A 52,835-nucleotide genomic window follows, 5' to 3' on the forward strand; every position below is an offset into this window, starting at 1 on the left:
CCACAACCCCGCTGTCCCGGGGGCGCCCCCCCCCCCCCGGGGGGGGGCGGGGTACCGGCCCCCCCCCGCGCCCGTTTCGTGATGTGTGCCGTACCAGCTAGACGCTCGCGACGCCCGGCGCCAGGAAGCGCTTGCCGTTCACGGCCTCCGAGGTGCCGGTCCGGTCCAGGTACGGCGTGATGCCGCCGTTCCAGAAGCCGAAGCCGCCACCGAGGATCAGGCAGAGGTCGATGTCCTCGGCCGCCGCGACGACACCCTCGTCGAGCATGATCGCGATCTCCTCGGCGAACGCGCGACGCGTGCGCTCGAGGACCTCCTCGGCGGTGGACGCCTTGTCGCCCTGGGGCCACAGCGCGGCGACCTCGGGGTCGACGACCTGGCCGTTCTCGCCGTAGGTCCACACGCCGGGCTTGCGGGCCTCGACGAGCGCCTCGAGTCCGGGCGAGCTCGTGAACCGCTCGGGGTACGCGGCCTGCAGGGTCTCGCCGGTGTGCAGCGCGACCGCGGGACCGACGAGGGCCAGCAGGGTGAACGGGCTCATCGGCATGCCCAGCCCGCCAACCGCGTTGTCCGCGACGTCGAACGGGGTGCCCTCGTCCACCACGGTCATGACCTCACCGAGGGTGCGGGTGACGAGGCGGTTGAAGACGAATCCGGCCTTGTCGCCGCACAGCACGGCCGACTTCTTCAGCGTCTTGGCGGTGGCGAAAGCCGTTGCCAGCGTAGCGTCGTCGGTCTTGGCGCCCTTGATGATCTCGAGCAGGGGCAGCACCGCGACGGGGTTGAAGAAGTGGAAGCCGACGACCCGCTCGGGGTGCTTGAGGTCGGCCGCCATGTCGGTGATCGACAGCGACGAGGTGTTGGTCGCGAGGATCGTCTCGGGGGCGATGAAGTCCTCGAGCTCGGCGAAGATCTTCTTCTTCAGGTCGAGGTTCTCGAAGACGGCCTCGATGACGAAGTCGGTCTTGGCGAACGCCGACTTGTCCAGCGAGCCGGAGACCAGTGCCTTGAGGCGGTTGGCGGCGTCGGCGGACAGCCGTCCCTTGCCCTGCAGCTTGTCGATCTCGGTGTGGACGTAGCCGACGCCCTTGTCGATGCGCTCCTGGTCGATGTCGGTGAGGATCACCGGGACCTTGAGCTGGCGCACGAACAGCAGCGCGAGCTGGCTGGCCATCAGGCCGGCACCGATGATGCCGACGCCGGTCACCTTGCGCGCCAACGACTTGTCCGGCGCGCCTGCGGGACGCTTCGCCCGCTTGTTCACCAGGTCGAAGGCGTAGAGGCCTGCGCGCAGCTCGTCGGCCATCAGCAGGTCGGCGAGCGCCTCGTCCTCGGCCGCGAAGCCGGCGTCCAGCGAGGCCGGATCGGTGAGGTCGGTGCCGCGGGCCAGCTCGAGCAGCTCGATGGCCCGGACCGCGCCAGGGGCGTTGTTCTTCGTCTTGCCTGCGACGATGGCCTTCGCGCGGGCGATGGCGTCGTCCCAGTCCTTGCCACGGTCGATCTCCTGGCGGGCCGGGGTGATCTCCCCCGCGAGGACCTGCGCGGCCCAGCCGAGGGACTGCTCGATGAAGTCGGCGGAACCGAACACCGCGTCGACGACGCCGAGCTCGAGGGCCTTCTTCGGGTTGATGACCCGGCCGTTGTTGAGCGGGTTCTCGATGACGAGGGTGACCGCCTTGTCGGCGCCGATCAGGTTCGGCAGCAGCTGCGTGCCGCCCCACCCGGGAACCAGGCCGAGCATGGTCTCGGGCAGGCCGAGCGCGCCCGCGCTCTCGGATGCGGTGCGGTAGTGGCTGTGCAGCGCGACCTCGAGGCCGCCGCCGAGCGCGACGCCGTTGACGAAGGCGAAGGTCGGAACGTTGGACTCGCGCAGGCGACGGAACACCTTGTGGCCCAGTCGGCCCAGCTCGAGGCCCTGCTCGCGGCTGGTGATGGACGGCACGCCCTTGAGGTCCGCGCCCGCGGCGAAGATGAACGGCTTGCCCGTGATGGCGATCGCCGTCGGGTTCGCGGCGAAGGCCTCGTCGAGCGCGGCGTCGAGCGCGGTGAGTCCGCCGGGGCCGAACGACGACGGCTTGGTGTGGTCGAAGCCGTTGTCGAGGGTGATCAGGGCGACCTTGCCCTCGATCCCGGGGACGGACACGAGCTTGGTGAACGCGTTCGTCACGACCTCGTCGGCGAATGCGGTTGCGATTTCAGACATGGTTACTTGGCTCCGTCGAAGTTCGGGTTCTCCCAGATCACGGTTCCGCCCATGCCCAGACCGATGCACATGCTGGTCAGGCCGTAGCGGACGTCGGGACGCTGGGCGAACTGGCGGGAGAGCTGCGTCATCAGACGCACTCCCGAGGAGGCGAGGGGGTGGCCGCACGCGATGGCGCCGCCCCACTGGTTGACGCGCGGGTCGTCGTCGGCGATGCCGTAGTGCTCGAGGAAGGCGATGACCTGGACGGCGAAGGCCTCGTTGAGCTCGAAGAGCCCGATGTCCTCGATCTTCAATCCGGTACGGGCCAGCAGCTTCTCGGTGGCAGGGACCGGTCCGTAGCCCATCACGGCCGGGTCGACGCCCTGGTAGGCGAAGCCGACCATGCGCATGCCGATCGGCAGGCCGAGCTCGAGGGCGGTGTCCTCGCCCGCGAGGATCGCGGCGGTGGCGCCGTCGTTCAGACCCGCCGCGTTGCCTGCTGTGATCCGGCCCGCGGGACGGAACGGGGTCTTGAGGCCGGCGAGGTCCTCGACGGTGGTGCCGGGGCGCGGCGGCTCGTCCTCGGTCGCCAGGCCCCAGCCTGCGGCCGAGCGGGTGGCGACGGGCACAAGGGTGTCGGCGATGAAGCCGGCCTTCTTGGCTGCCTCGTACTTGTTCTGGCTGTTCACGGCGTAGGCGTCCGTGCGTTCCTTGGTGATGGTCGGGAACCGGTCGTGCAGGTTCTCGGCGGTGTTGCCCATCACCAGCGCGCTCTGATCGACCAGGCGGTCGGCCAGGAAGCGCGGGTTGGGGTCGGCGCCCTCGCCCATCGGGTGACGGCCCATGTGCTCGACACCACCGGCGATCACGACGTCGTACTGGCCGAAGCCGATGCCGGACGCGGTGGTGGTGACGGCGGTCATCGCGCCCGCGCACATGCGGTCGATGGCGAAGCCGGGCACGGTCTCCGGGAGGCCGGCGAGGATTCCGGCGGTGCGGCCGATGGTCAGGCCCTGATCGCCGGTCTGCGTGGTCGCGGCGATGGCGACCTCGTCGATGCGGGCGGGGTCGAGCTGCGGGTTGCGGCGGAGCAGTTCGCGGATGGCCTTGACGACGAGGTCGTCGGCACGGGTCTCCGCGTACATGCCCTTCGGTCCGGCCTTGCCGAACGGGGTACGGATGCCGTCGACGAAGACGACGCTGCGCTGTGATGCGGGAGCAGCCACGCTGGATTCCTCCTGGCTGGAGTGGACGAACGGCCGGACACGACGTCCGGCACGTCCACTCTAGCGCGTATTACTCACCAGTAACATGGGTGGGTGCCGTGCGCAGTGCCTCCGCGAGCAGGGGGGCGGTCAGCTCGCGCTGCCACGGCCTGGCACCGCCCGCCGCCAGTGTCTCGTCGATCTCGGCGGTCACCCGTGTGAGGTCTCCTGGATGATCGGCGGGATCGAAATCCCAGCACAGGCGCCGGACGAGCTCGGGGGTGAGCAGGTTCTCCACCGGGACCTTCACCCGCTCTGAGAGTTCGGTGATGGCCGCGCGGGCCGCCGTCAGCCGTTCCGCGGCCTCGGGATTGCGTCGTGACCAGCGGTTGACCGGCGGCGGACCGGTGAACGGCTGCGTGACAGGGGGGAGGTCCTCGGGCGAGAGTGCCCGTGCCCGTTCGAGCGCCTGCATCCACAGCGCAGAGGACCGGCGCTGACGAGGTCCGCCGAACACCGGTAACGCCCGCAGCGCGTCGACGGTCCTCGGGTCGGCGGTCGCCGCCGCGACGATCGCCGAGTCGGGCAGGACCCGCCCCGGCGCGACGTCGCGCTTGCGTGCCAACTCGTCCCGTGCGGTCCACAGTTCGCGCACCGCGGCCAGCTGGCGCGGCGACTTGAGGGAGTGGATCTGCGACGTGCGTCGCCAGCGGTCGGGCTTGGGCTTCGGCGGGCCCGCGAGCCGCACGTGCTCGAATTCCTGCGCGGCCCAGTCGGTCTTGCCCTGCGACTCCAGATCCTCGGCGACGGCGTCGCGCAACTCAAGGAGCACCTCGACGTCGAGTGCCGCGTAGTTCAGCCAGGTTTCCGGCAGCGGGCGGTTGGACCAGTCGTCGGCCCCGTGCCCCTTCTTCAGTTCGAACCCGAGCGTGCGCTCGACGATCGCGGCCAGACCGACCCGCTCGTAGCCGGCCAGCCGGCCCGCGAGCTCGGTGTCGTAGAGGGCGGCGGGCCGCATGCCGAGCTCGTCGAGCCCGGGGAGATCCTGATCGGCCGAGTGCAGCACCCATTCGAGCGGGTTGATCACCTCGGCGAGCGGGGCCAGGTCGCCCGCGATCGGGATGGGATCGACCAGGACGGTGCCCGCGCCGGCCCGCCGGAACTGCAGCAGGTAGGCGCGGTTCGAGTACCGGAAGCCGGATGCGCGCTCGGCGTCGACCGCGAGCGGGCCGGTGCCCGCGGCGAGCCGGTCGACGGCCGCGGCCAGCAACCGGGTCGAGTCGACGAGCTCGGGGAGCCCGCCTTCGGGGGTCAGGAGCGGCACGGCGGTGCGCTCGGGGGCCTGGTCGCTGACATCGGACATGAACAATGACCTTACGGCGCGAACCCGGCCGCTTCAGCAGACGCCGGGTGCGCGTCACGTCCGGGCGGACGTGGCCTTGCGCTTGCGGGTCTTGGCGCGGGCGGCCTTGACCATCTCGTCGAGGGCGGGCCCGAAGGCGTCGGCCAGGTCCCACAGCTCGGGAGCGAGCTCCGGGCAGGACATCAGGCCGACGTTGAGCCTGCCGTCGAGGGACATCACCGTCGCGTTTAGTCCGGCGCCGTGGAAGATCGGTCCGAGCGGGAACATTGCCACGATGCGCGCGCCGAGGAGATACAGCGGGACCGGCGGACCCGGGACGTTGGAGACCACCAGGTTGTGCACCACGGGATGGCGTTCGGCCAGCTTGAGCGAGGAGTAGACCCGCATCGCCGGGCCGAAGGCCGCGGGCGCCGCGAACTGGGACCAGTCCTGGAGCAGGCTGGCGCCGAGCGAGGCATTGTGCGACTTCACCATGGTGTTGTGCGCGTTGGCCTCGGTGAGCCGGGTGACGGGGTCGCCGATCTGCGTGCCCAGCTGGGTGAACATCCCCGAGATCTGGTTGGTCCCCGGCCGATCGGAGGTCTCGTGCACCGAGACCGGGACCATCGCGACCAGCGAGGTGTCGGGCAGCTCGTCGCGGTCGGTGAGGTAGCGGCGCAGCGCACCGCCGACCATCGCCAGCACCACGTCGTTGACCTTGACGCCGAAGGCGTCCTTGACCAGCTTGACCTTCGCGAGATCCAGCTGTGCGTAGGCGATATTGCGGTGGCCGGTCAGGGCCCCGTTGAGGGAGGTCCGCGGCGCGGTGAAGGGCGCGGGCATCGCCTCGCCGCGTCGCGCGCGGGTGATCCATTTCGGCAGCAGCGCGAGCCCGCTCGGCAGTGCCCTGGCCAGCTGGAGCGGGCGGCTGACGAAACCGACCAGGCCGCTGACGGCGAGATCGAGGGTGTCCGCGTCGCCCGCCGTGCGCTGGTCGGGGTCGACCTCCGGTCGCGGCGCGTCGGGGGACAGCCCGCACAGTTGCGCCATCATGCTCGCCCCGGTCACGCCGTCCACGTTCGCGTGATGCATCTTCGACATGATCGCGACGGTGCCGTCCTCGGAGCCCTCGATCACCCACATCTCCCACAGGGGGATGGTGCGGTCCATCTGTTGGCCTGCGATGTGACCGCACAGGTCGGCGAGCTCCTTGCGGCCGCCGGGGCCGGGTACCGCGATCCGGTGCACGTGCCGGTCGATGTCGAACTCGGGGTCGTCGACCCAGACCGGATGGTCGAGGTTCAGCACGGAGTCGTGCAGTTTCCTGCGGAAGACGGGCATGCCCTGTGCCCTGGCGGTGAGCTCCGACTTGAAGGAATCGAAGTCGTACCCGCCCGGGATCGTCGAGACGTCGAGGACGATCAGCCCGCAGACGTGCAAGAGCTGGGTGGGGGTCTCGAGATAGAGGAACGTTGAATCCAGACCGCTCAGTCTCTCCATGTCCCAACTTTAGAGGCGCTTCTACTATTGAATCGGGTGAACGGAAAAGCCCGCTTCGGGCGCAGGGGTGAAAGAGGTCACATGACACGGGGTTTCCTGATCCGGCAGGCGGTCAACGCGGCGCTGACGGCCAACGCGCTGCGACCCGTCCCCGGTATGTGGGCCTCCGTGCCCGCCTTCCTCGCCGGCTGGCTGACGTCGGAACTGGCGCCCCAGCAACTCGGGGCGACGGTCCTCGACGCGGGTGTCCACCTGGCCCGCCACGGCGTGTCCACGCGTAGCGACCGGCTGGGTCTCGCGCTCGCGGCCGTGTCCGCTGCCGGGCTGACGGCGGCGATGGTCTCGTCCCGTCGCGCGGGGCAGGAGATGGCGGACGCACTGCGCGAGATCGGCGTGGACGATCCCGGTGCAGGCAGCCCCATCGACTGGCGCTCGAGCAGCAGGCCGTTCCGGATGCTCCGCGAGGATGTCGCGAGGGTCAGCAACCTCGAGTACGCGCCCGGCGGTGCCCGGTTCCGCGTGGACGTCTACCACCACCGCGACCTACCGCCGAACGCGCCGATGCTGCTGCAGATCCACGGCGGCGGCTGGGTGATCGGCAGCAAGGACCATCAGGGCCTGCCGCTGATGGTGGAGCTGGCCTCCCGCGGGTGGGTGTGCGCGGCGGTGAACTATCCGCTCTCGCCGCGCGCCAGCTGGCCCGCCCATCTCATCGCGCTCAAGCAGGCCGTCGCCTGGCTGCGGACGAACGGCGACAAGTACGGCGGCGACCCCGATTTCCTCGCAGTGACGGGCGGCTCGGCCGGTGGGCACCTGGCCGCGATGGTCGCGCTCACCGCCAACGACCCCGGGCTCCAGCCGGGTTTCGAGGACATCGACACCTCGGTGTCGGCCTGCGTACCGATGTACGGGGCCTACGACTTCGCCGCGGAGACGGGCATCAGGCAGGTGCGGGCCCGTGTCGAGTCGAGGATCAGCGAGATGGTGCTCGGCAAGGGCGCGCGATTCCCCGAGGACTACCTGGCCGCGTCGCCGCTGGCGAAGGTGCGCGCCGATGCGCCGCCGTTCCTCGTCGTGCACGGGACCCACGACTCGCTGCTGCCGGTGGCGGAGGCCAGGGAGTTCGTGGCGAGGCTGCGGGCTGTCTCGACCAGCCCGGTCGCCTATGCGGAACTGCGCGGCGCGCAGCACGCCTTCGACATCTTCCACTCGATTCGCAGCGACCAGGTGATCCGCGCGATCGCGGCGTTCCTCGATTCGGTCCGGGCGGGCAGGGCGTCCGGCGCGGAGCCCGCGCAGCGCCCGCACACTGAGCTCAACCCTTCGACGGACTCCCGAGCTGGGTGACGCCGACCGGCGGCAGGCCGGCGGCGTAGGCCAGCACCTCGCAGAACGCCTCCACATGGGGGCCGAGTTCGATGGAGGTCGCGGTCCATGAGGCGCGCAGTTCGAGCTGATGCGCGTGCGGCGGTCCCGCGATGTCGCCGTACCGCACCGAGCTGGTCGCGGTCACGGTGCCGCCGAGCGCGGTCATCGGTTCACCGCGGGTCTCGAGCGCGTCTACCAGCCAGCTCCAGGCGACCTCCGGCAGCAGCGGGTCCGCGGCGAGATCGGCGTCGAGGTCGGCCTGGATGTACGCGACCAGCCGCATGGTGCCGTTCCAGGCCTCGTCGCCTTCGGGGTCGTACAGCAGGATCAGCCGTCCGAAGGCGTCACCCTCGGACTGTTCGGCCACGATGTCGGACTCGGGATGCCGGACCTCGGCGCCGAGCGCGTAGCTGTACGGAGCCAATCGCTGCGGTGGCCGGATCGGACCGATCTCGATCTGCGGGTGCACCGCGGCCTTCTGCATCGCAGCTATCGCGCTGCGAAACTGAGCAGGCTCGGCAGGGGATCCCGACGTGGTCACAACGCGGACGTTAGACCTGCCCCGATCCTCGCCGGTGGAGGCGCGCCGGTTCTAGCGGCATCGGCTCCCGGCGCTCCGCGTCGCGCGTTGCTCCCGCCGAAGGCATCATGAAGAGGTGGACCAGCTGCTCGGGTTTCTCTCGCACTCCTGGTGGCTGCTGTTCGTCTTCGGCGGCAGTATCGGCGGGGCCGTGAAAGCAGTCGGCGCGGCCAACCGGCGCCGCGCCGAGCGGCGACTGGAGCGCTACCGGCTGAAGCAGCAGACGAAGATCGAGATTGCTCGCGCCAAGGCGCAGATCCACACCGACGAGCGGACCCAGCGACGCGAGATCGCCAAGATCGTCGACGAGCACGATCAGACCGATGCGCGCTGGTTCGGCTACGAGATGAGCCTGGTGACGCTGCTCGACTTCCCGATGATCACGGACATGCGCGAGCCGCTGACGGTCGAGTTCCACAAGGCCAAGCGACGCGCGGACCTGCTCCGGCCGGAGGACCCGGAATCGATGGTCGGCAACCACGAGGCGCAGGTCGAGTACCGCGACGCCGTGCATGGCTACGCGATCGCCTTCGATGTCTGCGAAGCGGAGGCGAAGCGACGGCGTCGCAGCGGATTCACCGCTCGCGAGCAAGAGCGGCTGGTCCGTGCCCAGCGGCTGCTGCGGCTGGCCATGGACGAGGGGGCCACCCAGGAAGAGCGGCAGAGCGCGTATGCGAAGGCGCGTAAGGACCTCGACGGGCTGATCGTGCTGCCGGCCGGTGCACGAGCACAGCTCGAGCACCGGATCGCAGGCCAGATCGGTGCATGAGTCGCCCCGGCCTGCCCGCCACGGCTGGAGTCGGGTTCCCGGTCGCGGATCTGGCAGCATGACCGGGAAAGGAAACTTGGCGGGCGACGAGCGTTGGGACATATGAGCGACCTGGAAGACACGAATGCGGCCATGACCACCGGCGCGCAGTACCCGTACCGGCGAATGCTGCCCCAGGCTCCGCTGCTGGCGGCCGCGACCGGGCGCACACCGGCACACCGTCCGGTGTGGTTCATGCGGCAGGCCGGCCGGTCGCTGCCCGAGTACCGCGAGATCCGGGCCGGGATCGGGATGCTCGAATCCTGCTTCAATCCCGAGCTGGTCTGCGAGATCACCATGCAGCCGGTCCGCAGGCACGGGGTGGACGCGGCGATCCTGTTCTCCGACATCGTCGTCCCGCTCAAGGCGGCGGGCATCGACCTGGACATCGTGGCAGGCACCGGACCCGTCGTCGCCTCGCCGATCCGCTCGGCGGCCGATGTCGCGGCGCTGCCGCGGCTGCGCACCGAGGAGGTTGGCGCGGTCACCGCGGCGATCTCGCTGCTCACCAAGGAACTGGGCGAGACCCCGCTGATCGGGTTCGCGGGGGCGCCGTTCACCCTGGCCTCCTACCTGGTCGAGGGCGGTCCCAGCCGTAACCACGAGCGCACCAAGGCGCTGATGCACTCGGATCCGCAGACCTGGCACGCGCTGCTCGGATCGCTCGCGGACACCACGATCACGTTCCTCAAGGCGCAGCTGCACGCAGGCGTCGACGCGGTGCAGCTGTTCGACTCCTGGGCCGGTGCGCTCTCGCTCGCCGAGTACCGCCAGTTCGTGCTGCCGCATTCGGAGCGGGTGTTCGCGGAGGTCGCCGAGGCAGGAGTGCCGCGGATCCACTTCGGTGTGGGCACCGGCGAACTGCTCGGTGCCATGGGCGAGGCGGGCGCCGACGTGGTCGGCGTCGACTGGCGGATCCCGCTCGACGAGGCCGCCCGCCGCGTCGGCCCCGGCAAGGCGCTGCAGGGCAATCTCGACCCGGCGGTGTTGTTCGCCGGCTGGGATGCCGTCGAACGCGAGGTCCGCCGGGTGGCGGGCGAGGCGGACCGGGCCCTCGCGGCGGGTGCGATCGGCCACATCTTCAACCTCGGCCACGGGGTGCTCCCTGACACCGATCCGGGCGTGCTGACCGCGGCGGTGGAGCTGGTGCACTCGCTGTGACATCGGTCGCCGTCATCGGTGGGGGCATCTCCGGCCTCGTGGCCGCGTATCGACTGCGTCAGCGGCTCGGGCCCGACGCCGTCATCACGATGGTCGAGGCGTCGGGGCGCGTCGGCGGCAAGCTGCGGACCACGCAGTTGGCCGGCGACGGCGTCGACGTCGGCGCGGAGGCCTTCATCGCGCGGCGGCCCGAGGTGCCCGCGCTGCTCGCCGAACTCGGCCTGTCCGACCAGATCGTCGCCCCGGCCGGGGTGCGCCCGCTGATCTGGTCCGGGGCCACGCTGCACCCGCTGCCAGGGGGCACCCTGATGGGCATCCCGGCGGGACCGGAGTCGATGGCGGGACTCGTCGATGAGCAGACCCTGGCCCGGATCGCTGCCGAGCCGGGCGTTCCGCTGGACTGGCGGCCCGGCTCCGACACCGATGTCGCGACCCTTGTCGGTTCCCGCTTCGGCGAGCAGGTGGTGCGTCGCTCGGTGGACCCGCTGCTCGGCGGCGTGTACTCGGGACTGTCGGACTCGATCGGCGTGCGCGCGGCGCTGCCGACCCTGGCCGCGGCGCTGGACCGCGGCGCCGCCAGCCTGTCGGCGGCGGTCGCCGAGGCGATGCCGGAGCCGAAGCCCGGCCCGGTGTTCGGCGGGCTTCGCGACGGCTACGGCGTGCTGCTCGACGCGCTGAAGGAAAGGGCAGCCGCGACGGTGCTGCGCGCGGACGCGTCGGGCCTGTCCCGCTCGCCCGGCGGGACGGGTTGGTGGATCGATCCGGTCGGCCGGGTCGACGGCGTGGTGCTGGCCGTGCCGGCGCCGTCGCTGGCCGCGCTGCTGTCCGAGGTCGCGCCCGTCGCGAGTGCGGCCGCCGCGCAGATCCCGCTGGCCTCGTCCGTCGTCGTCGCCCTCGCGCTTGCCGATGCGGCGCCGCTGCCGCAGAACTCCGGCATCCTGGTCGCCACCGGGGAATCCGTGCGCGCCAAGGCATTCACGCTGTCCAGCCGCAAATGGCCGCACCTGGCCGAGCGCGGCGGGGCGCTGGTGCGGGCCTCGTTCGGTCGGTTCGGGGACGCCGACATCGTCGACGCCCCCGACGCCGAACTCGTCGCGGCCGCCCGCGCGGACCTCGAGACGGTCACCGGCCTTCGGGTCGATCCGGTCGACGCGGTCGTGCAGCGCTGGCACGGTGGGCTGCCCCAGTACGGGCCGGGCCACCTCGACCGCGTGCAGGTCATCGAGGAGTCGATCGGCGCGCTGCCCGGGCTCGCCGTCGCGGGGGCACTGCTGCACGGCGTCGGTGTGCCCGCCTGCGTGGCGGCGGCGACGACGGCGGCGACCACGGTCGCGGAGCAGATGGCACGATAGAGCCATGGCACGCCTCGATTACGACAAGCTCAACTCCACGCTCCGCTACGCGATGTTCTCGGTGTTCCAGGTGCAGCCGGGCGTCCTCGAAGAGGACCGCACCAAGGCGATCGACGACGCGAAGGCGTTCTTCGATTCCTTCGAGGATACCGACGCGACCGTCCGCGGCGTCTACGACATCGCCGGGATGCGCGCCGACGCGGACTTCCTGATCTGGACGCACGCGGAGAAGTTGGAGGATCTGCAGAAGCTCTACGCCGACTTCCGGCGCACCACCATCCTCGGTCGCGCGAGCGACCCGGTGTGGAGCAACGTCGCACTGCACCGCCCCGCGGAGTTCAACAAGAGCCACCTGCCCGCGTTCGTCGCGGGTGAGGAGCCGGGTGCCTACATCTGCGTGTACCCGTTCGTGCGGTCCTACGAGTGGTACCTGCTCCCGGACGACGAGCGCCGCAAGATGCTCGCCGACCACGGCAAGGCGGGTCGCGGTTACCCGGACGTGCGCGCGAACACCATCCCCGCCTTCGCGCTCGGCGACTACGAGTGGATCCTCGCGTTCGAGGCGCCCGAGCTCGACCGGATCGTCGACCTGATGCGTGACCTGCGTGCCACCGAGGCGCGGATGCACGTGCGCGAAGAGGTCCCGTTCTTCACCGGGCCCCGGGTGGACGTCGAGAAGCTGATCGCGTCCCTGCCCTGATCGGCCTCACGCCTCGATAATCCGCCGCAACTCCGCGAGTGCGTCCCGGTACTGCGGGGTGCGGACGTAGCCGCTGTGGCCGGCGACGGTCGGCAGGTATCCGGACCTGTCGACCTCGTCGGCCCGTACGTCCACCCGGTTCGGGAGTCGTGAGTACGCCGGGAAACCCAGGTGGTCGGTCTCGCGCCACAGGTTGATCCACCGCGGGCGCCCCGGGGTTCCTCGGAGCAGGCCGGCCAGCGTCTGCGCGCGGGGATGTGCCGCCGGGCCGGCGTCGTCGCCCAGGAACTCGTCGGGCGCGAGCGGGCGCGCACCCGACGCGGGCGCGTTCGCGATGGCGTCGGGTCCGAACAGTTCCGGGAAGATGCGGCCGAAGTAGGCACGCAGTTGGCAACCGTAGGTGAGCAGGGCGCCGCGCTCGGCCAGTGCCTCGGACCGTGGGTCGAGGAGCGCCGCGACGGCGAGCACGGACCCCATCGAATGCGCGGAGAGCACCACCCGGTTCCCGTCGTCCGCGCGGAGCCAGGCGTCGCACCGGGCGACGAGTTCCGGTACCGCCCGCTCCGAGTAGCTGGGCGGGCCGAACGGGTGCGCGGCCCGCGGGACCACACCCAGCAGATCCCACACGATGCCGAGCGGCCTGCCGCTGCGTGGTCGAAGGGCTAGGGCGCCAACCAATGCCGCCGCGAGTGCCGCGGCGAGAAGCGCGCCCCATCCGGTGGGGAGTTGCAGATACGCGCGTTCCCCGTCGCGTGGCCGGGGCAGCAGCGGCAGGATCACGCAGGGGAGCAGCGCGAGGAGGGCTAGCGCGGCGAGCACGCCGATCGCCGGTTCGGCGCGATGGGCGGCGTTGGCGAGTCGCTCGGCGGGGACGGTGTCGGGGTCCACGAGCGCGATCGCATCCGCAGTCGCCGGGGACGGCGTGACACCTCCGCCGCGGGCCCGGATGAAGGCCGCCCACCGAACGGCACAGCACCCCGCAACCACGAGCACGACGACCAGCACGGCGGCGGCCGCGACCAGGCCGACGCCGAACCAGCCGAAGATCGGCGGGATGCGGATCTCGGTCTGGCAACCCGCAGGGTCGTCCGACACCAGCTCCGCGGCCCCGCCGGAGCCGTTGAGCCAGTTGCCGACGCCGACCACCACGAGGTTCGACAGCAGCATGGCGCCGCCGAGGGCCAACAGCAGGAAGACGCCGACGGCCCGGCCCGACCAGGCCTGGAATTCGCTGCCGGGCAACGCGAGTGCGAGCAAGACGAGGAAGACGGCCGCGCCCGCGATCACCGCAGGCCCCCGCTGCCCGCAGAGGTACGCGACCGCCGCCACGCCGAGTGTGGTAGCCAGCGCGATCGTCCACCACGGCGACATCCGCCGGATCGAGAGTCCGGCCAGCGCCAGCGCCAGCAACACGAGGACGAGGACCGCTGGCACCGCGACCAGGCCGTCCAGCCTCGGCGCGTCCCCGTCGGGAGCGTTCGGGTCGTGGGGCCCGAACGCGAGCAACAGCGACTGCGCCACGAAGGCCGTCGCGCTGACCGCGACCACAACCCAGGTCGCCGCGGGCACGCCCTCCTCCGCGCGGGAGACCGGCACGTCCACACCACGCTCGCTCGTGAGCACCAGCCGCACCGCGCCCGCGACCATCGCCAGCACGGCGACGATCGCGATCGCCGAGAAGGCCCAGCCGAATCGCTCGTCACGGGGCGGGGCGAACAGCGCGGACATCGCCACGGTGCCCGCCACCCCCGCGGCGATGTGGATCATCGAGGTCTCGGTGGCGTGGCCGCGGTTGTTCCAGAACCCGTGCCGCCGCAGAACCGGTGTGGCATCCGCCGACTCCGCGGTCTGCCGAGCGCCGTCCACGTCGTAGCGGGTCCGCGACCGCGCCGAGACGAACCACAGCACCGCCAGCGCGGCGGCGGGCACCAGCAGGGACACCGCCAGTCGCCGTTGCGGGGGCAGATTCGCCAGGGCCTGGAACTGCGAGGGCAGGTTCCCGGACTCGTGCTCCAGATACTGCAGCGCGATCAGGTCCGAGGAGACCGTCACCACGGTGCTGACGAACAGCAGCGTGAGGCCGAGCCCGAACAGTCGGACCACGGTGGCGGTCCGGCGCACCTGGGCCGGGGTGGTGCAGAGATTCCGCGACCAGTACGCCAGGTTCGTCAGCCCGTAGGGCATCACCAGGCACCAGGCCGCCCTGATCACCACGGCCAGCACCGCCTGACCGAGGGGTGCCGTGCCTCCCGGTGTCGTGCGCGCCAGCCCACCCCACGAGTAGGCCTCGCGCCGGACGCCAGGCGGGGTGTACCCGCGCTGATCGGGGGTGAGCTCGGCCGCGGCGTCACCGTCGACGGTCCAGAACCCGGCGAGCTGGTCGCCGATCACCCGGTGCACTTGGTCGGCCTGCACGTCGAGCATGTCGTGCGGCGGGGTGTTGCTCACCCCGTGAATGCGAAGTTCCAGGACATGTGGAGCCGGTCCGTCGCCGCGACTCATGAATCAGGCATACACCCAAAACCGGGCGCTCGAGGGTGTTCGGGGCGGCGCCTGCGCTGGTGGCAGACTGGCCGCCATGAGTTCGGGAACCACGCGCCGCCAGCACATGGCGCATTGGGGCATGTTCGAGGCGGAATCCGACGGCACCGAGGTCACCGCGGTGCACCCGTACCCCGGTGACGGCGATCCCTCACCGATCCTGGCCAACACGGTCGGCTCCGTCCGGCATCGCTCGCGGGTGGCGGGACCGGCCGTCCGGCGTGGCTGGCTCGAGCGGGGTCCAGGGCCGTCCGAGGGGCGGGGATCCGACGAGTTCGTCGCGGTGTCCTGGGACGAATTGGCCGACCTACTCGCCGGTGAGCTGCGTCGCGTCGTGGATACGCACGGCAACCGCGCGATCTTCGGCGGCTCCTACGGCTGGTCCTCGCCCGGCCGTTTCCACCACGCACAGAGCCAGGTCCACCGATTCCTCAAGATGCTCGGCGGCTACACGCGCTCCGAGCACAGCTACTCGCTTGGCGCGACCGGCGTGATCATGCCGCGCGTGGTCGGGACACACTGGAAGATGTTCGCCCGCTCCACGAACTGGGACGTCATCGCCCGCGAGACCGATCTGATGGTGTGCTTCGGGGGAGTGCCGCTCAAGAACACCGCCGTCAACGACGGCGGCACCAGCCATCACCCGACCCGCGGCGCGCTCGATGCGCTGCGGGCGCGGGGCGGCCGGATCGTGTCCATCAGCCCGTTGCGCGACGACCTGCACGGCGAGGCGGAGTGGCTCGCACCGCGTCCGGGGACCGACGTGGCCATCATGCTCGCCTGCGCCTACGTGCTCGCCGACGAGGGGCTCGCGGACCGGGAGTTCCTGGACCGCTACTGCACCGGCTATGAGGTGTTCGAGCAATACCTGCTGGGCGCGGCGGACGGCGTCGCCAAGACGCCCGAGTGGGCGGCAGAGCTGTCGGGCCTGCCCGCCGACGCCATCGCGGACCTGGCCCGCCGAATGGCCGAGGGGCGCACCCTGATCTCGGTCACCTGGTCGCTGCAACGGGTGCGACACGGCGAGCAGGCTCCGTGGGCGGGCATCACCCTGGCCGCCATGCTCGGCCAGATCGGTTTGCCGGGAGGCGGTTTCGGGCACGGGTACGGCTCGATGAACGAGCCGGGTCTTGCGCCGGTGCCGTACCCGCTGCCGACCCTGTTCCAGGGGACCAACCCGGTGTCGGACTCCATCCCGGTGGCGGCGATCTCGGACCTGCTGCTGAATCCGGGGCAGGAGTACGACTTCGACGGTCAGCGCCGCACCTTCCCCGACATCCGGTTGGTGTACTGGGCCGGGGGCAACCCCTTTCATCACCACCAGGACCTCGGTCGGCTGCGCCGCGCGCTGGCCAGGCCGGACACGATCGTGGTGCACGATCCGTACTGGACGCAGATGGCCAAGCACGCCGACATCGTCGTTCCGTCCACGACGTCCCTCGAACGCGAGGACCTGTCCTGCACGCGCAACGATCCGCTGATGGTCGCGATGCACGCCGCCACACCGCGATTCGCCGATGCCCGCGACGACTACGACACCTTCGCCGCGCTCGCGCACCGGCTCGGGTTCGGGGAGCGGTTCACCGAGGGCCGCACCGCGGGGCAGTGGATCGAGCACCTCTACGGCCAGTGGCGCGGGTACGTCCTTGCGGACGGAGGGGAGGCGCCGGAGTTCGACGAGTTCTGGCGGCGCGGGCACGTCCGCATGCGCACCGAGGAGGAGCTGACGCTCTTCGAGGAGTTCCGGGCAGATCCCGAGGCCAACGCGCTGCGCACCCCGAGCGGCAAGATCGAGATCTTCTCGGCAGACATCGACGGCTTCGGCTACGAGGACTGCGCCGGACACCCGACCTGGTACGAGCCGGAGGAATGGCTCGGTGGACGGCGGGCCGAGGCCTTCCCGCTGCACCTGATCGCGAATCAGCCGAAGACCCGGCTGCACAGCCAACTCGACCACGGGGCCACCAGTCAGAATTCGAAAGTGCGGGGGCGCGAACCGATCCGGCTGCACCCCGACGACGCGGCCGCCCGCGGTATCGCGGACGGGGACGTGGTCCGGGTGTTCAACGACCGGGGCGCCTGCCTGGCCGGGGCGGTGCTCGACGAGGGCGTGCGGGTCCGCGTCGTCCAACTCTCGACGGGCGCCTGGTTCGATCCGTTGGACCCCGCCGACCCGGATTCGATGTGCGTGCACGGCAATCCGAACGTGCTCACCGCCGACGTCGGCACCTCGAGCCTGGCGCGCGGCTGCACCGGTCAGCACGTACTCGTGCAGGTCGAGCGGTTCGATGACGAGCTGCCGCCGATCCGCGCCTACGACCCGCCCACGATCCGGCCGCGCTGAGCGGTCAGATCGTGTCGGGTTCGCGCTTGGTCTCGAGCTGGTGTATCCGCTCGGTGGCCTCCTGGAGGCGCTTCTTGCGTGATCGGGCTTCCGAGGTCTTCAACTCCTCGTAGATCTCCTCGTCGTCGTCGCTGAAGCTGAGGATCATCCGGGGGAGGCTCAGAGTGACGATCAGTGACGGCCAGACGACCCAGGCGTAGTCCCAGTCGATGACCAGTTGCAGTACGAGGAAAGTCACGAGGGTGATGCCGAAGATCACTCCGTCGAGCGAATCGATCAATCCGCCGCGCCTGCGCAGGGAGGAGAGCTCCGCCTCGGCACTGGGTGACGTGGTCAGGGCCGCGGGGGTGGTTGCGCCGACCGGGATCTTCCGGAGATGGCCGTCGACCTGCTCGAGCGGCATTCCGCCTGGCAGCCCCAGGAAAGCGCCGCGCATGACGTCGAGGGTGCGTGCGGAGGCGATCGCTTCCGAGCGGTCATAGAACTCAGTGGTGTCCAACCGTCCTGCGGCGTAGTGCTCGCTGATGACATTCAAGGCGTGCATGCGCTCGTCATCGCTGAGGAGTAGGTCTTCGCGGTCGGATTCCTCTGTCACGTAACGACTCTCTCTGTGGGTGATGTGTCAGAACCTCAATCGAGAATCCTATCGAGTCGTGCGGCCGGGACGTCCTCGGCCGACGAGGCCACGGGTTCGGGCATGTGTGTCCGCCGGGGTAGCAGGAGCGGGGTGGAGAGCAGGAGAACGCCGGACATGGTGATCGCGGTGAGTGGACTGGTGAGTGTGGCGAGGACTCCCCAGATCACCATGAGGGTGGCCTGGGTGAGTTTGCTGCTGACACTCCATGCGGTGAGGACCTGTGCGGTGTGATCGGCGGGAGTGCGCTGCAGGCGTTCTGTCGCGTTGATGGGGTTGAAGACACCCATGCAGGTGATCAGCAGGCCTTCGACGACGATCACCGTGAGGAGTCCGGCGATCCCCGGTTGGGTGAAGGCGAGGCCGAGCGGGAAGATCGAGCGCAGCCAGCCGGAGACGATCAAGACCCGGCGCCTGCCGTGGCGGGCGACGAGGCGCGCCGACAGGCGGGCACCCACGAAGCCGCCGAGCGCCGGGATGCCGAAGGCGAGACCGTATTGCCAGGCGGGGAAACGGTATTCGCCCAGCAGGAGGACGGCCAGGAGTGGGAGGGTGGCCATGATCAGGCCGCTCACCAGGATCGAGTTGAGAAACAGGCGACGTAGGACTCGGTCGTGCAGGATGAATCGCCAGCCGCCCAGCAGGTCGGTGGCGCGCAACCTGGTGGCGGTGTCGCGGGGCGCTGCGACGTCGCTTCCACGGATGCGGAGGACCCCGAGCGCGGACAGCAGGAAGCTGAGCGCGTCGGCGGCGACGGTGACGACCGGGCCGAGCAGCCCGACGAGCGCGCCGCCGATGGGCGGTCCCGCCGCGGTCGCCACCCAGCTCGTGCCTTCGAATCTTCCGTTCGCGACGAGGAGGTGCTCGCTGCGGACGAGATGTTTCAGGTACGCGCCGGAGGCGGCGGTGAAGACGATGCTCGAGGTTCCGGAGACGACCGAGACGACCAGCAGTTGGCCGTAGGTCAGTGCGCCGAGGAAGTACGCGATGGGAACGCTCGCCATCGCGAGGAACCGGGCCAGGTCCGAGGCGATCATCACCGGCCGTTTGGCCCGGTGCTCGACCCACGGCCCGAGCGGGACCGCGACGATCGCCGCGACGGTGAGTCCGGTCGCTTCGAGAAGCGAGACGGCGAATGCCGGTGAGTGCAGCACCTGCACCGCGATGAGGGGGAAGGCGCCGAAGGCGATCCACGTGCCGTATGTGCTGACGGCATAGGCCGACCACAGCCAGCCGAAGCTGCGCCCCAACTGCACGCGCATGCGACTCCTTCGTAACAACCGATGTTCGGGTCTGTCGATCACATCAGTCGCACCGATGCCCGATCAAACAACTGCATCGCTGGCGAGCCACAACGATCGGTTGTGCAAGGATAGGCTGGGGCGATGGATACCGAGGCAGTGCGATCGTTCGTGCGGGCGGCTGAGCTCGGACAGCTCCAACACGCGGCCAACGAGCTGGGCGTGACGCAACAGGCCGTCTCGAAGCGGATCGCGACCCTGGAGCGGGAGCTCGAGGTCCGGTTGTTCACCCGTACCGCCCGCGGGGTCGAGCTGACTCTCGACGGCCAGGCCTTTCTTCCTCACGCACGAAGCATCGTCACGGGTGTCGATCGCGCCGTCACCGCGATCAGACCGGGCTCGCGGGCCCTTCGGATCGACGTCCTCGGCCTGCGATCCGCGCAGGCCGTTGTCCTGCACGAGTATTGGCGGTCGCATCCCGACACCGAGCTCGACGTGGTGACCCTCAAGGTCAACGACCCTCGGGTCGTGGTCGCCGCCGTCGAAGCAGGCGATATCGACGCCTCGTTCCGTACGGTCACCGATCCGGCCGCGTTGCCGCGCGACCTGCGCATGATCCACGCGTTCGACTCCCCGCTGGAACTCCTTGTCGGCCCGAGGCATCCCCTCGCCTCCGCACGATCACTGACGCCACCACAACTGCGCAGGCATCGGATCTGGGTGCCGGGTATCGCGCCCCGAAGCGAGTGGGGGGACTTCTACGATCAGCTCGCCACCGAATTCGACCTCCGCATCGACGCGGCGGGCCCGCACTTCGGCGACGAGGTGCTCCTGGACACCCTCGCGGACTCCGCAGACGTGGCCACCCTCGTCGGGGCACGCGACCGGTACATCTGGCCGACGAACCACGACCTGCGCCGCATCCCGATCGTGAATCCGACGCTCGCATACCCGCTCTCGCTCATCCTCCCCAGAACGAACCCACATCCGGGACTACGGGCAATCATCAACCACCTCGCAAGCCTGACACCCCTCGCGGTGCCGGCCTGGCGCCCGTACTGGGCAACGACCCCACCCGGTGTCGACGGCGACTGATCCCGGCGACGTCGTCGACGATCGTCGGGCCCGCCGTTTTGCCGGTACGCGGCACCACGGCGGCGTACGGTCGTCAGGCATGGACCGTCGTGCGGTGACCTGTCGACCACGCCATCTCCGAGCGGCCGGCGCCGCATTCGCCCTGACCCTGCTGCTCGGTGCCTGTTCCTCGGACACCGGATCGGACTCGGGCACCACCTCCGCAGCCGCCTCGCCCGCAGCGTCCGCCCCCGCGATCGACGATGCGACCCTGCAGTCGACCGTGCAGGAGGCCGCCAAGCAGTTCATGGTGCCCGGCGCGGTGGTGTTGCTACGCACCCCTGAGGGTGAGCAGACAGTCACCTACGGCACGACCGAACGCGACGGCGGTGCGCCGGTGACCCTCGACGACCACGTCCGGGTCGGCTCGAACACCAAGACCTGGACAGGAACGGTGATCCTGCAGCTGGTGCAGGAGGGCAAGCTCGCTCTTGAGGACCCGGTCTCGAAATACCGGCCCGAGGTCCCCGCCGGCGACGGCATCACGATCGAGCAGCTGCTGAACATGCGCAGCGGGCTGTTCAACTACAGCGAGACGCTCGAGCTGAACGAGTCCCTCGACCGGGATCCGCAGAAGGTGTGGGCGCCTGAGGAATTGCTGTCGCTGGCGTTCGCGCATCCGCCGTACTTCCCGCCCGGGCAGGGCTATCACTACTCGAACACCAACTTCGTCCTGCTAGGCCTGATCGCCGAGCAACTCGACGGCAAGCCGCTGCCGGAGATCTTCCGGGACCGGCTGTTCACCCCGGTCGGCCTGGAACACACCGAATTCCCCGCGTTGACCTCGAACGCCATCCCCACCCCGTACTCGCGCGGCTACATGTTCGGCGACAACGTGCTGACCATGACCGACCCCGCGCTTCCGCCGGACATGCAGGCCGCCGCGACTGCAGGCACCCTGGCGCCGAACGACGTCACCGACGGCAACCCGTCCTGGGCGTGGTCGGCAGGATCGGGCATCTCCACCGCGCACGACCTCGCGACCTGGGCGGAGGCCCTGGCCGACGGCAAGTCCCTCGACACGGACATGCAGGCACGCCGCCTCGCGAGCGTGCAGCCGGTCGACCCGAGCACGCCGGACGGACCGGGCTACGGCTGGGCGATCGCCAAGATGGGCCCGCTCTACGGCCACACCGGCGAACTGCCCGGCTACAACTCGTTCATGGGCTCCGACGAGGAGAGCGGCATCACGCTGGTCGTCTGGACCAACCTCGCGCCCGGCGCCAACGGTCAGGACCCGGCCAGCACCATCGCCAAGACGATCATCGAGAAGATGTTCGCCCCGAAGTGAGCGCGACTCAGCCCTGCGGCACCATGCGAAGCGAGATCGAGTTGATGCAGTAGCGCTGATCGGTGGGGGTGGGATAGCCCTCGCCCTCGAAGACGTGGCCGAGGTGGCTGTGGCAGTTCGCGCACAGCACCTCGACCCGGCGCATCCCGAGGGTGGTGTCCTCGCGCAGGATCACCGCGTCGGAGTCTGCCGGGTCGAAGAAGGACGGCCACCCGCAATGGGATTCGAACTTCTCCGTGCTGGTGAACAGCAGCGCGTCGCACGCCCGGCAGTGGTACTCGCCGACGGTGGTGGTGTCGGTGTACTCGCCGACGAACGGGCGTTCGGTGCCCGCCTCGCGGAGCACCGCGTACTCCTCGGGGCTCAGGCGTTCGCGCCACTGCGCGTCGGTGAACTGGACGGGTGCCGGATCTGCCGCGGAACTCATGGCACCACGGTACTCAGGCGGTCCACACTTGTCGGCTCAGCCGACGGCTACATGTGTCGGCTCAGCCGACGGCGACCTTCGTGCGCTCCTCGATCAGGAATGCCGGGTCGATGCCGCCGTCCAGCCTGTTCTCGCGCTTCGCGATGAGGTACCGGCCGAGCAGGACCGCGAAGATCACGATGAGGAGCAGGCTCCAGCCGAGGGTGGTCTTCATGTACTCGGCGGCGCGGCCCGCGGCAGGCCACCGCAGTGACAGCCAGCTGTCGTAGCTCATGAACCCGTAGACCGCCAGCCAGGCGGGCCAGTTCCGCATCACCGAGTTCCGCAGCACCACGCTCATCAGCAGCGGGAACATCATCATCGAGTAGTACATCTGGCCGAGCGAGCCGAGCAGGAACGACGCGGTCAGCAGCACACCGGAGGCGGTGGTGACGAAGAAGAGCTGATCGTCGCGGTAGTAGCGGTACAGCAGCCACAGCGACACAAGAACCATCACGCCGAACATGGCCCGCAGCCCCAGGACCAGCAGGTCGGGCAGTCCGTAGTAGGCGCCGTTGCCGACGATCGCGCTGTTGAAGTAGTCGCGGGACTCCGCCAGGTATGGCGCGGTGCGCCGCACGAAGTCCATCGGGTCGGCCGACAGCGGCCAGGCGATCGCGGTGAGGATCAGCGGGATGCCGAGCGCGGTCACGAAGACCTTCCACTGCTTGCTCACCAGCGGCAGCAGCAGCAGAGGCCAGAGCACGGGTTTGACCGCGAACGTCAATCCGAGCGCGACGCCCGACCACGCGTCCTTCTTGCGCAGCAGCAGGTACATGAACGCCACCTCGCCGAGCAGGACGAGGCCGTTGATATTGGTGAAGACCAGGGTGTTGGTGACGGTCTCGGACGCGAACATCGCGAACAGCAGGATCGGCGCAGCGATGGAGTCGAGCGCCAGGTTGAACATCTTCAGCATCAGGTAGCCGGCGACGATGATGGCCGCCGCGTTCACGAGGATGAACAGCCAGCGCGAGCGCTCCGGATCGATGAGCGCGATCGGGGCGATCAGCAGGGTTCCGCTGGGTGGGTACAGGTAGTGCGGATCCACCCAGTTGAAGTTTGCGGTGTAGACCGGCCGGTGATTGAGGAAGGCAAGTGCCGCCTTGTAGACCGGCGCGAAGTCGTCCGTCCGGAACCCGTTCACCGCCTTGACGAGCACTCGATGCAGCACCGTCATGATGGCGATCGGCCACAGCGCGAACTTGACCACCTCTGCGGTCGTCCGGCCGGTGCGCGGTTCGAGATGTCGAAGGAACACCGTGGCACGGTACACCGAGCGGGCGGCCGGGCGTTCGGTTGACACTCCGCGACGCCGCCTCAGCCCGGGCAGGCGCCGCCGTCCGGGGGCAGCACGCCGGTGCCCGCGTACCCCGCGATGGCGAGCTGCCCGCAGCCGGAATGCGTCGACACCGGATGCCCGCTGCCGAGCCAGGCGACGGTCGCGTTGGCGGCACCAGCGGCCGCGACCGCCCCGGTCACGGAGCCGGCCCCGGCGCTGCCGACGACCGGGTCCGCGGCCCCGCTGAGCGTGAGCACCGCGACGTCGAGTGTGGCGGGCAGCTCCGGCGGCGGAGTGGTGGGCCACGCCGTGCACAGCAGCAGCGAGAGCGCGGCGTCCGGCCCGAAGACCGGGTACTGCTCGGCCCAGGCGGTCCGCAGCTCACGGGCCCGGCCTGGCGTCGGCCACTGACTTCCGTCGGAGCAGCGCGCGATGAACTGCCCGTCCGAGTCGGTGGCGGCCGCGGTGTGCCCGATGAGGGAGTCGAGCGGGCCGACGTCGCCGCGGCCTGCCGCGGCCAGTACGTCCGAGAACTCGCGGACGCGGGCCTGCTGATCGCCGCGCGGTGCGCCGAGGAAGCCGGTGAGGGCGGTCAGTACTCCGTTCGAGGAGACCGGGGCCAGCTCGCCCGCCGACGCGCGGCGGACCAGGTCGGCCACCGCCGACCGGGGATCGGGGCCAAGCGAGCAGGCGAGCGCGGCGCACTGCCGGGCGAAGGCGGCCAGCGCCGCCTCCTGCCCCGCGACGCGGGACTCGGCGGCGGTCACGGCGTCGGCGCGAACCGAACCGGGGGCGTCGAGGACGAGCCGGGAGAGCCGATCCGGGTGCTGCGCCGCGTACGAGAGCCCGACTGCCGCGCCGTTTCCGGTGGTGAGCAGGCCCAACCGCTCGACGCCCCATGCCTTGCGCAGCTGCTCGAGGTCGTCCGCGGCGTGTGCGGCGTCGAAGTCCAGTTCCTGCGGCTGCAGGAAGTCGGTGCAGCCGACCGTGGCGTCGCGGCTGAGCGTCATCACCTTGTCCGCGGCGTCGCCGCCGTCGGGGTCGGGCGGGGAGAACTGGCCGAGGTCGAGCATGGCCTTGCGCAGGCCAGGGGTGTCGATGCACTCGATGGTGGTCGAGGTCCCGATCCCGCGACGGTCAACGGCCACCACCGGCCGGGTGGCCAGCAGGTCGGTGATGGGACCCGCGGCCAACGCCGCGAGGGTGGCGGTGGAGGCCCGGTCCGCGCCGGAGGTGAGGACGAGCGGGCCGGCGTCGGCCGGGGTCTGCGGGAGCCTGGCCCTGGATACCCCGAGGCTGAAGGTGCCGGGGATCGGGGAGGACTGGTCGATCGGGGCCGCGAGCTGTGCGCATTCGATGATCAGCCCTGCCGGTCCAGGTCCGAGACCGAGCGTGTCCAGGGTGGTGCGGGTGCAGTCGCTCCAGTCGAGATCCGTGCGGGGCACCTCGAGCGGGGGCGGCTCCTGCTCGGCGTCGGCGGTCCGGCCCGTCGTCTCTCCCGGACGCTGCGCGACCGCGACATCGGGGCGAACGCTCGGCCCGACGCTGCAGGCGCAGCAGACGGCGAGTACCACGGCGAGCGGCCACGTCCTGCGCAGTGGGGATGTCACGGTGCACAGCCTGCCAGGTCGCTCAGCCGTTCCGCTCGCGTACCCAGCGCGCGAGCAGCGTGCCGTCCTCGTCCCCGAGCAGGTGCGCCCGTCGCATCGCGGTCGGGGCGGCGTCGGGGGAAAAGGCGATCCGCGGTGCGGTACCGGCGACCAGGAGTGGGGCCGTGGTCAGGCACAGCTCGTCGACGGCGTCGGCCGCCAGCAGCTGTCCGAACAGTCCCGGCCCGCCCTCACACAGCACGCGTGCGAGGCCGAGCCCGTGGAGGGTGTCGAGGATCGCCGCAGGCGGCACGGTGGACTCGCCGAGTTCGAGAACCCGCGCGCCCGCCGCCTCGAGCCCGGCCTTCCGATCCCGGGGTGCGTCGGCGGTGGTGAGGATCAGGGGTGCGGTGGTGTTGTCGGTCAGCAAGCGGGACGCAGGGTCGATGTCGGCACTCGCGGTGACGACGGCGATGGGCGGCACGTCCGCCTGGCCGCGCTCGCGTCTGCGTGCGCGGCGCTCCGCCGTGACCCGGGCGCCGCCGTAGTTCTCGGCCCGCACCGTTCCTGCGCCGACCAGGATCACGTCGGCCAGCTCGCGCAGGACGCCGAACAGGCGCTTGTCGGCCGGAGTACCCAGTCCCGCGGACGTCCCGTCGGCGCTCACCGCGCCGTCGATGCTGGAGACGAAGTTGACCCGGACCCACGGCGCGGACGTCGTGTCCGGATAGACGTGCAGGTCGCGGAGTTTATCGTCGTCGAGCGGTGTGAGGTGGGTCGCAATATCGAGGCGCTGCATATGGGAGATGACAGCACGTCGATAACCTCCATGCATGCACGAGCGTCTTGTTGATCGCAGTCCGGTGGTTCAGGCGGACCAGCTGATCGCCCAAATGGTCCCGCCGGCGATGTTCGACGAGGTCAGTTTCGCCTCCTACATCCCCGACCCGAACGAGCCGAGCCAGGCGGCTGCCGTGCACAAGGCCGAGGAGTTCGCGGCCAAGGTGACGAAGATCCGTTCCGGCGGACGGCGTGGGTTGTTCGGCAAGAAGGCCCAGGCCAGCGGCGCGGGCCTGTACCTCGACGGCGGCTTCGGCGTCGGCAAGACCCACCTGCTGGCATCGATCTTCCACAGCGTGCCCTCGCCGAAGGCGTTCGGGACGTTCGTCGAGCTCACCCACGTGGTCGGCGCGCTCGGCTTCAACAACGCGGTCGAGCAGCTCTCCGGCCACAGCGTGCTCTGCATCGACGAGTTCGAGCTCGACGATCCGGGCGACACCATGCTCGTCTCGCGCCTGCTCACCGAGCTGTCCGCGCGCGGCGTGTCGATCGTGGCCACTTCCAACACCCTGCCCGGTCAGCTGGGCGAGGGCCGGTTCGCGGCCCAGGACTTCCTGCGGGAGATCAAGAAGCTCGGGTCGATCTTCGAGACGATCCGGGTGGACGGCCCCGACTACCGCCACCGCGATCTGCCGCCCGCGCCGGAGCCGATCTCGGACGCCGAGCTCACAGACCGCGCCGACGGGGTCCCCGGCGCGACCCTCGACGACTTCGACGCACTGTGCGCGCACCTGAGCACCCTGCACCCCTCGCGCTACAACAAGCTGATCGCGGACGTGCCGGCGGTGTTCCTGCGGGGCGTGCGCCCGGCCCAGGACCAGTCCGTCGCGCTGCGACTGGTCGTGCTCGCCGACCGTCTGTACGACGCGAGCATCCCGGTCACCGTGTCCGGCGCCAAGCTGGACGAGATCTTCACCCCGGAGATGCTCGCGGGCGGCTACCGGAAGAAGTACCTGCGCGCGACCTCGCGGTTGCTCGCGCTGTCCCGCTTCGAGGTCGCTGCCTAGACCGCTCGCTGCATCACGAAGTCGTGGTGCAGCTGCTCGCCGACCAGGAACGTCTTGGTGCCGACCCGCTCGAACCCGTGCTTGGCGTAGAAGCGCTGCGCCCGCGTGTTCTCCTGGTTCACCCCGAGCCAGACACCCGCGGCGTCGAGAGCGCGAGCGTGGTCCAGCGCCGCGGTCATCAGCGCCACCGACACCCCGTCCCCGTGCCGGTCAGGCAGCACGTACAGCTTGCTGATCTCCATGGTCGGCAGCAGCGTGACCGCCGCCCGGACATCGGGGTCGTAGGGGGTGCCGTCGACGAGAATCGCGTAGCCGGTGATCCCGTCCGCGCCGACGGCCTTGAGCACCGTTCGGTCCGGCGCGGCCAGATACTCGGTGAAGCGGGCCTGGGACAACACCGTGGTGATGAAGTCCGCGATGTCGGCCTCGGTCGCGGACGGCGGGCACGCCAGCGGGAAGGTCTCGGCGGCAACGGCGGCGAGCTCGGCCGCGTCGGATGAGATGGCGCGGACGACGGCGAACTGAGAGGGCATGCGTCTAGTCGACCACACGCGTCAGGTCGGCGGAATCGGCCCCTGCGGCGACCCGTTTGGGCCGGAACGCGGGGGCCAGCAGGAACAGGGCCACCGCGAACAGCAGCGGCAGGACGAAGCCGATTCGCAGATTGGAGACGGCCGCGACCGCGCCGACGATGGCGCCGCCGACCAATGTGCCCGCGTAGTTGAACAGGTTGAGTCGGGCGATCACGGCGTCCGTCTGGTCGGGCGGGGCGAGCCTGCCTGCGGCGCTGAAGCACAGCGGGGCGATGACCGGCGCGCCGAGTCCGACGATGAGGAACCCGATGATCGCGACGGTCGGGCTCTGCGCGACGATCACGACGACGAGCCCGAGCGCGGCGATCGCCGAGCCGACCCGGACCACCGCGACCTCGCCGTGGCGTCGCACCCAGAAGTCGCCGGTCAGGCGGGAGACGAGGCCCGCGGTCTGATACGCGGCGACCGCGAGGGCCGCCGTACTGGCGCTGGCGAGCAGCAGGTCCTTGAGGTACAGCGCCGACCAGTTGCCGACGCTGAAGTCGATGGCGAAGAACAGCGCCATCGCCGCACCGAGGGCGAGGAACGGGCGCATCGGGATCGTCAGCGGTGCGGCGGACGTGGTCGCCTCGGCCTCGGGTCCGACCTCGAGCAGTCGCGGACCGATCAGCAGCGTGCCGGCGGCGACCCCGAGCGCGGCGCCGAAGATCGACACCGGCAGGCTCACCTCGAGCGCCGAGCAGGCCGAGACGTACAGGGCACCGACGATGGCGCCGACGCTCCACGCGCCGTGGAACGAGGACAGGATCGACCGGCCGTAGCGGTGCTGGATCGCCACGGCCTGCATGTTGGTGGCCGCGTCGACCATGCCGAGGCCGATGCCGTACACGGCGAACCCGGTGAAGAACGCGGCGGGGGACGGCGCGAAGGCGATCCCGGTGCCTGCGCAGGCGATGACGAACAGACCCGCTCGCAGGGTGGTCTTGCTCGAGGTCCTGGTCGCCAGGTACTCGGCGATCACGCTGCCGACGGCCGCGACCAGCGAGACCAGCACCACCGCGACGACGATGGTGGAGTCGTCGAAGCCGTACCGGTCCTTGAACTGGGGGAGCTGCGTCAGGAGTGCGGCGAGGAACATGCCCTGCAGGCCGAAGCCAACGGCGGTCGACACGCGAGCGGCCCGCAATGCGGGGGTGGGGAGCGTCATGAGGCCAGTGTGCTTTCGCCGGGCCCGTTCGGGCGGTGTGTTGATGAATTCAAGCACCGCACTGGACGCGCGTCCAACATTTCGGCAAACTCGGCTCATGACTGCGACTGAAACCAATCCGACGTTCCCTCATGGCTTTCTGTGGGGGGTCGCCACCGCCGCCTATCAGATCGAGGGCGCGGTGGATGAGGGTGGGCGGGGCCGCTCGATCTGGGACGAGTACTGCGAGCGGCCCGGCGTTATCGTCGGAGGCGAGACGGGAGTCGTCGCCATCGACCACTACCACCGCTACCGCGAGGACGTCGGGCTGATGCGCGACCTCGGCGTCGACGCCTACCGGCTGTCCGTCTCCTGGTCCCGGGTGCAGCCCACCGGCCGTGGTCCGGTCAACGAGGAGGGTCTGGACTTCTACGACCGCCTCGTCGACGAGCTCGTCGCGGCCGGGATCGATCCGGCCGTCACCCTGTTCCACTGGGACCTGCCGGTCGAGCTGCAGGAGGCGGGCGGCTGGCTCAACCGCGAGACCTCCTATCGACTGGCCGAGTACGCCGACATCGTCGGTCGCAGGCTCGGCGATCGCGTGCGCATGTGGATGCCGTTGAACGAGCCGGTCGTGCACACCCTGTACGGGCACGCGCTCGGCGTGCATGCCCCCGGCCAGGAACTGGGCTTCGGCGCACTGCAGGCCGCCCACCACCAGCTGCTCGGCCACGGGCTGTCGGTGCAGGCGCTGCGCGCGGCGGGCTGCGGCAACCTCGGGATCGCCTCCAACCACGCGCCTGTACACGCGGCCAGTGATTCGGAGGCCGATGTCGCCGCCGCCGAGATCTACGACCACATCGTGAACTGGACGTTCGCCGATCCGGTCCTGCGGGGCAGCTATCCGGCGGAGGAGTTGGCCGCGGCGCTGCAGGGGCCGGTCGCCGAGGACCTGAAGGTGATCTCGCAGCCGCTCGACTGGTTCGGCATCAACTACTACGAGCCGACGCTGATCGCCGCGCCCACCTCCGATGAGGGCAGCAGCGGGGTCCTCGAGGTGGACCTGCCGCCGGGGATGCCGTTCCAGCCGGTCGCACTCGAGGGCTACGAGCGGACGGACTTCGGCTGGCCGATCGTCCCCGCGGGGCTGCGTGAGATCCTCGGGATCTTCGCGGACCGGTTCGGTGACGCGCTGCCGCCGATCTACATCACCGAGAGCGGGGCGTCGTTCCACGACGACGACCCCGACGAGAACGGCCGGGTCGACGACCGTCGGCGGATCGACTACCACCGTGAACACCTGCATGCGGTCCGGGCGGCGATCGAGGACGGCGTCGACGTGCGGGGCTACTTCGCCTGGTCGATCTTCGACAATTTCGAGTGGGCGGCCGGGTACAAGGAGCGATTCGGGCTCGTCCACATCGACTACGAGACCCTCGCCCGGACGCCGAAGGACTCCTATTTCTGGTACCGCGATCTCATCGCCGGGCACGCGAGCGTGAGCTGATGACCAGCCTGGCAAGCCGATTGATGCCCGCGGCGCTCGCGTTGCGGGGCAGCAGGCGGGTGGGCGCCGAGGCCACCCGCCGCGAGATCGCGGGCCGGGCGTTGCGGCCCCGTTCGTTCAGCCCGCCCCGCGGGCTCGACCGGCGGGTCGACATCCGATTGGAGCGCACCGGCGCCGGCTGGCCGGTGTACTCGGTGGCCGCGCACGGCGCGTCGCGGCGGGATCTGGACAGCGCGCTCTACCTCCACGGTGGCTCCTACTTCCGCGAGATCACCCGGCAACACTGGCTGCTGGTCGCGGATCTGGCCCAGTCGTTGCCGATGGAGGTGGTGGTCCCGATCTATCCGCTCGCGCCGTCTGCGACCGCGGACGTCGTGGTGCCGGCGGCCGCCGACCTCGCCGAATGCCTGATGGGGGAGTGCGGTGCCGAGCGGTTCTCCCTGCTCGGCGACTCCTCGGGTGGGGGCATGGCGCTGGCCGTCGCGGTGGCGCTGCGGGAACGCACCCTCGCGCCGCCGCGGCGCACGGTGTTGATCTCGCCGTGGCTCGACATCACCGCCGACCACCCGGCCATCGCCGGCCTCGCGGCACACGACCCGTGGCTGAGTCCGGACGGGCTGCGGGTGGCGGGCGAGGCGTACCGCGGCGCACTGGAGCCGGCGGACGTCCGGGTGAGCCCGATCAACGCCGACCTCGACGACCTGGGGCACATCACGGTGTTCACCGGCACCCGCGACATCCTCAACGCGGACGCGCGGCGGCTGCGCGAGCGAATCGCGCTCAGCAACACCGAGTTCGAGTACCACGAGGAGCGGGACATGTTGCACGTCTACCCGCTGCTGCCGACGCCGGAGGGCAGGGCGGCCAGGCGGACCCTGCGCGGCCTCGTCGACCCGAGGGGTGCGATCAGTTCGGCGCGGTGACCCGGGCCCGGGCCGGATGCCTGCGCCGGATGAGGAACCCGGTCCAGGACACGAGGACCACGAGCCCGGCGAGCATCTGCAGCAGCGCGGTGTACCGCTCCGGATAGACGACACCGGTCAGGTAGGTGTCGATGAAGCCGGTGCGCAGCCCCTGTTCGCCTGCCTCGTGCCTGGCCCAGTTCTCCAGGGCGGTGAGCGGGCAGTCGAGGCCGAACACGATGGTCGAGAAGCCCCAGCCGGCGAGCACGAGATGCGGCCAGATCGCCCACGGCCACCGCCAGGCCAGGAACCCGCCGGCGACGACGTACACCAGGAACGCGAAGTGCACGGTCATCGTCGCCTCGGCGAGCACCCGAAAGACCATGAGGCCATTGTCCCTCCGGGTCGATCCGGAGGGGTACGCCTCGGTTGTTACAGGCGGCGGTTGAACACTTCCTTCGCCTTCGAGGTCGTGATGTCGACCGTGTAGACGCGGAGCGTGGCGGCGGTGGGCGAGAGGTCCATCACCATGAATCCGACGTCCGCGAAGTTCTCGAAGAGGCTCTTGTTCGTGGTGGAGCTGGCCTTGCCGCTGCTGGTCTTCCCTGCGGCGCCGGAGACGATCTGACGGGTGCCCTTGGACTCGACGGTCGGCTCGAGGACCTGCAGCGAGTGATCGTGTCCGGCGAGGAGGAACTGGCACCGCCCGAGGACGTGCTCCTCATAGAACTTCTTCGCGTCGGCGCCGTTCGCGGGCGGTACCGGCATCCCGTCGTACTTGCCCGCGTTGCCGTGGGATCCGTTGCTCAGATAGGGGTGGTGCGCGCAGGCGATCTTCCACTTGGCCGGTGACGCGGCGATCGCCGCGTCCAGCCACGCGCGCTGCTCGTTCATGAACTGCCCGTCCGCAGCCCAGTAGGGCGCGAGGATCGGGGGCAGCATGGCGGCGACCGGGTTCATGTCGAGGACGAAGAACTCGACCACAGGGTTCTTCTCGGGAATGCGGACCGAGTAATAGCGGCTGGGCATCCACCACCGCCGGGAGAGCGGGTGGTAGTCCACCTCTTCGTCGCCGCGCAACAGCCAGCCGCCGTCGCCGGGGAAGATCGCGCTGTTGTCGTGGTTGCCGAGTGCCATCACCCAGGGGAAGTCGAGGTCGTGGTTGGGGTCCTCGAACTTCGCCGCGAACTGGGTGTCGTTTTCGTTGGTCGGCCCCATCTCGTAGATGTTGTCGCCGAGGCCGAGCGCCATCGAGAAGGGCTCGCGACTGTGCAGATCGCGAATCGCGTCGGCCACCGCCCACTGTGCCTTGGTGCCGGTGCCCGCGTCCCCGGTGATCAGCACCCGGAGGTTGGTGTCCGTGGGGAACGGGAACTTGCCGGTGCCTGCGGCGGGCTTGGTGTCGGCGGCGGCCGCGATCCCGGGTGCCATCGCTGCCAGCGGCAGGGCGGCGCCCGCCGCGGCGGCGCCTGCCAGGAATCGGCGGCGATCGATCTGGTTGAACTCCATCACAGTCCTCGGGTCGCATCGTTCGGTGTCCGGACGAGCAAACCTTAATGTGAACGGTCGTTCAACTCGACAGGCTCGGCCGACTCGGTGTTCACCCGACGTTCACCCCGCCGCTGCCCCGAAACGACGAAAGCCCCGGCCGGTGGCCGGGGCTTTCAGTGCTGGTGCGCGATACTGGGATTGAACCAGTGACCTCTTCCGTGTCAGGGAAGCGCTCTCCCGCTGAGCTAATCGCGCGAGAAGCCGGAACCTGGTCCGGCCCAAACGAGCGGATGACGGGATTCGAACCCGCGACCCTCACCTTGGCAAGGTGATGCGCTACCACTGCGCTACATCCGCATTGTGCACTCCCGGACCCATTGTGTAGGTCCGACAGTGCGTGTACAGAAAAGGCACCCGTCCGGGTGCCTTTTCCTTCGTGCGCGATACTGGGATTGAACCAGTGACCTCTTCCGTGTCAGGGAAGCGCTCTCCCGCTGAGCTAATCGCGCGAGGTGGAGACGGGAATCGAACCCGTGTGCACGGCTTTGCAGGCCGTTGCCTCACCACTCGGCCACTCCACCGTCAAGGTCGAGTCCAACCTCGAGAGCGGATGACGGGATTCGAACCCGCGACCCTCACCTTGGCAAGGTGATGCGCTACCACTGCGCTACATCCGCATTGCACTTCCGGGGGCGGCGTTGCTGCCTCCGTGGTGCGAGATGAAACATTAGCCCACGGGGTGTGTAGTCACAAATCGCCAGTTCAGTGACGGAATCGGGGATCGAGTGCAGCGCATTGACTGCACTCTTGCCGCGCATGGACGGGGGTGGGCTCCTGTTTCCTTGCTGCCGTCAGGTCGGAGGATCGGGCGACAGAGAACAAGGGTTCGCCGGGAACAGGGACGTGGTTCGACGGGGATGGGGACGGGGTCGGACAGCGGTTTTTCACTTCCACGGAAGTCGTGTTAATGTTCCATCCCGTCCGGCCGCGAGAGTTCAACGCGCGGCTCGGTCCCGTGGCTCAGTGGGAGAGCGTCCGCTTCACACGCGGAAGGTCGCTGGTTCGATCCCAGCCGGGACCACAAGAAGAGCCCCCCTCATTCGAGGGGGGCTTTTTTGTGTTCTCGATGTACCTCGTGACCGGCAGACCGCTGCCTCCGAGAGGTGGTGACGGATACAATCGGTGTCCCGCGCTGATACGGGGGGCTCAGATTGGAGCTGATCTCGGATGGCCGATCAGGCGAAGCTCCTCGACTATCTGAAGCGGGTGACCGCAGATCTCTATCAGACGCGGGAGAAGCTTCGTGAGGCCGAGGGAGTCAGCCGCGAACCGATCGCTGTGATCGGGATGGGCTGCCGGTACCCGGGCGGGGTCCGGTCGCCGGAGGATCTGTGGCGCCTGGTCGAGTCGGGTACGGACACCGTCACCGGGTTCCCCGAGGACCGCGGCTGGGGGATCGCGGACCTCTACGATCCGAAGGCCGAGCAGTCCGGCAAGACCTACACGGTGCAGGGCAGCTTCCTGGACGACCCGGCCGGGTTCGATCCGGAGGTCTTCGGGATCTCGCCCCGCGAGGCGCTGGCCATGGACCCGCAGCAGCGTCTTCTCCTCGAAACGAGCTGGGAGACCTTCGAAAACGCAGGCATCGATCCGCGGTCGGTGCACGGTGCCCAGGTCGGTGTCTTCACCGGGCTGTCCGGTATCGACTACGCGGCGCGGGCAGGCGGGGCGCCGCCGGAGGACCTCGAGGGCTACTTCATCACCGGGAACGCCATGAGCGTCGCCTCCGGACGCGTGGCGTACAGCTTCGGCCTGTGTGGACCCGCGATCACCGTCGACACCGCGTGCTCCTCGTCCCTGGTGTCCATCCACCTCGCGATGCAGGCGCTGCGCAGCGGTGAGTGCGAACTGGCGCTCGCGGGCGGGGCGACGGTCATGGCGACACCAGCGGTGTTCGTGGAGTTCAGTCGCCAGCGCGGACTGGCAAGGGACGGGCGGTGCAAGGCCTTCTCCGCCGCCGCGGACGGTACGGCCTGGGGTGAGGGCTCGGGAATCGTCGCGCTGGAACGACTGTCCGACGCGGAGCGCAACGGTCGCCGGATACTGGCCGTCATCCGTGGCAGTGCGGTGAACCAGGACGGTGCCAGCAACGGCCTGACAGCTCCGAACAAGCAGGCACAGGAGCGGGTGATCCGGCAGGCCCTGGACAGTGCCGGGTTCGGCCCGGCCGATGTCGACGCGGTCGAGGCGCACGGCACCGGAACCACGCTGGGCGATCCGATCGAGGCGTCCGCCCTGCTGGCCGCCTACGGCCGCGATCGGCCCGCCGACCGGCCGCTGTGGCTCGGCTCGGTGAAGTCGAATCTCGGGCACACCCAGGCGGCCGCTGGTGTGGCCGGGGTGATCAAGATGATCATGGCGATGCGTCACGGTGTCCTGCCGAAGACGCTGCACGTCGACCGGCCGACCCCGCACGTCGACTGGTCTGCCGGTTCGGTGTCCCTGCTCACCGAGAACCGCGACTGGCCGGAGGCCGATCGGCCCCGACGCGCGGCAGTGTCCTCGTTCGGCATCAGCGGCACCAACGCGCACGTCGTGCTGGAGCAGCCACCGTCCGTCTCGCCGTCACCCGACGAATCGGCCGTTCCCGAAGGCGAGGTCGTGGCCTGGTTCGTATCGGGCCACACCGAACCCGCGCTGCGCGCCCAGGCCGAGCGGTTGCGCGAGTACGTCGTCGGCCATCCCGAACTGACGCCGGCCGAGGTGGCCGGGGCGTTGCTGGGTTCGCGCGCCGCCTTCGACCACCGCGCCGCCGTGATCGGCGCGGAGCCCTCGGGCCTGCTGGCCGGGCTCGACGCGCTCGGCCGGGGCGCGCCCAGCCCCGATGTGGTCACCGGCCTGGCCATGGAAGCAGGGGACCGGCCGGTGTTCGTCTTCCCGGGTCAGGGTGCGCAGTGGGTGGGCATGGCCGCGGAACTGCTCGAGTCGTCGCCGGTATTCGCCGACAGCGTGCGCGAATGCGCCGACGCGCTCGCGCCGTACACGAAGTTCTCCCTGCTCGACGTGCTCCGCGACCGCGATCCGTCCTCGCTGGACCGGGTCGATGTCGTGCAACCCGCGCTGTTCGCGGTGATGGTCGCCCTCACCCAACTGTGGCGCGCACACGGCGTCGAACCGGCGGCCGTGGTCGGACATTCGCAGGGTGAGATCGCCGCAGCCTGCGTCGCGGGTGCGCTGAGCCTGTCCGACGCGGCGCTGGTGGTCGCCGCGCGGAGCAGTGTGATCGCCGCGTCGGCGCGACGCGGCGGCGGGATGGCCTCGGTGGCACTGCCCGCCGACGCGGTGCGGGCGAAGATCGAACCGTGGGCGGGCGCCGTCGAGGTGGCGGCGATGAACGGTCCCTCTGCGACGGTGGTGTCCGGTCCCGTCGACGCGCTCGATCTGCTGGTGGGGCAGTTGCAGGGCGAGGGCGTCCAGGCCAGGCGGATCGCGGTGGAGTACGCCTCGCACTGCGCGGACGTGTCGGTGTTGCGGGATCCGATCCTCGACGCGCTCGCCTCGATCACGCCCCGCCGGTCGCGGATCCCGTTCTATTCGACGGTGACCGGTGGCGCGCTGGACGGCTCCGCGCTCGACGCGGACTACTGGTACCGGAATCTGCGGCGCCCCGTCCGATTCGAGCAGGCGACCAGATCGCTGGCCGCGGACGGCTATCGATTGTTCATCGAGTCGTGCAGCCATCCCATCCTCACCGTGCCGTTGCAGGAGACCCTCGACGCGGCGGGTGTCGCGGGGCGAACCATCGGCACCCTGCGGCGCGACCGCGCCGGCCTGCGCCAGTTCACCGCCGCGCTCGCCGAGGCGCAGGTGTCCGGGGTGCACATCGACTGGGACCGAGTCGAATGGGCCCGGCGTGACGATCGGCAGCGGTGGGTGGACCTGCCCACGTATGCCTTCCAGCACCGTCGCTATTGGCTGGACAGTCCCGCGCCGCACGGTGATGTCGCGTCGACGGGCATGGACACCGGCGGACACCCGATGCTCGCCGCGTCGGTCGAGCTCGGAGACGGCCGGGGCGTGGTGTTCACGGGCTTGCTCTCCCCGCAACGCCTTCCGTGGCTGCGCGATCATGCGGTGAACGGAACGGTCATTCTGCCCGGCACCGCATTCGTGGAGCTGGCCCTCCACGCGGGGAACCGCGTCGCGCGCGGCGGGCTCGAGGACCTCGCGATCGAAGCGCCCCTGCTGATCCAGGACGAGGGTGAGGTGGCGGTGCAGGTGAGCGTCCTCGCCGATGGCGACGGCGGCCGCTCCACGGTGGCGGTGCACTCCCGGCCCGCGGATGCGTCGGGGGAGACCCCGTGGACCAGGCACGCCACCGGCACGCTCACCGCGGCCGTCGGCTCCGCGGACTCCGACGAACAGCAGTGGCCGCCTGCCGATGTCACGCCGATCGATGTCAGGGGTCTGTACGGAGTGCTCGACGAGGCCGGCTACGGGTACGGCCCGAGCTTCCGTGGCCTGCGGGCGGCGTGGCGCCGCGGCGACGAGCTGTACGGCGAGGTGAGTCTGGGCGGCGAGGACCCGGCCGAGGCGGTCGTGGGATACGGGATCCACCCGGCCGTGCTCGACGCGGCGCTCCACGTGATCGCGCTCGGGAGCGCGGCGTCCGGCGCGAGCGGTGTCCGGCTGCCCTTCGCCTGGGGCGCAGTGCAGTTGCACGCCGTCGGCGCCACAGCTCTGCGTGTGCACGTCACGTCGATCGGTCCCGAGCGGTACCGGGTAGCCGCGTTCGACGTGACGGGCAAACCCGTGTTGACCGTGGATTCGCTGGCGCTGCGGCCGCTCGGGGACACCCAACTCCCCGCCGCCGGTGCAGGCGAGAACCTCTACCGGGTGGAGTGGATGCCGGTGGGTGCGGCCGCGGCGGCCGGGGCGGAGCTGGTGCCGCTCGCGGAGGCACTGGCGGGCGGCGACCAGTCCGGTCGCGTGCTGTGGCTGGACTGCGAGCCGGGCGGGGAGTCCGACGTGCCGGCCCGGGCGCACGCCGCCGCGGAGGCAGCTTTGGCCGCGGTCCAGTCCTGGCTCCGCGAGGACCGGCTGGCGCAGACCCGCCTGCTCGTCACCACCCGGCTCGGGGTTGGCGTGCGCGACGGCGAACCGATCGACGACGTGTCGGCCGCACCCGCCTGGGGGCTGATCGGCGCGGTGCAGCACGAGTTCCCGGACCGCATCTGCCTGGTGGACCTGGATGCGGCGGCGGGTGAACCCGCCGATACCGCGCTGCTGGCAATGGCATTGGCCTGCAACGAACCCCAGCTGGCGATCCGGGACGGCGTGCTGCTGGCGCCCATGCTCGCCGCGGAGACGCCCGTCAGTACACGCGCCGCACTCGCTGCGGAGCCGGCCCCCTTCGGTCCGGAGGGCACGGTCCTCATCACGGGTGGCACCGGGACCATCGGCAGGCTGATCGCCCGCCACCTCGTCGCGCGGTACGGGGTGCGCAGGCTGGTGTTGACCGGCAGGCACGCGCAGGGCGCCGACAGCGCGGCCGAACTGCGAGCCGATGTCGCCGAGTCGGGGACCGAGATCCGCCAGGTCGCCTGCGACGTGGCCGACCGCGCCGCGATCGCCGCCCTGCTCGCAGACATCCCCGACCTGTCCGGTGTGATCCACGCGGCGGGGGTGCTCGAGGATGCCACCGCGGCCACCGTGACCCGAGACCAGTTGCACGAGGTCATGCGTCCCAAGGTGGACGGTGCCTGGCACCTGCACGAGCTCACCCGCGACCACGACCTGTCGGCCTTCGTACTGTTCTCCTCGGCGGCGGGTGTGCTCGGCGGCGCGGGCCAGGCGAACTATGCGGCCGCGAACGTCTTCCTCGACGCACTGGCGCAACACCGTCGCGCCCGCGGGCTGCAGGCGATCTCCATGGCCTGGGGGCTGTGGGACCGGCCGAGCGGGATGACCTCCCACCTGAACGCGGCAGACCTGGACCGGTTGCAGCGCTCCGGCATCGACACCATCAGCCCGGAGTCGGGGTTGGCCCTGTTCGATGCGGCCCTGGCCGTGAACCGGCCGCTGATCGTGCCGATCCGTCTCTCGACGCGACCCTCCCGTTCCGATGCCGAGTCCCTGCCGCCGATCCTGCGTCGCGTCCTCGGGATCCGTCGCCGGGTCGCCGCCGCCGAATCACCCACCGGCCTGGCCGACGAGCTGCGGGCACTCGACCCCGGCGAGCGACACAGCCGGGTCCTCGACCTCGTCACCACCCACGTGGCAGCGGTACTCGGCCACGACAGCAAGGAGGCGATCGACCCGGAACGGGCCTTCAAGCAGCTCGGCTTCGACTCGCTGACCGCCGTGCAACTGCGCAACCAGCTCGCGACCGCCACCGGCGTCGGACTCGCCGCGACGGTGGTGTTCGACCATCCCACCGCCGATGCGCTCGCGCAGGAGCTCGTGGCCCGCCTGCTCGGGTCGGATGCGGCACCGCAGCCGACCCGGCCTGCGCGCACTCGCAGGGGCGAGGACCCGATCGCGATCGTCGGGATGGCCTGCAGGTATCCGGGCCGGGTGTACAGCCCTGACGACCTCTGGCAACTCGTGCGAGAGGGCCACGACACGGTGGGCGCGTACCCCGACAACCGCGGCTGGAACCTCGCCGAGGTCTACCACCCCGACCCGGAGCGCGCAGGCACCACCTACATGAGCCAGGGCGGATTCCTCTACGACGCAGACGAGTTCGACGCCGCGTTCTTCGGCATCAGCCCCCGCGAGGCGATCGCGATGGACCCCCAGCACCGGCTGCTCCTGGAGAGCGCCTGGGAAGCGTTGGAACGGGCGGGGATCCAGCCGAACGGACCGGGACTCACCGACACCGGCGTGTACGTGGGGCTGATGGGCGGCGACTACGGCTTCCACCTGATGAGCAGGCGCAACGTCGATGCCGAGGGCTATCTGATGACCGGAACCAGCAACAGCGTTGCCTCCGGCCGGATCTCGTACTCTCTCGGCTTCACCGGGCCCGCCGTCACGGTGGACACCGCCTGCTCGTCCTCGCTGGTGGCCATGCACCTCGCGGCGCGGGCACTGCGCGACGGTGAATGCGCGCTCGCGTTGGCAGGCGGGGCGACGGTGATGTCCACACCCGGGGTGCTGATCGAGTTCAGCCGCCAGCGCGGCCTCGCCTCCGACGGCAGGTGCAAGCCCTTCTCCGACCGGGCTGACGGCACCGGGCTCAGCGAGGGCGCGGGCATGGTGGTGCTGGAACGGCTGAGCGACGCCGAACGCAACGGCCACCGGGTGCTGGCGATCATCCGCGGATCGGCGATCAACCAGGACGGGGCGTCCAACGGGATCACCGCACCGAACGGGCCGTCCCAGGAGCGGGTGATCCGCCAGGCGCTGGCCGATGCCGCGCTCGCACCCACCGACATCGACGCCGTCGAGGCCCACGGCACCGGCACGACGCTCGGCGACCCGATCGAGGCGCAGGCGCTGCTGGCTGCCTACGGGCAGGACCGCGAGGGCAGGCCACTGTGGCTCGGCTCGGTGAAGTCGAACATCGGCCATGCCCAGGCCGCGGCGGGAGTCGCGGGCGTGATCAAGATGGTGATGGCGATGCGGCACGGGGTGCTGCCGCCGAGCCTGCACGGCGACGCCCCGACCCGGCACGTCGACTGGACCGCGGGAGAGGTCTCGCTGCTCGCCGACGCTGTTTCATGGCCGGAGACCGGGCGGCCCCGTCGGGCGGCGGTCTCGTCGTTCGGCATCAGCGGCACCAACGCGCACCTGATCCTCGAACAGCCACCCGACCTCCCGACGCCCGATCCCTCGCCGCGGTCGGCCACGCCGCTGGCCTGGGTGATCTCCGGAAAGACCGGCGACGCGCTGCGGGCGCAGGCAGCGCGGTTGGCGGAGTTCCTCGACAACGCGGAAGATCTCCCCGATCCTGCCGACCTCGCCTACTCCCTGGCCACCACCCGATCCGGCTTCGCCCACCGCGCCGCGGTGATCGGCGAGACGTTCGCCGACCTGCGCGACGGCCTGGCCCGCATCGTGGAGGGACGACCGGGCGGCAACGTCATCGACGGGACCAGCGTCCGCGGCAAGACGGCCTTCATGTTCACCGGACAGGGCGCGCAACGGATCGGGATGGGCCGTGGCCTCTACGAGGCCTACCCGGTGTTCGCGGAGGCACTGGACGAGGTCTGTGCCGCACTCGACGAGCATGTGGAAGTCCCGGTGCGGGAGGTGATCTGGGACGACGCCGAGGGCGGCGCCGCCAAGCTCGACAGCACCGAGTACACCCAGCCGGCCCTGTTCGCCGTCGAGGTCGCGCTCTATCGGCTGCTGCGGGACTGGGGAATCACCCCGGACTACCTGATCGGCCATTCGATCGGAGAGATCACGGCGGCGTACGTCGCGGGAGTGTTCAGCCTGCCCGACGCCGCCGCCCTGGTGGGCGAGCGCGGACGCTTGATGCAATCGACGAAGCCGGGCGCGATGATCGCCGTCCGTGCCCGGGCCGAGGACGTGCTCGCACGGATCGACGACCGGGTCGATCTGGCGGCCGTCAACGGTGCCGAATCGGTGGTGCTCGCGGGCGGTGAACGCGATCTGGACACCATCGCATCCGAATTGTCCGCCGCAGGCCTGAAGACAACGAGCCTGCGGGTCGAGCGGGCCTTCCATTCCACCCTGATGGATCCCATCCTCGACGAGTTCGCTTCCGTGGTGTCGAGGCTGACGCCGCAGCCGCCGACCGTGCCGGTCATCTCCAACGTCACCGGTCGCGTCGCCACCGCAGAGGAACTCGTGTCACCGGACTACTGGACGCAGCACATCCGGCAATCGGTGCGCTTCCACGACGGCATTCGCGCCCTCGACGAGCTCGGGGTCACCCGCCTCGTCGAAGTCGGCCCTGGCGCGACCCTGACCGCGCTCGCCGCGGAGGTGGTCCCGAACGCGATCGCCACGCTGCCCGGACGCGGAGACGAGGCGAACGGGGTCATCGCGGCGGTCGCGGCGGCCTACGTGCAGGGCATCCCGGTCGACTGGGATCGGGTAATGCCCGGGCGTCGCCGGGTCGACCTGCCCACCTACGCATTCCAGCGTCGTTCCTTCTGGCCCTCGACGTCGATGCGGAGCACCGGCGATCCGACGGAGCTGGGGCTCGGGTCCGCGGATCATCCGCTGCTCGGCGCGGCGGTGAGCCTCGATGACGGCGCGCTGATGTTCACCGGACAGCTCTCGCTGCCGCGCGATTCGTGGCTCGTGCCGCCGCCGGTCGATGACGGTGAGGCGCCGTCGCCGGACGCACCGCAGCCGGTCTCGAGCGCGGTGCTGGTCGAACTCACGCTGCATGCGGCCCACCACATCGGTCTCGACCACATCGACGAGCTGACGCTGCACCAGCCGCTGACCCTCCCGTCGCCGGGGCAGGCATCGATCAGGGTGCTCGTGTCCCCGATCGACGCAACCGGTGGTCGCACCGTCACCATCTCGTCGAACGCGGCCGAGGCCGACAGCCCCGATGCCTGGGTCCGGAACGCCTCCGCGACGATCGACGACGTCGTGGGGCCCGCCGCCGCTGCCGCGCAACAGGTTCCGGGCGACGCCGAGGTCGAGGTGCGCCTGGAGGAAGGCACCGACGCGACCGGCTACGGCATTCATCCGGAGCTGTTGGAGGCCGCGCTCGAGCCGATCCTCGGGTGGGACGGCTGGCCGGTGACCTGGTCGGGAATCCGCCTGCACACCGTCGGAGCGGAAGCGGTGTCGGTGCGGTCCGAGGCGAGCGAGGACGGGCGATATCGCGTCGCCCTCGCCGACCCCCGAGGCGATCCCGTGCTGACCGTCGACGCACTGCGGGTGGTGCCGAGAGCTGTCGACGGGTCGGGTGCGGGTGGCAGGGCGACCCCGCCGCTGCACCGGCTGACCTGGATTCCGGTCGAGGGCCCCTCGTCGGAGCCGGCACCGGGACCGGTGGTGGTCCTCGGCTCCGGGTGGCCGGGCGAGCAGGGCGACGGTTCGGCTTTTCCCCACCATCGCGACCTGGCGGCGTTGCGAACCGCGATGGAGTCCGTCCCCGACGACGGCGACAGGGTCCCCTGGACGGTGCTGGTCGGATGCGGAACCGGGGGCGAGCACGGTCCGGACGCGACCCACGAACTGTGCGCCCGGGTGCTGGACCTGCTGCAGGAGTGGCTGGACGATGACCTCGTCGCCGACAGCAGGCTGGTGATCGTGACCCGCAATGCGATGGTCATCGACGACGGGCAGGACCCGGACGCGGGCGCCGACCTCGCGGCCGCGGCGGTGTGGGGCCTCGTGGGGTCCGCACAGAACGAGAATCCGGACCGGTTCGTCCTGGTCGACCTCGACGACGCGTCGGATGCCGAAACCGCGATCACGTCGGCAGCGGCGAGCGGGGAACCCCAATCGGCGGCCAGGAACGGCGCCCTGCTGGCGCCCCGGTTGCGGCGCGTGCCGGCCGTCGAGACATCGACGCCGTTCGACCCGGACGGCACCGTTCTCGTCACCGGCGGCACCGGCACCCTGGGGTCGCTGGTGGCCCGGCACCTGGTCGCCGCCCACGGGGCGCGGAATCTGGTGCTGACCAGCAGGCGCGGACCCGACGCCGAGGGTTGCGACCGGCTGCGTCGCGAACTGGCCGATCTGGGCACCGAGGTGAGCATCCTCGCCTGCGACACCTCCGATGAGTCGGCCCTCGCGGCGCTGCTGGCGGGGATACCGCAGGAGCACCCGCTGACCGCGGTGATCCACGTGGCAGGCGTGATCGACGACGCAACCCTTGGCTCATTGACCCCCGAGCGGCTCGACGCGGTGCTGCGGCCGAAGGTCGACGCGGCCTGGCATCTGCACCGGTTGACCGCGACATCCGGGGTGCGGGCCTTCGTGCTGTTCTCCTCGCTGGCCGGTGTCCTCGGCGCGCCGGGACAGGCGAACTACGCGGCGGCGAACATGTACCTCGATGCCCTGGCCCGGCACCGCCACGCCCTCGGTCTTCCCGCGGTGTCGATCGCGTGGGGCATGTGGGCACCGCCGAGCACCATGACCGACAGCCTCGGGGCGATCGATCTGGCCCGGGCCCGCCGCAGTGGCATGGTTCCGATGACCGCTGAAGACGGCCTGGCCCTCTTCGACGACGCGCTGGCCGCCGGTGTTCCGGCCGTGGCCGCCGCCCGGTTCGACCTCTCCTGGTCGGCAGGGGCCTACGTGCCTGCCCCGCTGCGCGGCCTCATCCGGGAACCGCGCAGGCGTGCCGCGGGGTCGGGCCCGGCCGGATCGAGCGGATCCGCGCCGTCCGATTGGGCGCTGCGACTGGCCGACCTGTCGATACCCGAACAGCGGCACCTGATGCTCGAACTGGTACGGGCCGGAGCCGCCACGGTGCTCGGCCACGACGCCGCGGACTCGGTCGACGCCGACCAGGCGTTCAAGGAACTCGGCTTCGACTCGCTCGCCGCCGTGGCGCTCCGCAACCACCTCGGTGCGGCGACGGGGCTGCGGTTGCCGCCCACCATGGTGTTCGACCACCCGAGTTCCAGGGCCGTCGCCGAGTTCCTGCGCGCGGAGCTCGTTCCGGATCCGGTGTCGGTGGCCTTCGCCGACGTCGACCGGCTTCGCGCGACCATCGCCGAGCTCGGGGACGACGGCGAGGCCCGGGCGGCGCTCGCGAAGCGCCTGGCCACCCTGTTGGCCGAGGTCGGCGCGGGCGAGGGTGCGCACGCCGACGCGGTCGACAAGATCCACGCGGCGACCAGCGAGGAGATCCTCGACCTGATCGATCGCGGCCTGTGACTCTGCGCCGGTGAAGGACACCGGCCCCTTTTTCTCGTGCCCATGTTGGGGTGTAATGGACGCTCATGACCGTCGTCCACAGCTTTCCCGCCGTACTCGACGACCGCGCCGACACCCTGATCCTCGGGTCGATGCCGGGTATCCCGTCGCTGGCCGCGGGCATGTACTACGCGAATCCGCGCAACAGCTTCTGGCCGATCATGGGCGAGCTCTTCGACGCGGGCCCCCGGCAGACGTACGTGCAGCGGCTGCGGCGGCTCCAGGACGAGGGCATCGCGCTGTGGGACGTGCTGAAGCTGTGCAGGCGGGAGGGCAGCCTCGACTCGAGCATCGACCCCGATTCCGAGGTGGCCAACGACTTCGCTGCCCTGTTCGAGCGTCACCCCCGGATCGGCCGGGTCTTCTTCAACGGGGCCAAGGCCGAGCATGCGTACCGGCGCGCCGTCGTCGCGCGCGGCCTGCACCCGGAGTCGGTCGCCATGGCACGGCTGCCGTCGACGAGTCCGGCGAACGCGGGCACCCCGGTGGCGGACAAGCTCGAGGCGTGGCGGGCGGTCGCCAGGTAGCTCGACGGACCAGCGCGCCGCGGCCCGCCCGTCGGTACTGTTGGCCGCGTGGTGACGACTGAGAACCGGTGGATGCGCCTGCGGCGGGATATCGCGGGAAACACCGCACTGAACCTGGCCTACCGGATCTGCGTCGGCGTCGTCGGCACCGTGGTTCTCGTCGTCGGCATCATCACCATTCCGTACCCCGGTCCTGGTTGGTTGATCGTGTTCGCCGGGCTCGGCATCCTCGCCTCGGAGTTCGCGTGGGCGCACCGCCTGCTCCGGTTCGCGCGGGAGCGCTACGACCGGTTCATGGCGTGGTTCGTCCGCCAGTCGATCGTGGTGAAGGCGCTCTCCGCGTTGCTGACGTGCGCCATCGTGATCGGAACCCTGTGGGTGCTGGGAACTCTCGGGCTGATCGCGGGGTGGGTTGGCATCGAGCACCCGCTCCTGGAGAGCCCGCTCTAGCCGTGGTGATGGATCCCGAACTCGGCCAGGCCTACGAGCGAGCGGTCGCGGCGATCCCGTCGTTGAGGGACGCGACCGTACCCGCGCCGGGCGCGGTGGAACACGCAGGCAACGTCCTGGTGGACCGCGATTGGCTGGCCGCCCGGATCGATGACACCGCGCGGCGCTGGGCCTGCGAGGACGTCCGCGTCTCTGCGACGCTGTGGTGGTACTCGGCGAGCTCGACGCTGCTGTCGGTGCCCGCCTCGATGCTGCTGGCGACGGGCCTCGCGCCCGACCCGGCCCTGGACGGGCTGACCTGTACGTTGCGGCCGGACGGGTACCTGGGGACCATTCGTTCCGAGGCAGGCATCCGCGACGACGAGGTACTGGCCGAGCGGCTCGTCGCCGCGCTCGCCCCGATCATCGCGGCGCTGAGCGAACTCAGTGGTGCGGGCGTGCGCTCGCTGTGGGCGATCGCGACGGACTCGTTGGGCAACCGTGCGCTGGACGCGGGTACCGCGCTTGGCAGCCCGGTGCTCGGCAGCGCGCTGGCGGTGCGGTTGGCCGACCTGATCGGCACCGAGATGCCGCGCCCCCGGTTCGTCGACGTCGGCCGCGGGGGAGTGGCCGGAGCGGACCCCCTTGCCGTGCCTGTACCGGGCTCCAGGCGGGTGATCCGCAGGTCGTCCTGCTGCCTGATCTACGAGACGGAGCCCGATCCGGCCGCCGCCGAGGGCGTCAAGTGCACCAGCTGTCCCCGTCAGCAGCCGTCGGTGCGCGCGGCGCGGCTCGGCGCGCTGCTCGGGTGACAGGTCCGTCCGATCCGCGTGCCGATAGCATGAGGTCTCACCGAGCAGCCGTCTTCGAGTCGGCGCAGAACATCGAGGAGCACATCGCCGTGACCACGCCCGCATCCGCAGTCTCAGCCGCCCACGTCCGGGTGCCCGCGGGGACTACCGCCGGTACGGCGGTTCGGGAGGCGGGGCTCACCGGCAAGGGTGCCGACGCCATCGTCGTGGTCCGCGACGCGGAGGGCCAGCTCAAGGACCTGTCCTGGATTCCCGAGGAGGACGCACTGGTCGAGCCCGTCGCGGCCGACTCGGACGACGGCCGCACCGTGATCCGGCACTCCGCCGCCCACGTGCTCGCCCAGGCCGTGCAGTCGGAGTTCCCGAACGCCAAGCTCGGCATCGGCCCGCCGATCAAGGACGGCTTCTACTACGACTTCCGGGTCGACGAGCCGTTCACCCCCGAGGACCTGACCCGCCTCGAGAAGAAGATGAAGCAGATCATCAAGGGCTCGCAACGCTTTTCGCGGCGTGTGGTCGAGAACATCGAGGACGCCCGCGTCGAGTTGGCGAACGAGCCGTTCAAGCTCGAACTGATCGACGACAAGTCGGGCATCGACGACCCCGAGGTGATGGAGGTCGGCGGCAACGAGCTGACCATCTATGACAACCTCGACCCGAGGACCGGCGAGAAGGTGTGGGGCGACCTGTGCCGCGGCCCGCACATCCCCACCACCAAGCACATCCCCGCCTTCAAGCTGACCCGCAGCTCGGCCGCGTACTGGCGCGGCGACCAGAACCGCGAGGACCTCCAGCGCATCTACGGCACCGCATGGGAGTCGTCGGAGGCGCTCGACAAGCACATGGAGCTGATCGCGGAGGCCGAGCGTCGCGACCATCGCAAGCTGGGTGCGGAGCTCGACCTGTTCAGCTTCCCCGACGAGCTCGGCTCGGGCCTGCCGGTGTTCCACCCCAGGGGCGGCATCATCCGCACCGAGATGGAGGACTACTCCCGCAAGCGCCACGTCGAGGAGGGGTACGAGTTCGTCAACACCCCGCACATCACGAAGGGCCACCTGTACGAGGTGTCGGGCCACCTCGATTGGTACCGCGACGGGATGTTCCCGGCGATGCACATCGACGAAGAGCTGAACGAGGACGGCACCGTGCGCAAGCCGGGCCAGGACTACTACCTCAAGCCGATGAACTGCCCGATGCACAACCTGATCTTCCGTTCCCGCGGGCGTTCCTACCGGGAGCTGCCGCTGCGTCTGTTCGAGTTCGGCTCCGTCTACCGCTACGAGAAGTCGGGCGTCGTGCACGGCCTGACCCGCGTGCGGGGCATGACGCAGGACGACGCGCACATCTACTGCACCCGTGAGCAGATGCGCGACGAGCTGGCGACCACGCTGGACTTCGTGCTCGGTCTGCTCAAGGACTACGGCCTCGACGACTTCTACCTCGAGCTGTCGACCAAGAACCCGGACAAGTTCGTCGGCGACGACGCGGTCTGGGAGGAGGCGACCAACACCCTCGCCGAGGTGGCCCAGGCGTCCGGACTGACCCTGGTGCCGGACCCGGGCGGTGCCGCGTTCTACGGCCCGAAGATCTCGGTGCAGGTGCAGGATGCGCTCGGTCGCACCTGGCAGATGTCCACCATCCAGCTCGACTTCAACCTGCCGAACCTGTTCGACCTCGAGTACACCGGATCCGACGGCGCCAAGCACCAGCCGGTGATGATCCACCGTGCCCTGTTCGGGTCGATCGAGCGGTTCTTCGGCGTGCTCACCGAGCACTACGCGGGCGCGTTCCCGGCGTGGCTGGCGCCCGTGCAGGTCGTCGGCATCCCCGTCGCCGAGGCCTTCGAGGAGCACCTGTTCGACGTGGTGGCCAAGCTCAAGGCCGCCGGAGTCCGGGCCGAGGTGGACGTCAGTGACGACCGGATGCAGAAGAAGATCCGGAACCACACCACGCAGAAGGTGCCGTTCATGCTGCTCGCGGGCGAGCGGGACGTGGAGGCGGGCGCCGTCAGCTTCCGTTTCCGCGACGGCACCCAGATCAACGGCATCGCGGTGGCGGACGCCGTCGAGGCGATCACCGGATGGATCGCGCGGCGCGAGAACGCCTCGCCCACAGCCGAACTGCTCGGAGGCCTCGGATGAGCGACGAGGGCTCGGTCGTCGACACCGGCCCCGGTGATCCGGACCGGCTGCAGCGACTCTGGTCGCCGCACCGGATGTCTTATATCGCCGAGGCGCCGAAGGTCACGACCCCGGGCGAGGGACCGTTCACCGACATCCCGAAGATGAGCGACGAGGAAGGGTTGATCGTCGCCCGCGGCGAGCACGTCTACGCGGTGCTCAACCTGTACCCCTACAACCCCGGCCACATGATGGTGGTGCCCTACCGTCGCGTCGCCGCGCTCGAGGACCTCACCCCCGAGGAGTCGGCCGAGTTGATGGCGTTCACGCAGCAGGCGATCCGCGTGATCAAGCGGGTCTCGCGTCCGGACGGCTTCAATGTTGGGCTGAACTTGGGCGCCGCGGCCGGCGGTTCGCTGGCCGAGCACCTGCACCAGCACATCGTCCCGCGCTGGGGCGGCGACGCGAACTTCATCACCGTCGTCGGTGGGGCGAAGGTGATGCCCCAGCTCCTGCGCGAGACCAGGGCGCTGCTCTCGGCAGCCTGGAACGCGTGAGCCGTATCGCCTGCGTCATGGCAGGATCGTTGACGAGATCAACTCGAAATCGGGTCTCTTCCAGCACAGGAACGGGGGTCGACAGGTGCTGAGCGTTCTCGGGCGCGCCGCGGTGTCGAAGGTGATCGCGCCGGTGGGTAAGGCCTTGGTCGCGGTCGGGCTGTCCCCGGACGTCGTGACCGTGTTCGGCACGACGGCCAGCGTGGTGGCTGCTGTCACCCTGTTCCCTTCGGGGCACCTGTTCTGGGGCGCGATCGTGATCGCCGCGTTCGTCCTGTTCGACCTCGTGGACGGCGCCATGGCGCGCGAACGCGGCGGCGGAACCCGGTACGGGGCTGTGCTGGACGCGACCTGTGACCGGATCGCCGACGGCGCGATCTTCGCCGGCCTGGCCTGGTGGGCGGTGTACCACGAGAACAGCAGGTCGCTGCTGGTGGCGACCCTGATCTGTCTGGTCACCTCGCAGGTCATCTCGTACGCCAAGGCTCGCGCCGAGGCGAGCGGACTGTCCGCGGAGGGTGGCCTCATCGAACGGTCGGACCGCCTGGTGATCATCCTTCTCGGCTCCGGCCTGACCGGCCTCGCGGGACACTTCGGCATCGACTGGCTCGAATGGGCCGTCTACGTGGCGATGTGGCTGCTGGCGGTGGCGAGCATCGTCACCGTGTTCCAGCGGGTGCTGCAGGTGCGCAACGCCCCTGGCGCCCGGGATCCGCTGCCGATGAAGACCGGCACCGCGGAGAGCGGAGAGGCGCCGACGACGTGAGCTGGACCGAACGGGCAAGCGACCTCGGCTACGCCGCCGGCTGGCGGTTGGTCCGCGCGCTGCCGGAAGGCGCGGCGGAGTCGCTGTTCAACTGGGGCGCGGATCGGGCGGCCCGCCGCGGCGGCCCGGATCAACTGCGCCGCAACCTGGCACGTGTACTCGGGGTACCCGCCGCGGAGGTGCCGGACGAGCTGATCCGGGACTCGCTGCGCTCCTATGCGCGCTACTGGCGTGAGGCCTTCCGGCTCCCCGCGATGGATCAGCATGAGCTCGGCGGGCGTCTCGATTCCCTGGTGCACGGTCAGGAACACCTGAACAAGGCGATGGCCGACGGCAAGGGCGTGGTGCTGGCCCTGCCGCACAGTGGCAACTGGGACATGGCGGGCGTGTGGGCCGTGCAGCACTGGGGCACGGTGACAACCGTCGCCGAGCGGCTCAAGCCGGAGTCGCTGTACCTGCGGTTTCTCGAGTACCGGGAGAGTCTCGGCTTCGAGATCTTCCCGCTCAGCGGCGGCGAGCGCCCACCGTTCGAGCAGCTTGCCGAGCGGCTGCGCGAGAACCGGCTGGTGTGTCTGTTGGGGGAGCGCGACCTCGCCAAACACGGTGTGCCCGTGACGTTCTTCGGTGAGCCGACCCGGATGCCGGCAGGCCCGGCCAAGCTCGCGATCGAGACCGGCGCCGCGCTGCTGCCGGTGCACTGCTACTTCGAGGGCGACGGCTGGGGCTTCCAGGTCGATCCGCCGGTGGACACCTCCGGTGGGGTGGCCGCGGCCACCCAGGCCCTCGCCGACCGCTTCGCCGCCAACATCGCGGACCACCCGGCCGACTGGCACATGCTCCAGCCGCTGTGGCTCGCCGACCTGTCCGAGGGCCGGCTGGCGCGGATGGAATCGCCATGAGGATCGGGATGGTCTGTCCCTATTCGTTCGACGTGCCGGGCGGGGTGCAGGCCCACGTCGTCGAGTTGGCATCGGTGCTCATCGAGCGGGGACACAAGGTCAGCGTGCTGGCGCCCGCCTCGGAGGGCACCGAGCTCCCCGACTTCGTGGTCTCGGCCGGCCGGGCGGTCGCGATCCCGTACAACGGCTCGGTGGCCCGGTTGAGTTTCGGCCCCGTCTCCTATGCACGGGTCCGGCGGTGGATCGTCGACAACGATTTCGACGTGCTGCACATCCACGAGCCGAACGCGCCGAGCCTGTCGATGCTGGCGATGAAGATCGCCGAGGGCCCGATCGTCGCGACCTTCCACACCTCGACCACGAAGTCGTTGGTGCTGAGCACCTTCCAGGGCGTGCTCGCGCCGTACCTGGAGAAGATCAGCGGCCGCATCGCCGTCTCCGAACTGGCGAGGCGGTGGCAGATGGAGTCGCTCGGCTCGGATGCCGTCGAGATCCCCAATGGCGTCGACGTGCCCGCGTTCGCGAATGCGGACCCGCTGCCCGGGTACCCGCGCGCGGGCGGCACCGTGCTGTTCCTCGGTCGCTACGACGAGTCGCGCAAGGGCATGGCGGTGCTGCTCGAGGCGCTGCCGGAGCTCGTTGCCAAGCACCCCGACCTGGAGATCCTGGTCGTCGGCCGGGGGGACGAGGACAGGCTGCGCAAGGACGCAGGCAGGTTTGCCGGGCATCTGCGGCTGCTGGGTCAGGTCACCGACGCGGAGAAGGCCTCGGCGCTGCGCAGCGCGGACGTCTACTGCGCGCCGAACCTGGGCGGCGAGAGTTTCGGCATCGTGCTCGTGGAGGCGATGGCGGCGGGCACGGCGGTGGTGGCCAGCGAGCTGGACGCTTTCCGTCGGGTGCTACGCGACGGCACCGCCGGAATGCTGGTGCCGGTCGGCGATTCGGCCGCGCTGTCCACCGCGATCGATTCGGTGCTCAGTGACCCGGATCGCCGTCGCGCACTGGTCGGCACCGCCACCGAGGTGGTGGCCGAGTATGACTGGCCGGTGGTCGCGGAGCAGATCCTGCGCGTCTACGAGACGGTGACGGTCGGCGGCAGCGGCGTCGGCGTTGAGGTCCGCTCGTGACCTTCTCCGCGACCTCGATCCTCATCCTCGCGCTGATCGCCGCGGTGATCATCACGATCGGTATGTGGGCGTACGGCACCGCCAACCGGCTCGACCGATTGCACGTGCGCTCCGACCTGTCCTGGCAGGCGCTCGACTCCTCGCTCGCGCGCCGGTCGGTGGTGGCCCGTGCAGTGGGCGCCGCGCTCGCGCCCGGTGGAGACGCCCGGGTGCCGGACGGAAAAGCCCTGGCGGCGTTGGCGATCAAGGCCGAGCGGGCCGATCGCGGACACCGGGAAACCGAGGAGAACGCGCTGTCCGTGGCGCTGGCATCGGTGCCTGCCGAGGCGCTGCCGCCCCAGCTGGTGGCGGAGCTGGCCGACGCCGAGGCCCGGGTGCTGATCGCCCGCCGCTTCCACAACGACGCGGTGCGCGACACCCTCGCGCTGCGGACCCGGCGACCGGTGCGCTGGCTGCACCTCGGCGGCACCGCCCCGCTGCCCACCTACTTCGAGATCGCCGAGCGCACCGCCCCGGTGGTGGGCGCCGGTATGAACGTGGACGAGACGCGGACGTCCTCCCGCGTGGTGCTGCTCGACGAGAAGGGCCGGGTGCTGCTGCTGCGCGGGCACGACCCGCAGGTGCCCGACGTCTACTTCTGGTTCACCATCGGCGGCGCCGTCGAGATGGGGGAGACCCTGCGGGCGGCCGCCGTCCGCGAGATCGCCGAGGAGACCGGGCTGTCGGTGGACGAGGCGGTGTTGCGCGGGCCGATGTGGCGCCGGGTCGCGGTGTTCCCCTACGACGGCGAGCTGATCCGCTCAGAGGAGCTGTTCTTCGCGTTGCAGACCACCGAGTTCACCCCCACGCGCAGCGGCTTCACCGACCTCGAACGGCGTGCGATCACCGGTCACCGCTGGTGCAGCCCGAGCGATATCCGGGAGATCGCCGCGACCGGCGAGGTGGTGTACCCGGAGGAGCTGCCGGACCTCCTGGAGGAGGCGAATGTCGTGGTCGCAAGGCTGGTCGAACCCGAGGTCCGATCGATTCGCTGACCGGCCGACCGGCAGAAACCCGCATCGTCCTAGAATTGAACGAGTTCCCCTGACAGGTCACTACCGATGGAGTATGCCGTGAGCACCCCTGATACCGCCCCGACCACCGGCACGGCCCGCGTCAAGCGCGGCATGGCCGAGATGCTCAAGGGCGGGGTCATCATGGACGTCGTCAACGCAGAGCAGGCGAAGATCGCAGAGGACGCGGGTGCGGTGGCGGTCATGGCCCTCGAGCGTGTGCCCGCGGACATCCGCGCGCAGGGCGGCGTGTCCCGGATGAGCGACCCGGACATGATCGACGGCATCATCTCTGCCGTGTCCATCCCGGTGATGGCCAAGGCACGGATCGGCCACTTCGTGGAGGCTCAGATCCTGCAGTCACTCGGCGTCGACTACATCGACGAGTCCGAGGTGCTGACCCCGGCGGACTACGCCAACCACATCGACAAGTGGAAGTTCACCGTGCCGTTCGTGTGCGGTGCCACCAACCTGGGTGAGGCGCTGCGTCGA

The 52,835-nt window shown here is 70.2% G+C and carries 38 protein-coding genes and 6 tRNA genes; 23 read left to right on the forward strand and 21 right to left on the reverse strand.

Annotated features, from left to right (window positions below; genetic code table 11):
* Nucleotides 1-97: 97 nt before the first annotated feature.
* From ABIC28_RS26670 to ABIC28_RS26685, 4 genes are all read right to left on the reverse strand, one after another.
* Nucleotides 98-2,203: a 3-hydroxyacyl-CoA dehydrogenase NAD-binding domain-containing protein gene (locus ABIC28_RS26670; protein ID WP_354581738.1), complete on the reverse strand. Its 2,106-nt coding sequence runs from the start codon at nt 2,201-2,203 to the stop codon at nt 98-100.
* A gap of 2 nt (nt 2,204-2,205) precedes the next feature.
* Entirely contained in the window at nt 2,206-3,411 is a 1,206-nt protein-coding gene (locus tag ABIC28_RS26675) for a thiolase family protein (protein ID WP_097211292.1), read from the reverse strand.
* Nucleotides 3,412-3,481: 70 nt separating this feature from the next.
* Nucleotides 3,482-4,753, reverse strand: a complete 1,272-nt coding sequence (locus tag ABIC28_RS26680; RefSeq protein WP_097211293.1) for an HRDC domain-containing protein — start codon at nt 4,751-4,753, stop codon at nt 3,482-3,484.
* A 54-nt stretch (nt 4,754-4,807) separates the two neighbouring features.
* Nucleotides 4,808-6,232 carry a WS/DGAT/MGAT family O-acyltransferase gene (locus ABIC28_RS26685; RefSeq protein ID WP_097211294.1) on the reverse strand — a complete coding sequence of 475 codons (1,425 nt, stop codon included), beginning with the start codon at nt 6,230-6,232 and terminating at the stop codon, nt 4,808-4,810.
* An 81-nt stretch (nt 6,233-6,313) separates the two neighbouring features.
* Between ABIC28_RS26685 and ABIC28_RS26690 the strand changes: the two genes are divergently transcribed.
* Nucleotides 6,314-7,579 (forward strand): alpha/beta hydrolase, encoded by a 1,266-nt coding sequence (locus ABIC28_RS26690; RefSeq protein WP_097211295.1) that lies wholly within the window; start codon nt 6,314-6,316, stop codon nt 7,577-7,579.
* Here the strand turns inward: ABIC28_RS26690 and ABIC28_RS26695 are convergent.
* Nucleotides 7,548-8,141 carry a DUF3000 domain-containing protein gene (locus tag ABIC28_RS26695; RefSeq protein WP_077041436.1) on the reverse strand — a complete coding sequence of 198 codons (594 nt, stop codon included), beginning with the start codon at nt 8,139-8,141 and terminating at the stop codon, nt 7,548-7,550. The genes ABIC28_RS26690 and ABIC28_RS26695 overlap by 32 nt on opposite strands.
* Nucleotides 8,142-8,256: 115 nt before the next feature.
* Between ABIC28_RS26695 and ABIC28_RS26700 the strand changes: the two genes are divergently transcribed.
* The 4 genes from ABIC28_RS26700 to hemQ all read left to right on the forward strand — a co-directional run bounded on the left by ABIC28_RS26700 (nt 8,257) and on the right by hemQ (nt 12,201).
* Nucleotides 8,257-8,949: a hypothetical protein gene (locus tag ABIC28_RS26700; protein ID WP_097211296.1), complete on the forward strand. Its 693-nt coding sequence runs from the start codon at nt 8,257-8,259 to the stop codon at nt 8,947-8,949.
* A 102-nt stretch (nt 8,950-9,051) separates the two neighbouring features.
* Nucleotides 9,052-10,149: a uroporphyrinogen decarboxylase gene (gene hemE, locus ABIC28_RS26705; protein WP_373560240.1), complete on the forward strand. Its 1,098-nt coding sequence runs from the start codon at nt 9,052-9,054 to the stop codon at nt 10,147-10,149.
* Nucleotides 10,146-11,501 (forward strand): protoporphyrinogen oxidase, encoded by a 1,356-nt coding sequence (locus tag ABIC28_RS26710; protein ID WP_354581742.1) that lies wholly within the window; start codon nt 10,146-10,148, stop codon nt 11,499-11,501. The genes hemE and ABIC28_RS26710 overlap by 4 nt, the downstream gene beginning before the upstream one ends.
* Before the next feature lie 4 nt (nt 11,502-11,505).
* Nucleotides 11,506-12,201, forward strand: a complete 696-nt coding sequence (hemQ, locus tag ABIC28_RS26715) for a hydrogen peroxide-dependent heme synthase (protein ID WP_077041439.1) — start codon at nt 11,506-11,508, stop codon at nt 12,199-12,201.
* Nucleotides 12,202-12,207: 6 nt separating this feature from the next.
* Here hemQ and ABIC28_RS26720 read toward each other — a convergent pair whose 3' ends face one another.
* Complete coding sequence (locus ABIC28_RS26720) at nt 12,208-14,649, reverse strand: hypothetical protein (protein ID WP_354581745.1); 2,442 nt, start codon at nt 14,647-14,649, stop codon at nt 12,208-12,210.
* A gap of 160 nt (nt 14,650-14,809) precedes the next feature.
* On the opposite strand from ABIC28_RS26720, the gene ABIC28_RS26725 reads away from it, so the two are divergent.
* Nucleotides 14,810-17,086 (forward strand): molybdopterin-dependent oxidoreductase, encoded by a 2,277-nt coding sequence (locus ABIC28_RS26725; protein ID WP_354581770.1) that lies wholly within the window; start codon nt 14,810-14,812, stop codon nt 17,084-17,086.
* A 4-nt stretch (nt 17,087-17,090) separates the two neighbouring features.
* Here the strand turns inward: ABIC28_RS26725 and ABIC28_RS26730 are convergent, their stop codons facing one another.
* Both ABIC28_RS26730 and ABIC28_RS26735 read right to left on the reverse strand, forming a co-directional pair.
* Nucleotides 17,091-17,681 carry a DUF1707 SHOCT-like domain-containing protein gene (locus ABIC28_RS26730; protein WP_097211301.1) on the reverse strand — a complete coding sequence of 197 codons (591 nt, stop codon included), beginning with the start codon at nt 17,679-17,681 and terminating at the stop codon, nt 17,091-17,093.
* Nucleotides 17,682-17,716: 35 nt separating this feature from the next.
* Nucleotides 17,717-18,982 (reverse strand): MFS transporter, encoded by a 1,266-nt coding sequence (locus ABIC28_RS26735; protein ID WP_097211302.1) that lies wholly within the window; start codon nt 18,980-18,982, stop codon nt 17,717-17,719.
* Between the two features lie 123 nt (nt 18,983-19,105).
* On the opposite strand from ABIC28_RS26735, the gene ABIC28_RS26740 reads away from it, so the two are divergent.
* Nucleotides 19,106-20,056 (forward strand): LysR family transcriptional regulator, encoded by a 951-nt coding sequence (locus ABIC28_RS26740; RefSeq protein WP_097211303.1) that lies wholly within the window; start codon nt 19,106-19,108, stop codon nt 20,054-20,056.
* Between the two features lie 79 nt (nt 20,057-20,135).
* Complete coding sequence (locus ABIC28_RS26745) at nt 20,136-21,386, forward strand: serine hydrolase domain-containing protein (RefSeq protein WP_354581748.1); 1,251 nt, start codon at nt 20,136-20,138, stop codon at nt 21,384-21,386.
* 7 nt (nt 21,387-21,393) lie between these two features.
* Here ABIC28_RS26745 and msrB read toward each other — a convergent pair whose 3' ends face one another.
* From msrB to ABIC28_RS26765, 4 genes are all read right to left on the reverse strand, one after another.
* Nucleotides 21,394-21,813 carry a peptide-methionine (R)-S-oxide reductase MsrB gene (gene msrB / locus ABIC28_RS26750; RefSeq protein WP_354581750.1) on the reverse strand — a complete coding sequence of 140 codons (420 nt, stop codon included), beginning with the start codon at nt 21,811-21,813 and terminating at the stop codon, nt 21,394-21,396.
* Between the two features lie 61 nt (nt 21,814-21,874).
* Entirely contained in the window at nt 21,875-23,113 is a 1,239-nt protein-coding gene (locus tag ABIC28_RS26755; protein WP_179800511.1) for a glycosyltransferase family 87 protein, read from the reverse strand.
* Nucleotides 23,114-23,172: 59 nt separating this feature from the next.
* The gene (locus tag ABIC28_RS26760) at nt 23,173-24,744 is read right to left on the reverse strand and encodes an alpha/beta hydrolase (protein WP_257017376.1); all 1,572 of its coding nucleotides are present in this window, start codon (nt 24,742-24,744) and stop codon (nt 23,173-23,175) included.
* A gap of 22 nt (nt 24,745-24,766) precedes the next feature.
* Nucleotides 24,767-25,522 carry a pyrimidine reductase family protein gene (locus ABIC28_RS26765; RefSeq protein ID WP_354581753.1) on the reverse strand — a complete coding sequence of 252 codons (756 nt, stop codon included), beginning with the start codon at nt 25,520-25,522 and terminating at the stop codon, nt 24,767-24,769.
* Nucleotides 25,523-25,556: 34 nt separating this feature from the next.
* Between ABIC28_RS26765 and zapE the strand changes: the two genes are divergently transcribed.
* The gene (gene zapE / locus ABIC28_RS26770; protein WP_354581755.1) at nt 25,557-26,570 is read left to right on the forward strand and encodes a cell division protein ZapE; all 1,014 of its coding nucleotides are present in this window, start codon (nt 25,557-25,559) and stop codon (nt 26,568-26,570) included.
* On the opposite strand, the gene ABIC28_RS26775 is transcribed toward zapE, so the two are convergent.
* On the reverse strand, nt 26,567-27,103 hold the full coding sequence (locus ABIC28_RS26775) for a GNAT family N-acetyltransferase (protein ID WP_354581757.1): 537 nt from the start codon (nt 27,101-27,103) through the stop codon (nt 26,567-26,569). The two genes, zapE and ABIC28_RS26775, sit on opposite strands and share 4 nt — an antisense overlap.
* Nucleotides 27,104-27,107: 4 nt before the next feature.
* Complete coding sequence (locus ABIC28_RS26780) at nt 27,108-28,409, reverse strand: MFS transporter (RefSeq protein ID WP_209926197.1); 1,302 nt, start codon at nt 28,407-28,409, stop codon at nt 27,108-27,110.
* On the opposite strand from ABIC28_RS26780, the gene ABIC28_RS26785 reads away from it, so the two are divergent.
* A complete protein-coding gene (locus ABIC28_RS26785; RefSeq protein WP_354581760.1) occupies nt 28,408-29,796 on the forward strand; it encodes a GH1 family beta-glucosidase in 1,389 nt (462 codons plus the stop codon). The two genes, ABIC28_RS26780 and ABIC28_RS26785, sit on opposite strands and share 2 nt — an antisense overlap.
* Nucleotides 29,796-30,719, forward strand: a complete 924-nt coding sequence (locus ABIC28_RS26790) for an alpha/beta hydrolase fold domain-containing protein (protein WP_097211311.1) — start codon at nt 29,796-29,798, stop codon at nt 30,717-30,719. The genes ABIC28_RS26785 and ABIC28_RS26790 overlap by 1 nt, the downstream gene beginning before the upstream one ends.
* On the opposite strand, the gene ABIC28_RS26795 is transcribed toward ABIC28_RS26790, so the two are convergent.
* The 7 genes from ABIC28_RS26795 to ABIC28_RS26825 form a co-directional block, all read right to left on the reverse strand.
* Nucleotides 30,703-31,083: a DUF2784 domain-containing protein gene (locus tag ABIC28_RS26795; RefSeq protein ID WP_097211312.1), complete on the reverse strand. Its 381-nt coding sequence runs from the start codon at nt 31,081-31,083 to the stop codon at nt 30,703-30,705. The genes ABIC28_RS26790 and ABIC28_RS26795 overlap by 17 nt on opposite strands.
* A gap of 47 nt (nt 31,084-31,130) precedes the next feature.
* Nucleotides 31,131-32,210 carry a metallophosphoesterase gene (locus ABIC28_RS26800; protein WP_097211313.1) on the reverse strand — a complete coding sequence of 360 codons (1,080 nt, stop codon included), beginning with the start codon at nt 32,208-32,210 and terminating at the stop codon, nt 31,131-31,133.
* A 159-nt stretch (nt 32,211-32,369) separates the two neighbouring features.
* A tRNA-Val gene (locus tag ABIC28_RS26805) sits at nt 32,370-32,444 on the reverse strand.
* A 30-nt stretch (nt 32,445-32,474) separates the two neighbouring features.
* Nucleotides 32,475-32,546 (reverse strand) — tRNA-Gly (locus tag ABIC28_RS26810).
* An 80-nt stretch (nt 32,547-32,626) separates the two neighbouring features.
* Nucleotides 32,627-32,698: transfer RNA gene (locus ABIC28_RS26815), tRNA-Val, on the reverse strand.
* A gap of 1 nt (nt 32,699) precedes the next feature.
* Nucleotides 32,700-32,770 (reverse strand) — tRNA-Cys (locus tag ABIC28_RS26820).
* Between the two features lie 24 nt (nt 32,771-32,794).
* Nucleotides 32,795-32,866, reverse strand: a tRNA-Gly gene (locus ABIC28_RS26825).
* 332 nt (nt 32,867-33,198) lie between these two features.
* On the opposite strand from ABIC28_RS26825, the gene ABIC28_RS26830 reads away from it, so the two are divergent.
* The 12 genes from ABIC28_RS26830 to ABIC28_RS26885 all read left to right on the forward strand — a co-directional run.
* Nucleotides 33,199-33,270, forward strand: a tRNA-Val gene (locus ABIC28_RS26830).
* 146 nt (nt 33,271-33,416) lie between these two features.
* Complete coding sequence (locus ABIC28_RS26835; RefSeq protein WP_354581763.1) at nt 33,417-44,015, forward strand: SDR family NAD(P)-dependent oxidoreductase; 10,599 nt, start codon at nt 33,417-33,419, stop codon at nt 44,013-44,015.
* A 65-nt stretch (nt 44,016-44,080) separates the two neighbouring features.
* Nucleotides 44,081-44,581 (forward strand): DNA-deoxyinosine glycosylase, encoded by a 501-nt coding sequence (locus ABIC28_RS26840; protein WP_097211315.1) that lies wholly within the window; start codon nt 44,081-44,083, stop codon nt 44,579-44,581.
* A gap of 72 nt (nt 44,582-44,653) precedes the next feature.
* On the forward strand, nt 44,654-45,031 hold the full coding sequence (locus tag ABIC28_RS26845) for a TIGR02611 family protein (RefSeq protein ID WP_097211353.1): 378 nt from the start codon (nt 44,654-44,656) through the stop codon (nt 45,029-45,031).
* 8 nt (nt 45,032-45,039) lie between these two features.
* Nucleotides 45,040-45,822, forward strand: coding sequence for a (2Fe-2S)-binding protein (locus ABIC28_RS26850; protein WP_108168812.1), 783 nt, complete (start codon nt 45,040-45,042; stop codon nt 45,820-45,822).
* An 89-nt stretch (nt 45,823-45,911) separates the two neighbouring features.
* Nucleotides 45,912-47,963: a threonine--tRNA ligase gene (gene thrS, locus ABIC28_RS26855; RefSeq protein WP_209928932.1), complete on the forward strand. Its 2,052-nt coding sequence runs from the start codon at nt 45,912-45,914 to the stop codon at nt 47,961-47,963.
* Complete coding sequence (locus ABIC28_RS26860) at nt 47,960-48,499, forward strand: ATP adenylyltransferase (protein WP_027499599.1); 540 nt, start codon at nt 47,960-47,962, stop codon at nt 48,497-48,499. Before thrS ends, ABIC28_RS26860 begins: the two co-directional genes overlap by 4 nt.
* A gap of 85 nt (nt 48,500-48,584) precedes the next feature.
* Nucleotides 48,585-49,265: a phosphatidylinositol phosphate synthase gene (pgsA, locus tag ABIC28_RS26865; RefSeq protein ID WP_097211316.1), complete on the forward strand. Its 681-nt coding sequence runs from the start codon at nt 48,585-48,587 to the stop codon at nt 49,263-49,265.
* Nucleotides 49,262-50,164, forward strand: a complete 903-nt coding sequence (locus tag ABIC28_RS26870) for a phosphatidylinositol mannoside acyltransferase (RefSeq protein ID WP_097211317.1) — start codon at nt 49,262-49,264, stop codon at nt 50,162-50,164. Before pgsA ends, ABIC28_RS26870 begins: the two co-directional genes overlap by 4 nt.
* On the forward strand, nt 50,161-51,291 hold the full coding sequence (locus ABIC28_RS26875) for a glycosyltransferase family 4 protein (RefSeq protein WP_097211318.1): 1,131 nt from the start codon (nt 50,161-50,163) through the stop codon (nt 51,289-51,291). Before ABIC28_RS26870 ends, ABIC28_RS26875 begins: the two co-directional genes overlap by 4 nt.
* A complete protein-coding gene (locus tag ABIC28_RS26880; RefSeq protein WP_354581767.1) occupies nt 51,288-52,325 on the forward strand; it encodes an NUDIX hydrolase in 1,038 nt (345 codons plus the stop codon). The genes ABIC28_RS26875 and ABIC28_RS26880 overlap by 4 nt, the downstream gene beginning before the upstream one ends.
* 66 nt (nt 52,326-52,391) lie before the next feature.
* Nucleotides 52,392-52,835 (forward strand): beta/alpha barrel domain-containing protein (locus ABIC28_RS26885; RefSeq protein WP_502945073.1); only part of this gene is annotated, 444 nt, incomplete at its 3' end.

Source organism: Rhodococcus sp. PvR044 (assembly GCF_040548995.1).
Taxonomy (GTDB): Bacteria; Actinomycetota; Actinomycetes; order Mycobacteriales; family Mycobacteriaceae; genus Rhodococcus_G; species Rhodococcus_G oryzae.

Coding starts and splice junctions, on each gene's coding strand:
- ABIC28_RS26670 (WP_354581738.1), bottom strand. CDS start 2,203: ATGTCTGAAATCGCAACCGCATTCGCCGACGAGGTCGTGACGAACGCG.
- ABIC28_RS26680 (WP_097211293.1), bottom strand. CDS start 4,753: ATGTCCGATGTCAGCGACCAGGCCCCCGAGCGCACCGCCGTGCCGCTC.
- ABIC28_RS26685 (WP_097211294.1), bottom strand. CDS start 6,232: ATGGAGAGACTGAGCGGTCTGGATTCAACGTTCCTCTATCTCGAGACC.
- ABIC28_RS26690 (WP_097211295.1), top strand. CDS start 6,314: ATGACACGGGGTTTCCTGATCCGGCAGGCGGTCAACGCGGCGCTGACG.
- hemE (WP_373560240.1), top strand. CDS start 9,052: ATGAGCGACCTGGAAGACACGAATGCGGCCATGACCACCGGCGCGCAG.
- hemQ (WP_077041439.1), top strand. CDS start 11,506: ATGGCACGCCTCGATTACGACAAGCTCAACTCCACGCTCCGCTACGCG.
- ABIC28_RS26725 (WP_354581770.1), top strand. CDS start 14,810: ATGGCGCATTGGGGCATGTTCGAGGCGGAATCCGACGGCACCGAGGTC.
- ABIC28_RS26735 (WP_097211302.1), bottom strand. CDS start 18,982: ATGCGCGTGCAGTTGGGGCGCAGCTTCGGCTGGCTGTGGTCGGCCTAT.
- ABIC28_RS26740 (WP_097211303.1), top strand. CDS start 19,106: ATGGATACCGAGGCAGTGCGATCGTTCGTGCGGGCGGCTGAGCTCGGA.
- ABIC28_RS26745 (WP_354581748.1), top strand. CDS start 20,136: ATGGACCGTCGTGCGGTGACCTGTCGACCACGCCATCTCCGAGCGGCC.
- msrB (WP_354581750.1), bottom strand. CDS start 21,813: ATGAGTTCCGCGGCAGATCCGGCACCCGTCCAGTTCACCGACGCGCAG.
- ABIC28_RS26765 (WP_354581753.1), bottom strand. CDS start 25,522: ATGCAGCGCCTCGATATTGCGACCCACCTCACACCGCTCGACGACGAT.
- zapE (WP_354581755.1), top strand. CDS start 25,557: ATGCACGAGCGTCTTGTTGATCGCAGTCCGGTGGTTCAGGCGGACCAG.
- ABIC28_RS26775 (WP_354581757.1), bottom strand. CDS start 27,103: ATGCCCTCTCAGTTCGCCGTCGTCCGCGCCATCTCATCCGACGCGGCC.
- ABIC28_RS26785 (WP_354581760.1), top strand. CDS start 28,408: ATGACTGCGACTGAAACCAATCCGACGTTCCCTCATGGCTTTCTGTGG.
- ABIC28_RS26780 (WP_209926197.1), bottom strand. CDS start 28,409: ATGAGCCGAGTTTGCCGAAATGTTGGACGCGCGTCCAGTGCGGTGCTT.
- ABIC28_RS26790 (WP_097211311.1), top strand. CDS start 29,796: ATGACCAGCCTGGCAAGCCGATTGATGCCCGCGGCGCTCGCGTTGCGG.
- ABIC28_RS26795 (WP_097211312.1), bottom strand. CDS start 31,083: ATGGTCTTTCGGGTGCTCGCCGAGGCGACGATGACCGTGCACTTCGCG.
- ABIC28_RS26835 (WP_354581763.1), top strand. CDS start 33,417: ATGGCCGATCAGGCGAAGCTCCTCGACTATCTGAAGCGGGTGACCGCA.
- ABIC28_RS26840 (WP_097211315.1), top strand. CDS start 44,081: ATGACCGTCGTCCACAGCTTTCCCGCCGTACTCGACGACCGCGCCGAC.
- ABIC28_RS26845 (WP_097211353.1), top strand. CDS start 44,654: ATGCGCCTGCGGCGGGATATCGCGGGAAACACCGCACTGAACCTGGCC.
- ABIC28_RS26850 (WP_108168812.1), top strand. CDS start 45,040: ATGGATCCCGAACTCGGCCAGGCCTACGAGCGAGCGGTCGCGGCGATC.
- ABIC28_RS26860 (WP_027499599.1), top strand. CDS start 47,960: ATGAGCGACGAGGGCTCGGTCGTCGACACCGGCCCCGGTGATCCGGAC.
- ABIC28_RS26875 (WP_097211318.1), top strand. CDS start 50,161: ATGAGGATCGGGATGGTCTGTCCCTATTCGTTCGACGTGCCGGGCGGG.